Here is a 48,869-nt window from a genome sequence, read left to right as displayed (position 1 = left end):
CACGTGCCCGCACAGCGCGTTGAAGCAGGAAGCCCCCGGAAGGGTCAGACGACCCAGGCCGGAATCCCTGGACTTTAGGCCAGGGAGCACGTCAATTGGCCTGGGCTGTTCCTTCGTCGGTGGCCTGCGAGGCCGCACGAAGGCGATCTCGCCGTCGAGCACCTTCTTCGCACACTGCCTGTCGAGCGCTCCCTCCCAGCGGGACACGGCGAAGACGGCCACGCAGTTACCGAGCAGGTTGGCCGTGACCCGCATCACGCACAACTGAGCAGGTCAGGGCCCCTCCGCGTGATCACAACGCGTTCTCCTTCGACTGCCTCCTCGACGGCGGACGGGATTGCCTGAGAGACGACTTGCGCTGTCGCCGGCGTCCGCAGGTGTCCGAGGGCCGGGCACGGGACCGCAGTGAGGTTCAGGCGGGTGCCCTTGTCGAGGCTCACCTCGCCGTAAGGCCGTACATGGGACCAGAAAAGTGGGGTCGGGCCGCGCCGGTCGGCGAATGACCGGAGCGCTGTACGTGGTGGTCAACCTCATCGACGACAACCGGCAGTTCTCCGAGGACCGCACACATCCGACGGCAGGCACCGCGGCGGCGTACTGACCGTGGCCGCCGCCGAGTCCATCGACGGCGGTGCAACGGGCCGCTACATGGCGCGCGTCCACGCCTACTGCCCCCATGTGGTCGTGCGGAGCACAGCGCTGGCCCTTGAAGACGCGTGTGATTTCCCGGTGGTTCGCGGGCAAACCCGTAGTCGACGAGATCGGGATCCGCTCCTACCCGGGCGCACCGCTCATCGACGACCGCACAGGAGTCGCCCTCGGCACCGTATGTGCGGTGGACACCGAACCACGGCCCTGGGGGAGGGCCGGGCTCGCGACCATCAAGAACATGGCCGGTGAGGTGACGGTGTCGGTGCACGGGCGCAGGATGTGACAGGGCCACAAGCGGGCCCTTCGAACTTGCTGTCCTGTCAAACCGTCACCGTCTCGCCGTCCGGGAACGTGACCGTCACCCGCCCGTCGTCCTCGCGCGTGCACGTGATCGACTCGCACAGGGCCCAGGGGTGGACGACGTCGCGGGTGAGCACCACCAAGGTGACGTGGACACTTTCCCCGCCCGGATGGCGCACGGCTCGCAGGTACGGGGTCGCCGAGTGCGGGCCGTAGGCGTTCGCCTCGACCTCGCGCGCGACGCCCGTCTCCTCGTCCCACCCGTACAACGCGGCCACGGCGCTGGTCAGCCCCGACTCCGTACGGGTCAGCGCCCAGCCGGGCCCCTGCTCCGAGTGCGGGCGCACCACGTCGGCGACCGCGTACCCGCCCTCGCGCACCGTCACGCCCTCAGGTGCCCGCACCCGGTGCACGCGCAGCTCCCACGGCCCGTGCAGCACACTCGTCGACTCGATCGGGAACTCGTCTTCCGTGCCCGGGAGTTGCACGTCGTGACGGGACGACGCGCGGCGCTCCTGGCAGAAGAGGGGGTGGATGCGGCGGCGGCGCGAAGGGGTGCCGTCGGCAGCGAGCAGCGCGATGTGGTTGTCGACTGCGCGGGCCCAGGCGTGCGGTGCAGACTCAGGCGCGGTGGCCGTGGAGTAGGCGAACTTGGCGTAGTGCGGGTCGTCGCTCGCCGGGCCGTCCGGCGGGTTGTGGTCGCTGCCGTGGTTGACCAGGCGGACGACACCGTCGTGCGGGGTGCCGTGCAGTAGCCAGCCGGGCGCGGGCAGCGCCGTGTACTGCGTGGACTGCTCGACGGGCAGCGGGAGTTCCCGGTCCGTCCACACCGGGTGGTCGGCGGGAACCAGCAGACCGAGGAACCCCTTGCTCGCCCAGTACGGCGACGCGGGCCCCGAGTACGGCTGTGTCGCGGGCAGGAACGTGTCGTACCAGCCCAGCGGCAGCAGCCCCCGCTCGTCCGGCACCCCGCGCTCGGCGAAGTGCCGGGCCGCGCCGGAGGCGAGGCGCCGGGTCAGGCCCGGCGCGAGCGGGGTGCAGTCGGCGAGCGCACCCAGCCACACCGGAGCCGTCGCCGCGAGGCGGTACGTCAGCGACCGGCCCTGGTGCACCGGCGCGCCGTCCGCGCCGAAGAACTGCGGGTACGTGCTGAGGAACTGGGCCAGCCGCTCCCGGTAGACGGCGCCGCGCCCGCCGTCCCCGTCCGGCCCCGCCATGCGGGCCCACAGTAGCGGGTACAGGTGCATGGCCCAGCCGATGTAGTAGTCGAAGTTGCGGCCGTCGCCGTCCGTGTACCAGCCGTCGCCGACGTACCAGTCCTCGATCCGGTCGAGGCCGGCATCGATGTCGCCCTGGTTGTACGGCGCGCCGACCGAGGCGAGGAACTGCTCCGACACCACTTGGAACAGGCGCCAGTTGTTGTCCCAGGTCTTCGCGCCGACGAACCCGGAGAACCAGTCGACGACCCGCTCCTGGACCCGGGTGTCGAGCCGGTCCCAGATCCAGGGGCGGGTCTCGTGCAGGCCGAGCGCGATCGAGGCGGCCTCGACCATCTGCTGGGAGCAGTCGGTGAGTTCGGGCCAGGCCTCGGTGCTGTCACGGTCCGTGCCCGCTGTCAGACCCTGCGTGTACCTTTCGATCAGGTGGGAGACGGCTGCGGAATCCGTTCCGTCGCTGCCGCCCGCGCCCGCGATCCGGAAGGAGGCCAGCAGAAATGTCCGAGCGAACCCTTCGAGCCCGTCCGACACGATCCCGGACCAGCTGGCCCGCCCCGGCAGCCGGTACTGCGCGAAACCCGGTGTGGCATAGGGCAGCAGGGCCGACAGTTGCCGGTCGGCCAGGGCCTCCCAGTGCGCCCGGGTCCAGCCGGTCAGGGGGGAGCGGACGCGGTCGGTGGGCGGCAGGGGGAAGTGCGGGGCGGGCATGGTGGTTCGCTGGCTCCTTCGTCGGGCGGCGGGCGATACGGGTGGGTCCGGTGACGGCGGGCTCAGCGCAGCCGGGCGGTGTGCGTATGGCCCCGTGAGCCGCCCACGCGGACGGTGAGCACGGGCTGTCGGCCCGGCGTGACGGACACCGTGTCGTCGGCGCTGACCACCGTGCTCACGGGGAAGGGGAGCCGGACGGTCAGGGTCGTCGTCGTGCGGCCCGGATCCGCCACCGCCACCGATATGCCCTCGTCGCGGCGGCACACCAGGACGGTACCGGGGCCGTCCGCGCTCAGCCCGTCGACCGAGCCCGCCGCCCAGAAGTGTGCCGCGAGCAGGCCGAGACGGGGTGAGGCGACGGCCTGGACGGCGGCGTCGTTGGCGAGTACGCGCGCCGGGAGGGAGCGGGACCAGGCCAGGGTCGCGGCAGCGGTCGCGCCCGGCAGCAGGACGTAGGCGTAGGAGGCGGACGTGGGGGAGGGGCCGTGGTCGAACCAGAGCGTGGCGTAGCGGCGGCTGACCGGGGTGGTGCTGCCGCCGGTGTCCGCACCGGTGTTGAGGGCGCGCCAAGTGCCGGTCCGCTCCTCGCGCAGGGCGCGCAGCGGTCCGCCGGAGGGGAAGACATAGCCGCCCGTGCCCTCCAGGTGGGCCCAGCGTGCGTCGTCCAGTTCGGCCGACCAACCCTGCTCCGTGGGCTGCCGATGCCCGTCGACGATGAGCAGCGGTGCCCCTTCGGCGTGCAGGTTCCGGTTCTCCACCACCGTCTCGATCGTCCTGCCGTCGCTCGCCGTGATCCCGGCGCCGAGCGCGAGGACCGCGTTGTCCAGGAAGAACCACGCCTTCTTGGCCCGCAGCGTCGACCCGTCCGCGATCAGCTCCATCGCGGCGGCACCGAACCGGGCGTCGAGCACGGCGCCGCCCGCGACCGCGTTCTTCGGGCGGAAGGTGCCGGTCCCGCCGCCGGTCCCGAGATCGGCCCGCGCCCGCGTGTCCACCGTCGTGCCCGGCAGCCGGTACGGGTCGACGGTCGGCCAGAAGGAGTCACCGAAGGCGTCCGGGTCGTCGCCGTCGTACAGGTATGTCATGCCGTCGCCGGTGTACCAGCCGTGCAGATTCTCACCGTTGCCCATCTCGTAGGCGGCGATGCGCTTCGACGACAGCGACAGCGCGCACGCCCAGGACGGGCGCCGATGCACCACGCGGTCCATGTCGGCGAGGACGAAGTGCCCGGTGAGGCGGTCCGCGGGCCGCACCGCCGGATCGTCGAGGAGGGCCTTCGCGCGGGCCAGGGCAGGGATCCCGATGAGTTCCTTGTACGGCGTCTTCGTGTTGCGCAGGATCCAGCCCTTGGCCGCCGCGCGCCAGCGCTCCGCGTACGCCTGCGGTGCGCCGTCGGCGAGTTGGAGGATGTGGGAGACCGCGGACGCACCGTCGTTGTGGTCGCGGGCGGACTCGCGGGAGATGGCACGGCCGCGCACCGCGTCCATCATGAGACCGTCGAACAGGAAGGGCTCGAAGCTCCGCTCGACAGCCTCGTACAGCACCTCGACCGAGGGGTCGGTGACGGCCCAGTCGGAGCCGGCGAGCAGCGCGATCAGCTGGCCGGCGCCGCCCAGCAGGACGCTGCCGTACGTGCCCGTGTACGCGACGTTGGAGTGCTGCACGAACGAGCCGTCCCGATAGAACCCATCACCCGAAGTGACGTACTTGAACAGGCTGTTCTTCCCTTTGTCGCGGGCGTCGGACAGGCCGTCGCGGGCCAGGACGAGCGCGGCGGGGTCGCGCGCGAGCAGCCCGCGCAGGGCGAGGATCACGGCCTTGTCGGAGCGGTTGGCGCCGGTCTCGGCGAGAGTGGGGTAGTTGGTGCGGCGATCCGGGTTGGGGACGAACCTGGCCACCGTCTTCACATAGGCGTCGCGGTCCTCGGCGGGAAGATCGGCGCGCAGCAGCACGCAGATGTCCATCAGCGCGCGCGGCGCGCCGATCTCCCAGAACCACCAGTTGCCGGTCTCGGGACGGGAGGCGTTGTAGCCGACGGTGTGCAGGAAGCGCAGCGCGTCGAGGATCCCGTCGCGCACGGCCGCCTGCCCGGTGAGCGAGGTGCCGGGGGTGGCCCACGCGGTCGCGAGCGTGCGCAGTCGCGGATAGCTCTGGCCGAACATGCCGGCATCGGAGGCCGGGGACAGATCGGCCCACAGCGCCTTGCGGCCCGCGGAGGTGTCGATCTGCCGCCACCAGCCGGAGGCCTGTGTGTCCAGGGCGGTGAGCGCGGCGGCGAAGTCCGGGTCCTCGGGGTCGAAGGCGCCGCCGGTCAGCTGCTGCGCGGCGCGGGCGAGCAGGGGCTCGTACGGGTCGTCGGCGGAGCCGGTGGCGGCGTTCGCGCTGCCCGGGCGGGCGACGAGGGTGGCGACCGCGCCCGCTCCGGCGAGCGCGAGGGTCTGGCGTCTGCTCAGGTCCATGGTGGGTCTCGTCCTCCGGGTCAGTCGGTCAGCGTGGCCGGGTCGGTCGTCGGTTTCGGCAGATGGAGCGCGGCCAGTTCGGCCCGTCCCTCGGCGTCGACGGGGAACGCCCAGGTGGTGACGAAGAAGTCGGTGAGGTCGCGCTCCGCGACACGGCTCGCGTACGTGGCCAGCGCCCGGTACCGCTTGGCCGTCTCGGTGTAGTCCGACTGAGGGCTCTCCTCGCGCACCAGCTTGTGCATCCTGGGCCAGAAGTCGGCGCCGAAGGCCAGCTCCAGCTGCCGCAGCGGCACGAGCTTCTCGTACGCGCTGAAGGACTTCTCGTACGTCAGCCCCGCCGTGCCGAACTTGGCCCGGGCGGACTGGAAGTAGTTCAGGCCCGTCTTCGGGTCGATGGTGAGCAGGTTGGAGGGCTGGCCGAGGGCGCGCTGCACGGCCAGCGAGTAGATGTTCACCGTGACCTCGGTCAGCCCCGACGGCTTGTACGCCATCTGTTGGTGCAGATGGCCGAGTTCGTGGTACAGCCCCCAGCCGCGGGTGCGCAGCCCCTCCACCGTGGTGGCCCGGTCGAGATAGGCGCGCGGGAATCCGTTGTAGCCGTGCGTCGCGTACGCGCCGACGCCGGACGGCACCACCGGCACCTCGGTGAAGTGGTAGCCGCCGGCCTTGGGCCGGTGCACCGGCTTCGAGCCGTCCAGGCCGCTGATGTCGGACTCGGCCTCGATGATCTGCTCCAGGAGGCGCAGCAGCGCGGCGTGGTCCTCGTCCCGGTACAGCAGCGCTCCCTCGCGGGTGAGCGTCACGACGGAGCGCGGCCCGTGCAGCTCGACGACCGGGACATCGGTGTACGTGTCCAACTGGCCCTGGTAGTCGGCCTCGGTGGTGCGCCCGAGTGTGAAGACCGGCATCGGTACGCAGCCGCTTTTGAACCGGACCGCGGCGCGCTGCCCGAGGCCCTCCAGGGTGAAGTAGACGGGTCCGCCGTACGGATCGGTCACGGTGTTCGCGCCGGGCTTCAGCTGATAGCTGCGCGGTTCGGTGACGGTGCCGTAGTAGTCCCACTGCCCGATCCAGAGGGTCGGCACCACGTCGTCGTAGGGCAGCACGTCGATGCGGAGGGCGGTGGCCGGCGGGACGTAGTGGCCGGTCGTCTGGAACTCGGAGCCGCGCAGGGCCTGGCCGAGGCGGAGCCGTTCCGCCTCGGCGGAGGGGCGGGCGACGAGCGGCACGGTGAGGTCGCCGGCGGCCCGAGCGGTGCCGGCGCCGAGGCCGCCGACGGCGAGCGCGGCGCCCGTGGCCGCGGCGGTGGCGAGCACGGTGCGACGGCTGGGGCCGGACGGCTCGGCGGGGACATGGAGAGGCTTGTGGGCATGGCGCATCCAGGGACTCCCATGGGGGCGAACTACGTTGGGGCGATCAGCGGGACGAGCGGTGGGGCTCGCGCGCCAGCATGTAAGCGTTTGCTATCCGGCCGCAAGAGGGTCCGCCGAATTTCTGTTCGTTACTGTGCGGATGGTGGCTGGTGCGAGCAGAATCAAGCAAGCCGCAGCCCGGTGTCAGCTCCGGCGCGGCTTGCCGCTCGCCGAGGGCGTGCTCATCGGTGCCGCCACCGACTCCCGCACGACGATGTGCGTGCCGAGGCGCAGCGTGCCGGTCGTCGGGGCGCGCCAGTCGTCCTCGTCGCCGCCGTTGAGCGCGACCCGCACCGCCTGCCGACCCATCTCCTCCAGCGGGATGCGCACGGTCGTCAGCCGGGGCCGCAGCTCCTGGGCCACCGGGATGTCGTCGTACCCGACCAGCGACATGTCCTGCGGGATGCGCACCCCGGCCTCTTCCAGAGCCTGCGCCGCGCCCGCCGCCACGATGTCGTTCGCGGCGAATACGGCGGTGAACTCCGGGCCGCCGCAAAGCAGTTCGGCCATGCGCCGGTACCCGAAGGCGCGGCTGAAGGCGCCGGGCTGTTCCAGCTCCGGATCCCGCGCGATGCCGCGCAGCTCGAGCGCGCGCCGGTGTCCGGCGAGCCGGTCCCGCGCCGTGGAGAGGCCGGGCGGCCCGCCCAGGTAGAGGATCCGCTCATGGCCCTGCCTGATCAGGTGGTCGGTGATCGCGAAGGCGCCACCCTCGTTGTCGTACTCGACCCCGACCGTCGGTACGTCGTCGCCGAGCGAGGGCCGCCCGCACAGCACGAGCTTCGATCCGCCCGCGTCCAGCTCCCGGGCCCGGCGCGCCAGTTCGGCCTTGTAGGCGCGGTCCTCGACGCTGCCGCCGACCAGCACCACGGCGTCCGCCCGCCGTTCGTGCATCAGCTCGATGAAGGCGAGCTCGCGCTGCGGGTCGCCCTGGGTGCAGCACACCAGGCAGAGCCGGTCGCCGTCGGTGGCCTCTCGTTCGACGCCGCGCGCGATGTACGCGTAGAACGGATCGATCAGCTCGCTGACGATGATGCCGACGGTGCGGCCGGAGGCGCCGGCCAGCGCTCGGGCATGGGCGTTGACCACATAACCGAGCTCGCGCATGGCCGCCTCGACGCGCTCGCGCGTGGTGGCGGAGACCGGATAGTTGCGGTTCATCACGCGGGAGACGGTCGCCGTGGACACCCCGGCGCGCTTCGCGACGTCGACGACCGTCGCGCGGCGCTGCCCGCTCCGGTCGCCCTGCCGCTCACTGTGCCCATCCGGCCCGGGTGCCGTGGAACTCTGCTGGGACATCCGGCCCACCCCCTGATGGTCGTGCTGGTCTGCCTGTGTTCGGTCCGCCCCAGAGCCTATGGCGTGCGGCGGTGGTTTGGTCATGCGATCCGCTCCAGGTCCTCCAGGAGCACGGCGTGGGCCAGCGGCACCCCGCGCGCGTACCGGGTCAGTTCGTCGACGGCGAGCGCGCCGAGCCTGCCCACCTCGTTGCCCTGGGCGCCCGCCATGTGCGGGGTGATGAAGACGTTGGGCAGGTCCCACAGCGGGTGTCCCGCGGGCAGTGGTTCCGGGTCCGTGACGTCGAGCACGGCGTCGATCCGGCCGCTGACCAGGTGTTCGGTGAGGGCTTCCGTGTCCACGAGCGGACCGCGCGCGGTGTTCACCAGGAGTGCGCCCGGGCGCATGAGGCCGAGCCGGCGGGCGTCGAGCAGATGGTGGGTCTCCGCGGTGTCCGGCGCGTGCAGGGTCACCACGTCGCTGGTCGCCACCAGGGTGTCCAGGTCGGTGCGGGTGGCGCCGAGCAGCTCCGCCTCGGCGTCGCCGACGTACGGGTCGTACAGGAGCACCTCGGCGTCGAGGGTGCGCAGCAGTTCCGCGACGCGACGGCCGATGCGCGAGGCGCCGACCACACCGACGGTGATACCGCGGGTGCCGAGCCAGTGGTGGCGCTCCAGATCGGCGTCGGTGCGGTGGGTGCGCCGGCTGCGGAAGAGATGGGCGAGCGGGAAGGCCCGCTTGGCGCCCAGGATGATCGCGGCGAGAGTGAACTCGGCGACCGGCACGGCGTTGGCCGCGGCCGCCGAGGAGACCGCGATACCGCGCTCGTAGGTCTCCCGGCTCAAGAACGTCTTCACGGTGCCGGCCGCGTGGATCACCGCGCGCAGCCGGGGCGCCCGGTCGAGCGCGGCCCTGTCGACCGGTGGGCAGCCCCAGCCGGTGAGCAGGACCTCGCACTCGGCGAGGGCCGCCCGCGCCTGCGGGCTGGTGAACTCCCGTACGACACGCGGAGGCCGGATGTCCGCGGTCTCCTCCAGGCGGGCCCGCACGGCGGGCGGGAAGACGTCGTCCACGACCGAGGAGTCCATCGCGAGGACCGTACGGGGCCGCCGCGGGGGCGGTGTGGCGCCGGTGGCCTTGGCCTCGACCGGCGCCTCGTCAGTGGTACGCACCCTGCCTCCGGACAGTAAACGTGTTCTATGGCGATACCGAACGGTAGGGAGCACGTCGCTCGACCGTCAAGGTCACAAAGAGGGTACGGCGGTCAAGTTGCCCTGGTACGGCCGGAAATGATGGTTTGAAGTGGCCGGTTCGCAGCGCTCTCGTGCCCCATCAAATCTCCGGATCTATTGACGATGGGGTTAACCGCTTACTAACTTGCCGCCGCAGAAACTCAGTTCCTGCGCCAACCGGCCGAACAGGACCGCTCCATGACTGTCTCCGCACCACCGACCGCCGTCGACCGCGTTCCCCGCAAGACCCTTTGGCAGCGCCTCAAGCGCGACAAAGTGATGCTGCTGCTGTGCCTGCCCGGCTTCCTGTACTTCGTGGTGTTCCACTACGTACCGCTGTTGGGCTACATGGTGGCTTTCCAGGACTACCAGCCCTACCTGGGCTACATGCACAGTGCCTGGACCGGCTTCACCAACTTCACGACGGCCTTCGCCGACCCCGGCTTCTGGTCGGCGACCGGCAACACGCTGGAGATCGCACTCGTCCAGCTCGTCCTGTTCTTCCCCGTGCCGATCGCGCTGGCACTGCTGCTCAACAGCATCGTCAGCGACAAGCTGCGCCGCTTCGTGCAGAGCGTCGTCTACCTGCCCCATTTCATCGGCTGGGTCATCATCGTCTCGATCTTCCAGCAGATCCTGGGCGGCGCCGGCGTCGTGCCCGACCTGCTCGCATCCCTCGGCCTGCCCCGCTACGACATGACGACCGACCCGAACGCCTTCCCCTGGCTGCTCGCGCTCCAGGTCATGTGGAAGGACGCCGGCTGGGGCACCATCATCATCCTTGCCGCACTGCTCTCCATCGACCGCGGCCTGTACGAGGCGGCGGCCATGGACGGCGCCGCTTGGTGGCGCCGCTTCTGGCACGTCACCCTGCCCGGCCTGTCCCCGGTGCTCGTCCTGCTGCTGATCCTCAACCTCGGCAACATCCTCACCGTCGGCTTCGAACAGATCCTGCTCCAGCGCGACGCCGTCGGCGCCGACGCCGGTGAAGTCCTCGACACATACGTCTACTTCCACGGCATCAAGGACAACCAATGGGGCACGGCGGCGGCCGTGGGCCTGGTGAAGGCGGTGATCGGCACCGTCCTCGTCATCGGCGCCAACAAGTTCGCCCACCGGCTCGGACATGAAGGGGTGTACCGCGGTGCTGACCGTTGAGACGTCCGCTGTGAAGACGCGTCGCGGGAGCGCAACCCGCCCCGCACCCGCGGCGGGAGAACTGAACCCGTCCGGCGCCCGGCCCCCGTGGATGGAGAAGCCCACCCGGCTCGGCCTCGTGCTCAAGGGCCTCGCCCTCGTGATCGTCGTGGGCCTGGTGGCATACCCGCTGATCGGTGTGATCGGCACGAGCTTCGCCTCGCAGACCGACATCATCAAGTCCAACGGGCTCGTCCTGTGGCCCGACCATCCCAGCCTCGACGCCTATCGCACCGCGTTCACCGGCGGGCGCGTCACCCGCGCCCTGTTCGTGAGCGTCGGTGTCACCGTCATCGGCACCGCCTGCAGCCTCCTCGCCACCATCGGCATGGCGTACGGGCTGTCGCGGCGCGGCATCGTCGGCGGCCGGTTCATCCTCATGACCTCCCTGTTCACCATGCTCTTCAACGCGGGCGTCATCCCCAATTTCCTCCTGGTGAAGGAGCTCGGTCTCTACAACACCTTCGCCGCGCTCGTCCTGCCCACCATGGTCAGCGCCTTCAACCTCGTCGTGATGCGGGCCTTCTTCATGAACCTGCCGGAGGAGCTGTACGACGCCGCGAAGATCGACGGCGCGGGCGACTTCCGGACCCTGATCCGGGTCGTACTGCCGCTGTCCAAGGCGGTCATCGCCGTCGTCGGCCTGTTCTACGCCGTCGCGTACTGGAACGCGTACTTCAACGCCCTGCTCTACCTCGGCGACAACGACAAGTGGCCGCTGCCCATGGTCCTGCGCACTTTCATCCTCCAGGGCCAGAACCTCGACACCGCGGCAGCCGGCGAGGCGGTCGCCCCGCAGCAGGCCGTGCAGATGGCCGTCCTCGTCATCGCCGTCGTGCCGATCCTGCTCGTCTACCCCTTCCTCCAGCGGTACTTCACCAAGGGCGTCCTCACCGGCGCCGTCAAGGGCTGACCGCGCTCCGATCAGCCGCTCGCGCTCCCCCCAACTCTCCCCGTGTCCCCTCGTATTGAGGAGTCCCGCCATGTCCGGCACCACATCCGTCAACCGCCGCACCCTGCTCCGATGGGGTGCCGGCGCCGGCCTCGCCGTCGCGGCGGCGCCGCTACTCGCCGCGTGCGGCGACGGCGGCACCGCCGCCAAGGCCGAGGCCAAGAGCGCCAAGCTGCTGCCGACCACCACCGTGCGCAACATCGGCATCAAGGCCGACCTGCCCGGCACCGCGACGGGCGTCCCGAACGCCTTCCTGAAGTACCCGCGCGAACTGGCCCGCGCCACCGAAGGCACCCCCCTCAAGGGTGCCAAGAAGATCACCGCGGTCACCGAGACGTTCGCGCCGCTGCCACCCGGCCGGGGCAAGAACGCCGCCTGGCGGGAGATCGAGAAGCTGCTCGGCACCCAGGTCGACTTCACGGCCGTGCCCGCGGACGACTATCCGGCGAAGTTCTCGACGATGGTTGCCGGTGACCAGTTGCCCGACATCTTCATGTACCCGGAGACGGGAGGTGTCGACAACATGGGCTCGTTCCTCGCCGCCACGTGCGCCGAGCTGGGCCCCCACCTCTCCGGTGACAAGGTCAAGGACTACCCCAACCTCGCGGCCATCCCCGAGTACGCCTGGCGCGACGCCATCAAGGGCGGCAAGCTCTACGGCATCCCGATCGCCCGCTCGGGCAGCGCCGGCGCCGGCTTCTACCGGGCCGACCTGTTCAAGCAGGCGGGCGTCACCAGCCTCGACCAGATCGACAGCATCGAGCGGCTCGTCGAGCTCGCCAAGGACCTCACGGACGCCAAGAACAAGCAGTACTTCTTCTCCGGCAGCAGCACCACCCTGCTCGCCATGTCGGCCGGCGCCCAGCACTTGTGGAAGTTCGACCGCAAGTCCGGCAAGTGGACGTACCAGCTGGAGGACGACAAGTACCGATACGCGGTCGAGACCGCCGCCAAGCTCTACAAGGCGGGCTGCTACTACCCGGGCACCGTGCAGATGTCCGGAGCCCAGAAGGCCCAGTACACGGATCTGTTCAAGAACGGCAAGGCCGCCTACGTCTTCGACGGCATGCCGGCGTACCTGACCACGGCCACCGGCTACGTCGACGCCATGGCGGCCATCGACGAGTCGTTCGACGTACGGCCCATGGTCCCGGTCGGCAAGGACGCGGTGACCTGGACCGACAACGTCTCGCTGCAGAACTGCTACGTCCGCAAGGCAAGCGAGGAGCGTGTCAGGGAACTGCTGCGGCTCGCCGACTTCGCCGCCTCGCCCTTCGGGTCGCTCGAATACACACTCATCAACTACGGCGTCGAGAACGTCGACTACAAGCGGGACGAGAACGGCACGCCCGTCCTCACCAAGCAGGGCACCCAGGACGTGACCGTGCCGTGGGGCAAGCTCGCTTCCGCGACACCCGCGTTCTTCAGCGCCACGCACCCGGAGGCCGCGCGCTACGTGCACGAGGCGTACTCCGTACTGATCCCGAAGCTCATCGAGGACCCGACCCTCAGCTACTCCTCGCCGACCTGGGACTCCAAGGGGCTCGGCAGCCTCTACACCATCCACCTCGACGGTCTGAAGGACCTGGTCACCGGACGCAAGCCGTTGTCCGCGTACGACTCGATCGTCAAGCACTGGCGCAACGCCGGGGGCGACAAGTGTCGCGCCGAGTTCGAGCAGGCCTCGCAGAAGGGGACCAAGTGACCACCAGCAGACGCGCGTTCCTCACCAAGGCGGCGGTCGCCGCCGCGATCACCGTACCGGTCCTGGGCTCGCCCGCCGGCGCCGCGGGGTTCGACCCGCGCCCAGGCTCCGACGGGGTCGGCGACCCGCTGTTCCCGACTCTCGGCAACGGCGGCTACCAGGTCGTCCACTACGACCTGACCTTCGACTTCACACCGGTGACGTACGACTTCACGGCCGTGGTGAAGCTGAACGCGCGGGCCACGCAGGACCTGTCGGCGTTCAACCTGGACACCGACGGCCACACCATCGACTCGATCACGGTGAACGGCCGCGCCGCGTCCCACGCCCTGTCCCCGGGCCAGTCCGGCCAGGAGCTGACGGTCACCCCGGAGACGCCGCTCCACAAGGGCGCCCCGTTCGACGTCACCGTCGCCTACCGCGGCAACGGCAAGGCGCCGCGGGCCGGACTGACCGGCTGGAAGTTCGGCTCGGACGGCGGCTTCGCCTCCGCCGTGCAGTCGTCACGGGCCGACACATTCCTGCCGTGCAACGACACGCCGTCCGACAAGGCCACCTGGACCTTCCACATCTCCGCGCCCGCGGGCTATGTCGCCACCGCCAACGGTGAGTTGACCGGGAAGGACAAGCGAGCCGACGGCTCGACCGTCTGGCACTTCGCGCTGCGCGAGCGCATGCCGACGGAGCTGCTCGGCATCGCCGTCGTCAAGGGCACGTATCTGTACGGCACTTCGCACACCGGGCTGCCGCTGCGCCACATCGTCCCGCAGGGCCAGGAGGACAAGTACGCCCCGATCGTCGCCCGCACTGCCGACCATCTCGCCTGGCTGGAAGCGAAGTTCGGCCGTTACCCGTTCTCCGTGTACGGCATCCACATCTACGACGGGTACACCGACGCCCTCGAGAACACGACTCTCACCCTGATGGGCACCAACTGGTTCAAGCTCAACGCCGACGGCAACCCGACGTACGAGAACACCATGGTGCACGAGCTGACCCACCAGTGGTTCGGCGACAGCGTCACGCCGAACGACTGGCAGCAGGCCTGGCTCAACGAGGGCCCCGCCGTGTACTACGCCGCGCTCCACAGCGAGGAGCGCGGCTGGTCGGTCATGGCCGACAAGATGAAGGCGACGTACGCCAAGCTCGACGCGATCCGCGCGAGTGACGGGCCGCCCGGCCTGCCCAAGGCCCTCGGCGGCACCAACATATACGACGGCGGCGCGCTGGTGCTCTACGCGCTCCGACTCCACGTGGGCCAGGAGAAGTTCGACCGGATCATGGGCCTGTGGCCGCGCCGCTTCAAGGACCGCACGGTCACCAGCGAGGACTTCATCGCCCACGCCGTCACCGTGGCGGGCGACCGCTCGCTGGACCCGTTCCTGCGGGACTGGCTGTTCGGCGCGAAGAACCCGCCGATGCCGGGCCACCCGGACTGGACGACCACGGCTTGACCGGTGGCGGCCGGATCACTGCCGCCCCGCACACATCAGCCCCGCACCTGAGTCGCACCCCCATTCCCCGGCCCGCCCCGAGCGGCGGGCCGTCCGAGCGGAAGGTCATCGTATGAGACCACGTACCCGCACAACTCGCACCGCCGGAGCCGCTTTCCTCGCCGGCGCGGCGCTGCTCCTCAGCCCGCTGCCCGCCGCCGAGGCGGCCTCGGTCCCCAAGGTCCTGTACGCCGCACCGCACGGCTCCGGGTCCCACTGCACCCTCGGGCGTCCTTGCTCGGTGGAGGGCGCCCGGGACGCCGCCCGAGCCGTCACCGGACGCGACGTGCGCGTCGAACTGGCTGGCGGTACGTACGAATTGAGCGCTCCGTTGAAGCTCGGCGCGGAGGACTCCGGAGTCACCTGGGCCGCGGCCCGCGGCGCGCGGCCCGTGCTCTCCGGCGGCCGGGCCCTGACCGGCTGGACCGTGAACGGCGACGGAACCTGGACCGCGAAGGTGCCCGAGGGCATCACCCCGCGCCAGCTGTTCGTCGACGGGCAACGGGCCGTGCGCGCCCGGGGCGGGTCCTGCGCCGCCACCGTGTGCGACGCCACAAAGACCGGCATGACCGGCGCCGAGAAGACCGGTATCGCCGACTGGACCCGGCCCACCGACGCCGAGGCCGTCATCAGCGTCCGCTGGCGCAACTACCACTGCCGGATCGCCGCCGTCACCGGCGACGTCATGACCTTCGCCCAGCCCTGCTGGACCAACTCGGCCTCCGGGACCGACCGCACCGGGCCCGCCTGGGACACGACGACCGTCGACTCGTCCCGCTACTCCAAGGTCGCCTTCTTCGAAAATGCCCGCGAACTCCTCGATCAGCCGGGCGAGTTCGTCTGGGACTCGGCCGCACGCACCGTCACATACCTGCCCCGCAAGGGGGAGGACCCGCGCCGCTCCAAGGCCGTCACCCCGGTCACGGAAGGGCTGCTCGAGCTCGACGGCGCCCACGACGTCCGCGTCACCGGCATCGGCTTCGCCTACGCCGCCTACCAGCAGCCGAACACGGACGAGGGCTACGCGGGCATGCAGGCCGGCCTGACCCTGACCGGCGCCACCGGCCCCGTCGACCACGCGGGCCGCTACTACACCAAGCCCGCCGCCGCCCTCAGCGTCCGCGGCGGCCGCCACGTGGTGGTCGACCACAGCACCTTCACCCACCTCGGCGGCGCGGGCGTGATCTTCGAACGGGGCACCCAGGACTCCACGCTCACCCGCTCCCGCTTCACCGACCTCTCCTCCGGCGCCGCGTACATCGGCGACACGGAACCCATGCCGGCCCCCGAACTCGTAGGGGCCCGCAACACGGTCTCGCACAACACCATCCGCCACACGGGCGTGGAGTACACGGACGCCGTCGGTATCTGGGCGGGCTACGAGGCCGGAACCGCCATCGACCACAACACCCTCGACGGCCTGCCGTACTCCGGCATCTCCGTCGGCTGGGGCTGGAACCAGCCCGAGGCCCGGCAGTCCGTGCTCCGCGACAACCGCATCACGAACAACCGGATCACCGACGTCATGCGGGTCGAGCACGAGCAGCACGACGGCGGCGCCATCTACACCCAGGGCGCCCAGCCCGGCACCGTGATCTCCGGCAACTACATCAACCGCAGCGCGTACGGGAACACCGAACGCGACGGCAACGGCATCTACCTCGACGAACAGTCCAGCCACATCGCCGTCACCAAGAACGTCATCACGCGCATCGGCTACAAGTGGGTCTCCAACTGGGCCGACTACGGCATCGACAACCACGCCACCGGCAACTGGACCGACACCGACGCCCCGGCCCTCGCGGGCACCGGCTCGACCATGGCCGACAACCACACGAAGCTGGACCGGCTCCCGGCCGAGGCCGTCAAGGTCGCCGAGGCCGCCGGCGCGAACGGCCGCGGCAGCGTCGAACAGCTCCGCCCCGACCTGGCCCGCACCGGCACCGTCAGCCAGTCCTCCACGGACGGCACGGCCACGGCGGCCAACGCCACCGACGGCGACACCTGCACCGACACCCGCACGCTCTCCGAGGCGGGCGCCTGGTGGCAGGTGGACCTCGGCGCCGCCCACCACGTCGGACAGGTCGAGGTCTGGAACAACACCTCCATGACGACCACCGACTTCGACGTGCAGCTCGCCACCGCGGCCGACTTCTCCGACGCCACCACCGTGCACGTCACCGGCAAGGCCCTGCGCCCCACCCTCCTCGACACCGACACCGAGGCCCGCTACGTCCGCATCCGGCTCACCGGCACCGGGCGGGTGGCCCTCGCCCACGTCCTGGTGCACCCGTAGCCCGGAGCACCGGAGGGGGACGCCGCGGACCAGTCATCGGGTCCGCGGCGGCCCCGTGCTTCCATGCTCGCGCGCTCCGCACCATTCGAGGACGTGTCGCTCGTCAACATGCGCCTCGACAACGGGGTGCTCGCGGCCTACCAGCAGTGCCACGTCACGCCGGACTACCGGCGCAACTACACCGTCATCGGGGACGCCGGCCGGCTGGAGAACTTCGGGGACGGCCCTGGGGGAGTGGTCAAGGTGTGGAACTCCCGCCGCTCCGCCCACCGGGCCGACGCCGACGCCGAGTACCGCGTCCCGGACGCCGAGGACAACGCCGGGCATGGCGGCGCCGACCCGCTCCTGATCGACGAGTTCGTGCGGTTCGTGCGCGAGGGCGGCGTCACAGACACCTCGCCGGTCGCCGCGCGCATGGCCGTCGCGGCCGGGGTGCGGGCCACCGAGTCGCTGCGCGCGGGCGGCGCTCCCCGCGAGATGTCGAAGAACGCGCCGTGCGCGAGGGACGCGACGACCCGGCCGATGAGCATGACGCCGAAGCTGGGCGCGAAGGCGGACAGGCTGTTGCCGATGACGAACAGCCCCATCAGGAACATCAGCATCTTCTTGCGGGACGCCTTGGTGCCCAGCACGGTCAGGAGCGGCGCACCGATGACGACGCCCAGGGCGTAGCCGGAGACCAGCCAGCCGGCGGCCGGGATGGTGACGCCGAAGTCGCCTGCGACCTGGGGCAGCCATGATCACGAATTCGGTGGTGCCGATCCCGAAGGCCCCGATGGCCAGGGCCAGGAGCGCGAGAGGCATGGGGAGCTACCTTCCAAGTGATTGCTCGAGGGGCTTACGACCGAGAGCAATGGTTGCAAGCGCGGGATACGGGTAGGCGTAACAAGAGGTGTAACGTATTTGCCTTCGTGTGCAACCGTTGACGGGACGGCCCGGCGAAGGAGGCCCCGATGACCGCAAGCGTCCCCGCGCACGGTGAGCTTCGATGAACGCTGCGAACGCCTGCAGGGCAAGGGAGCTGTCCGGCGCATGGGAAGCAGCGGCAAGACCACGGTCATCACTGACGGCGGCTGCCGAGGCGCCGGCCTGGTGATCCCTACCGGCGCCAGAAAGGCCAGTCCGATCTCCCGGACTGAAAGGAGGGGCGCAACGCCTCCCACCGCAAGGTCCGCGCCCGTAGGGCGCACCTGGCCCGGCATTTCGGCACGTCCCGCCGAGACAAGGGCCGACAGGCGCGGCCCGCCAAGGGGCGAGGGGGGACAAGTTAATTTATTGCGCAGCTTACCGGCTGGAATAAATAACCCGTGCATGCAATTATTCTGGTGCCCGCACCCGCCGCGCGGTCGACGCGGGTTGATCACGTCGCTTTGCCGCAAGGCAGCCAGGCCACGCACAAGGAGTCTTGAGTTGACCTCCCTCTTCACCCCCTACGTCCTCAGGTCGCTGACGATCCCCAACCGCATCTGGATGGCGGCCATGTGCCAGTACAGCGCGGCGCCGGAAGGTGAATCGGTCGGAGCCCCGACGGACTGGCACTTCGCTCACCTCGCTGCGCGCGCCTCCGGCGGAACCGGCCTGATCATCACCGAAGCCACAGCCGTCAGCCCTGAGGGCCGCATCTCCCCCTATGACCTGGGCATCTGGAACGACACACAGGCCGCCGCCTTCCGGCGCATCACCGCGTTCCTCAAGACGCAGGGCACCGTTGCCGGTATCCAACTGGCCCACGCCGGACGCAAGGCCTCGACCGAGCGCACCTGGGTGGACCGTGGGCGCCAGATCACTCCCGACGAGCCCTACGGCTGGACGCCGGTCGGCCCCAGCGCCATCCCCTTCGACGAGTCGTCGACGAAACCCGAAGAACTGACCACGGAGCGCATCGGTGAGATCGTCCGGGAGTTCGCCGACGCCGCCAAGCGTGCACTCGCGGCCGGATTCGAAGTCGCCGAGATCCACGGCGCCCACGGCTACCTCATCCACCAGTTCCTCTCCCCCCACAGCAACCACCGCAGCGACGAGTACGGCGGCTCCTTCGAGGGCCGCACCCGCTTCGCCCTGGAAGTCGTCGACGCCGTCCGCGCCGTGTGGCCGGAGGACCTGCCGGTCTTCTTCCGCGTCTCCGCCACCGACTGGCTCACCGAGAACCCCGAGGACGACCGGAGCGGCTGGACCGCGGACGACACGGTCCGATTCGCCAAGGAACTCCACGCCCACGGAGTGGACCTGCTGGACGTCTCCACGGGCGGGAACGCCCCCAACGCCAAGATCGTGACTGGCCCCAACTACCAGGTGCCCTTCGCCGAGCAGGTCCGCAACGAAAGCGACATGCCAGTGGCGGCCGTAGGCATGATCACCGAGCCCGCCCAGGCTCAGGAGATCATCGCCTCGGGCAAGGCGGACGCCATCCTCCTGGCACGTGAACTCCTGCGCAACCCGTACTGGGCTCGCCGCGCCGCCGAGGAACTCGACGGCCAGGTTGCCTCTCCCGTTCAGTACCACCGCGCGTGACAGCACGGACGGGCCCCTGAGCCCGGCCCGTGCGGCGCATACGGAATTCACGCACCGGACCTCACGCAGCGCGTGTCTCTCGCCCCTGGCCGCTTGGACGTGAACTGGGGAGTTCAGGGCTCGCACCCTCTCAAAGGGTGCGAGCCCACTATGGCGGCGCCCCGGCGGAGTCTCCGAGATGGCCTTGACCACGGCAGCGCAGAAGCCGACGTCGGCGAGCACATGCGCCGCCTCGACATCGCTGCGCACGCGCTCTGTGGCCGCAGGCGCGCACGTACGGGGAGTTGGAGGCGACCGCGTGTGCTCATCCCAGATCGGCCGTAGCGTCCGGACAGATTGAAGCTCGCCCAGCCACGGCGGGGCACCAAGTCCGTCGAGGTCCGCCACAGGGGGATGGCTTCCAGGTCCGCCGGTGAGGACCTCGCCCAGCGCGCGGATCGTGGTCGTGGAGGGACGCTTCGCCTTGTCGCTGCGCCGCGGCCTGCCCGCGGCGGCCAGCTGCAGCACGGCCGCGAGCTCCGTTCTCGCCCGTGTTCCATCTGACCAGCCACGTGCCGAGCGCGCTGGCCCCGTACGCTCCCCAGAGCCACCCGAACCGCCGCCTCAACCGGTGGCCGTTTGTCATGTCCGACGCCCCTCGTCGCTCACCCGCACAACCGATCCGCGATCGGAAGCATTCCAAGTGAGCACCACAGCCAGGGATCAAACAACTACAGAGCGGTCGGCCACAACCAACGGTTGTGACCGTAGAGTGTCGGCATGGACCTCGACGCCGTCCGGACCTTCGTCGCCGCCGCCGATGCGGGGCAGTTCCAGGAGGCCGCCGCCGAGCTGGCGGTCACCCAGCAGGCCGTCTCCAAGCGCATCGCCGCGCTGGAGCGCAACCTCGGCGTGCGGCTGTTCACCCGCACGCCGCGCGGCGCCGAGCTCACCATCGACGGGCAGGCGTTCCTGCCCCACGCACGCGAGCTGCTGCGCGCCGCCGAGCGCGCGGTCGCGTCCGTGCGCACCGGCCGCCGTCCACTGCGCGTCGACGTGATCAACTCGCGCGGCGCGGCGACGGGCCTGATGCGCGGCTTCCACCGCGCGCACCCCGAGACCGAGCTCGACGTGGTGATGCTGTTCGACGTCGAGACGGCCGTCGCCGCCATCCGGTCCGGTGCGATCGACGCGTCCTTCCGCGCCGTCGCCATGCCCGGCCGGCCCCTACCCGAGGACATCGAGTCCGTCCGGGTGCTCGACGAGCCGCTCCAGCTCCTCACCGGCCCCGCCCACGCGCTGGCGGGCGCCCGGTCGGTGACTGTCGCTCAGCTCGCCGGTCACCGGATCTGGATGCCCGGCATCGTCCCCGGAACCGAGTGGGCCGCCTACTACGACGACCTCGTCGCCGAGTTCGGCCTCACCATCGAGGCGACCGGCCCCAACTTCGGCTCCGACGCGCTCCTCGACACCGTCGCCGACACCCCGGCCCTGTCCACCTTCATGAGCGAGCAGACCCGCCTCGTCTGGCCCGCCGGCCACGGCCTGCGCCGCATCCCGGTCACCGACCCGACCCCCGTGTACCCGCACTCGCTCCTCTGGCACCGCGACAACCACCACCCAGCGCTAGCCACCCTCCGCGCTCACCTCGCCGCCACAGCGGCCGGCCACGACGCCGCCGGGACCTGGGCGCCGGGCTGGGTGATTCCGCACTGAACGCCGCCGGTCATCGTGGCCGGATCGACGGACGGCGGCTCGGGGCAGGCGTGGCCATCGGCAACTTCAACCACCCCCATCGCACCGCGCAGACCAGGGCCCTGCCTGCCTACCTGCGCCGGCGCAACGACAACACCCGTCACCGCGACGTCCGGGCCGCCGAACCCAGGCAACGCGCTCGCATCCGAAGCGAGAAAGGCATCCGCTGGGGTGGCCGACCGCTCTCAGCAGCGGCCTGACCACCCAGCCCGACGAACCTCACTTTCTCGCCGGAGACAGCTGAGCACAGGCCCGGGGTGCGCCGTCCCAGCGCCATGTGGTCAGACGACGGCGTCCGGGCAGTTCGGCGCGTCCGGTGGCCCACAACAGGGTGGGCCAGGGTTTCGTGGATTCCGGTACGTCTGGAAACAGCCGGGCGAGAACTCGCGCGCACAGGTCGGCTGGTGGGTTCCAGGCGAGCCCGAGCCCTTGCGCCAGGTCGTGCGTGTGTACCAGGGTCTCCACGATTCCCATGGCGGCGAAGCCCTCGGGGTCGGAAGTGCCGAAGACGTGGTGGGCGCGGGTCTGCGGCGGCCTCGTGCGCACCATGGCGACCAGCAGCGCACCACTCGCCTCCAACACCTGCAACAGGCCGGCGGGACCCGCCTCGCGGTTCGCGTGAATGGCGTTCGCCGGGCCGCCTGGCCGTCGGCTCTCCCACACGAAGGGCACCTCCCCGTCCAACGGCGGTGCTTTGGGGCCCAGTTGCACGGCGTACGCGAAGAGGTCGTCGCTGAGGTGCTCGACGGTCTCCCAGCAGTCCCATTCCAGCGAACCGGCCTTACCGTCCCACGCGGCTGGCGGCGCCTCGCGAAGGACCGTCACAGCGAGCTGCACGGCAAGGTCGAGGTCGTCCGCAGTAACAAGGATCGGAGAGAGGCCAGTCTCGGCTGATCGGGACATGGCAGGACCGTACCGCGACCGGAAGGAGTCACGCCCTCCTTTTGTCATGCTGTCTGAACGTATGCGCGTGCGCGAGATCGGTGACGACGAAGGGCAGAGCCTGCTGTGGATTCTGCTGCTGCACCTGCACGGCTCGTCCTGCGGCGGCTTCGTGCTTTGTTTGCTGGCAGGCCTTCTCCTGCCGTGCGTTGACCGCACGCGGCCCGGAGCGCGCAGAGAGGGAGGGCCGCAGCCGTTCGGGGCGCGGCCTTCCTCCTCATCCCAGGTCGAAGGTGTTGGGCAGGCCGAGCCGGTAGCGCACCTCGTCGATACGTTTGAGGGGCTCCAGTTCCTGGGGGCGGTACAGCTCCCAGATCCGGCACCGGTCGGCGTCCGAGCCGTCCTGGTCGAGCAGCGCGTTGACGGCCCGTCGCGCCGACTCGTTGGCGCCTTCCATCGTCGCCAGGTCCACGTCGGTGCGGACGTAGTCGCCGGCGAGGAAGAAGTTCGGCACGGCGGTCTTCGCCGACGGGCGGTTGTAGAGCGTGCCCGTGGGATGGATCAGGAGCGGCTCGCGGTTCTGCGGATCGGGGCCGCCGAGCCCTGTCACGGCCGGGTCCATGAACCAGCCGAGCCGGTCGGTGTCCGTGAGCGTCGTCTTACCGGAGTCGTTCAGGGCGTCCTTCAGTTGCGCCCAGCACTCCTCGACGATCTCCTCACGCGTGCACTCATGGGCCGTCTTGCCGTACAGGATCCCCGGCTTGTCCCACTCCGAGACGATGACGGACAGGCAGTCATGGGCGCGTCCGTCGCCGTAGTCCTGCGAGAAGTTCCGTACGTCCCAGAACTGTGCCTGCCCGATCCCCGTCACCGACCACGGCGAGTCGAGGCAGTTGATGTGCCCGTGGACGACGGGCGTCGGGGTGCGCAGATAGAACTGCACACCGGTCATCCAGTCCGTCTGCAGCGCGTCGCACCGGGCGAGCTGTGGGTCGGCCGCGCGCAGGGCGGCACCCCACGCACGCCGGGCGTGCTCGACGGGCATGGCGCAGACGTAGTGGTCGGCGGTGACGGTGCGTTCGCCGCTGCCGTCACGGGCCGAGACTCTCACGCCGGTGACCCGTCCACCCTCGTACAGCACCTCCTGCACCTGGGTGTCGAGAACGAACCGAACGCCCAGAGAGCGCAGGTGTGCGGACCAGGGGTCGATCCACGCCTCGCTGGTAGGGGCGTTGAGCACCCGGTCGATGTCGGCGTCGCCGTCCATGCCGCGGCCCAGCAGACCCCACAGCAGCAGCGCCTCGATGATGACGCGGCCGACGGTGCGGGTGGAGGCGACCTGGGCGCGGGTGGCGACGAGGTTGCGGGTCTGTCCGATGCCGAGGAGCGTGCGGTACTCCTCGCTCATTCGCTCGGCGCGGATGAAGTCCCACCAGGAAGTCTTCTCCCACTGGTCCTCGCGGCGTGCGTCGCAGCTGGTGAGGTGGACGAGGACACGGTCGGCGAAGTAGGCGGCCTCGTTCGCGGGGAGCCGGCTGCCCAGGTCCAGGACGGAGAGGATCTGGTCGCGGATCCACGACGGGGTGATGTCGCCGGGCGCGGGCGGGGTGGCGACCCGTCGCAGGGGGAAGTGAAGGTCCGGGCGGCCCGCCTCGCGGGCGAAGAGCGCCTCGGTGCCGCTGCGGAGGTTGCCGTGGACGCCGTCTGCGTTGCCGGGGAAGGGGATGCGGCGCATGCTGTCCGGCAGGTTCCGGTAGAAGCCCGGGAAGAAACGGAAGCCGTGTTCGCCGGGCAGGGGTCTGCGGCCGCCCGTGCCGGTTCCGGGGACGTTCATCGAGCGCGCCTTGCCGCCGAGCACGTCGTAGTACTCGTAGACGGTGACGGTGTAGCCGCGTTCGGCGAGTTCATGGGCGGCGCTGAGTCCAGCGACGCCGCCGCCGAGGACGGCGACGTGCTTGCCGGCGGAGGCCGCGGCAGCGGCGGGGCCCGGCCGCAGGGCGAGGGCGCCCGCCGCAACCCCCGCACCCGTGAGGAATCGTCTGCGGGTTGTTCCCTGGTGTTCTGTTGTCATGGATACGGGAGGTTAGGGAGAGCGGCGACTCGGCGACAGGTCGTGGTTCGGTCACCCACTGCATCCTCACAATGTTGGTGGCTGTGGACGGCACCACCTCGGCGGCGTTTCCCCTCCCGGCTGACCCGGGCATGGACGTCCCCCTGCTGCAGGTCGCGCTGCGCCTGCCGGACGTCGGTCACATCGGCGCGTTGGGCTCCCGACGCACCCACCGGGGCCGGTGGAACCGGCCGACGGAGGCAGGGCTGATCGAGACCGAGTTGGAACGGCTCTCCAGCCCGATCGGCCTGGACCGGGGCGCCCGGACCCCGGAGGAGTCCGCCGTCTCCATCGCGGCCGAGATCATCGCCCTGAAGGGCGGCGGCTGCGGACTCCGGCTGACCGACAGACCGACCGGACGGGGCCGATCCCCCCGGTTTCAGCCTTTGACAGCAACCGCTCCCACCGCGCAGTTGGACGTCGCATATGGTGAAAGAGCCGTACAGAAATCCACTTGATGGAAGAATCGGACGCGGGGCCGACGGCTCGCAGGGATGGGGAGTGCCGCTGTGGGGCTTCAAGATGACCATGACGTCACCCGGCAGCGATTCGATGTGGCGGATGCCGCACCGCTGCTGCTGGACGCCCACGCGGCCGTGACCAGCTGGACCCCCGACGTGGAACGCCTGCTCGGGTATCCGGCCTCCGAGGCTGTCGGCCGGCCCGCGGCGGAGCTGCTGATGCCCGACGACGCGGCGCGTGTACCCGAGCTGGCCCAGCGGTGCCGCGCGAACGCAGGATGGATCGGGCTGCTGACGGCCCGGCACCGCGACGGGCACCCCGTCAGGCTGATGGTGCGGATCGTCCTGGCCCCGGAGGTGCACGGCCAGGATCGGTGGCTGGTGCTCCTCCAGGAACTGGACGGTGCTCCGGGATGGGGGATGAGCCGAGGAATCCTCGAACGCATGGTGTCCCAGTCCCCGGTGGGCATAGCGATCCTGGACACCGACCTGCGGTACGTGTGGTCGAATGCAGCCCTGTCCCGGTTCGGCGGAGGCGCTCCGTACGAACGACTGGGCAAGCGGCTCGCCGACGTCCAGCCCGGACTCGACGCCGAGGGGTACGAGGCCCGGATGCGCCGGGTCCTGAAGACCGGCGAACCGGTCCTCGCCTTCGAGACCGTGGGCCGGGTACGGGCGGCCCCGCACCGGGAGACGGCGTACTCGATATCGTTCACCCGACTGGAGGACGACCACGGGCACCCCGTCGGAGTGTTCTACACGGTCGAGGACATCACCGAGCGCTACCGCGCCCAGCAGCGGCTGGCCCTACTCGACCAGGCGGGCCAGCGCATGGGACGCTCGCTGGACGTGACGCGGACCGCTCAGGAACTGGCCGACGTATCCGTCCCCGGGCTCGCTGACTTCGTCACCGTGGACCTGCTGGAGTCTGTGCTGAGCGGCATGGAGCCCCCGCCGGGGCCGCTGAGCGACTACGACCTCGCGTCACTTCGCCGCGCCGGGCACCAGTCCACGAAAGACGGGGTTCCCGAAGCGGTCGTGGACATCGGTGCCGCGGCCTCTTACCTGGTCGGCTCGCCACCGATCCGCTGCCTGACCAGCGGCAGCTCTTGGCGGGAAGAGCGGCTGGACCCGCTGGCCCCGCTGTGGGCGGCAGGCCGTCCGGCCGAACGGAAAGCCACGTTCCTGGGTCTCGGCCTGCACAGCGTGATGATCGTGCCGATCCAGGCGCGGGGCATCATGCTGGGTGTCGCCACGTTCTTCCGGCGTGAGCATCAGGAAGCGTTCTGCGAGGAAGACCTCAACCTGGCGGAAGACCTCGTGGCCCGTGCGGCGGTCTGCATCGACAATGCCCGCCGCTATACCCGGGAACGCGACGCGGCCCTCGTTCTGCAGCGCAACCTTCTCCCGCACCGGCTCCCGGAACAGGACGCGGTGGCGGTGGCCGCCTGCTACCGGCCGGCCGACGAGCTCACCGGCCTCGGCGGCGACTGGTACGACGTCATCCCACTGTCCGGAGCGCGGGTCGCGCTGGTGGTGGGCGAGGTCCCCGGTCACGGCATCGACGCGGCCGCGGCGATGGGACAGCTGCGCGCTGCCGTACGCACCCTCGCCGACCTGGATCTGTCTCCCGAGGAGGTGCTCGCCCACCTCGACGACCTGGTCGCCCAGGCCGCACGGGACGAGAACGTCGAATCCGGCGCTCCGGCCGCCGGCGGCCGCCGGGCCGTTGGCGCCGGCTGCCTGTTCGCGATCTACGATCCGGTCACTGGTCGAAGCGCCATGGCCAGCGCGGGACACCCGGTGCCGGCGCTCATCAGCCCCGACGGCAAAGTCACGTTCGCCGAATTGCCGGTCGGACCACCCCTCGGCGTAGGCGGCCCGCCCTTCGAGGCAGTGGAACTCGACCTGCCGGACGGCACCGTAATCGCCCTCCACACCGACGGCCTCCTCAAGGCGCAGGGCGACGCGGACACTGACCCCGGCGTGGCGAGGGAGCGTCTGCGTCGCCACCTGGAGCGCGCCGACCCCTCACTCGACCACCAGTGTCGCGCCGTGACCCACGAACTGGTCCCCGTCCGCCCGCACGACGACGCGGCCCTGCTGATCACGCACCAGGCGCCTCGGCACCCAGCAGGTCGCCACCTGGGACCTGCCCACCGACCCGGTGGTCGTCGCCGAGGCTCGCAGAATGAGCACCCGGCAGCTCGCCGCCTGGAGTCTGGACGAGCTGACCTTCACCACCGAGCTCGTGGTCAGTGAACTCGTCACCAACGCGATGCGGCATGCCGTCGGTCCCATCCGGCTGCGCCTGATCCTGGAGCGGTCCCTGATCTGCGAGGTGTTCGACGGCGGAGCCACCGCCCCGCACCTGCGCCATCCGAAGACGACCGACGAGGGTGGCCGCGGCCTGTTCCTGATCTCCCAGTTCACCCGGCGCTGGGGCACCCGTTACCTGCCGGAGGGCAAGGTCATCTGGGCCGAGCAGTCCCTCACGGAGCCTGTTGTGTGACCTGGTACCGACCACTGTCCGCGGTCGCTCGGTGCAGTGGGTGGCGTTCTTCGGCTTCTCCTCCAGCGTCCTGACGGCGACCCGCTCGACGTCCCCGTCGGTGATCTTCCGCGGGACCCAGGGCCGCGGCTCGTTGGACAGGCCGTCCAGGCCGCACTCCAGGAAGCGCCGCCGCCAGGTGCGGACCGTGTCCGCGGAGATGCGCAGCCGGCGCGACACCTCCATGATCGGGTGCCCGTCGGCGCACTCCGGCACGATCCGCGACCGCTGGGCCAGAGCCTGGGCCGTCGCATGACGACACACCCAGCCCGCCAGCACGGCCCGCTGGGCATCGGTCACCGACAACGGCGGAATCTTCGGACCCGACCACTCACACCGCACCGACGACGAATCTCCGACTCAGGTCAGCGGCCGGCCGCACGTCCCGTCGGTCAGTCGGTTCTCCGCGGGGCGAGAGTGGAGTCGCAACAACCGTTTCTTGCTGGCCAGCGGCGGATGAGGCCGAGGTTGGTGGCGGTGGCGACGGCGGCGGTGCGTGAGTCGACGTCGAGTTTGGTGTAGATGCGGGCCAGGTGGGATTTGACGGTTCCCTCGGTGAGGTGGAGGCGGTGGCCGACGTCCTGGTTGGACAGGCCCTCGGCGACCAGGGAGAGGACTTCGGTCTCGCGCCGTGTCAGGGCGGTGCCGGGAGTGCGCAGCCGGTTCATGAGTCTCTCGGCGACCGTGGGTGCGAGGGTGGTGCGGCCGGCGGCGGCGGTACGCACGGCGGCGGCCAGGTCCTCGGGAGGGGCGTCCTTGAGGAGGTAGCCGGTGGCGCCGGCTTCGATGGCGGGCAGGGTGTCGGCGTCGGAGTCGTACGTGGTGACGACCAGAACACGGGGGGCGTCTGATCGGGCGGTGATCCGGGCGGTGGCTTCGGCGCCGCCCATGCCTTTGCCGAACTGCAGGTCCATCAGCACGACGTCGATGTCGCCTGCGGCGGCGCGGGCGACAGCGTCCTCGGCGGTGGCGGCTTCGGCCACGACCACGAGGTCGGGTTCGGTTTCCAGCACGGCGCGCAGCCCGGCGCGCACCACGGGATGGTCGTCGGCCAGGAGCAGGCGGATGGGGGTGTCGGTCATGGGCGGGCCTGGGTCTCGGTCTCGGTCTCGGCGGGTGGGGCGAGGGGCAGCTGGGCGGCCAGGGCACAGCCCTGGCCGGGGGCGGATTCGATGGTCAGGGTGCCACTGAGCGCGTGCATGCGGGCGTGCATGGCTGCCAGGCCGAAGCCACCGCTTTCGGGGTCGGTGGCGGGCAACTGGTCGGGGTCGAAGCCGACGCCGTCGTCGACGACTTCCAGGGTGACGTGGTCGCCGAGGTAGCTGAGTGTGGTCTGGACGGTGGTGGCGTTGGCGTGGCGGACGGTGTTGGCGAGGGCGGACTGGGCGATGCGCAGCAGGGCGACATCGTGCTCGGTCGGCAGCGGCGCCGGGTCGCCGGTGAGGTGGAAGCATGCGGTGATCTTGTGGCGGGCGCTGGTGGCGGCACACAGGCGTTCCAGCGCGCCGACCAGGGTGGTGCCGTCCAGGGAGGGCGGAGTGAGGGCGGCCACGAAGCGGCGGGCCTCGGCGAGGTTGTCCACCGCGGCCTGGCGGGCCGCCTCCACGTGGCGGACGGCGGCATCGGGCCGGCCGGGCAGAGCACGCTCGGCGGCGCGCAGCAGCAACTGGATACTTGACAGGCCCTGGGCCAGGGTGTCGTGGATCTCGCGGGCCAGACGCTCGCGTTCAGCCAGCACGCCCGCGGTGTGCTGCGCTTGTGCCAGGTCGGCGCGGGTGACGGTGAGCTCCTCGATCAGACGCCTGCGGCGTTCGCTCTCCTGGTACAGAGCCTCGTACCCCCACACCACCGCCACCGCTACAGCGGCGCCGAGCCCGGGGCCGATCACCATGGCCGGGCTGAAGGAGCGCTGATGGGCGGCGAAGGCGATGATCGCCGCCAGCGCGGTCGCGGCCACGGCGGTCAGTCCGGCGCGGCGCGGCAGCAGGTGGAGCTGGAGGAAGTACAGGGGGAAGGCTACCCACACCCCGTCAGGGGACAGGCCCAGGAGCACCAGCCACACGACACCCACGGCGGCCAGCCACCAGGCGGCGGCCCACCGGGAGAGGCGGATGCGAGGCAGGAGGGGCCCGGCCGCGTACACCAGAGCGCATGCCGTCGCCGCTGCGACGATCAACCCGGCGTGCGGTCGGCTGTCGGTCACGGCCCGGCCGGCGGCCAGGGCGAGCAGGCCGATGACCAGCAGGTGCAGGCACCAGGTCAAGGCCCGGGTGGTCGGGGTGAGGGTGGGGGCAGTGGTGTTCACAGTCCTTCCAGACTAAGGAAGCAGACCCTTGCGTGGCCTCCATCGAAAGTTGGAATCCGCGTGCTGCCTTCCGATCCGCGAAATGTCGTCCCCCGCCAGATGCCCACGCAGGGAGCTGAGGACGACAGTGGGGGCATACCACGTCGGCCGCCGGAAAGGACAGTCAAGGCCGTGTTCGTCGCCTGGAGAGACCTGAAGTTCGCCAAGGGGCGCTTCGCCCTCATGGGAACCGTCATCGTGCTGATCAACCTGCTGGTCGGGCTGTTGTCCGGGCTGACCGCCGGGCTGGGGCAGCAGAACATCTCCGCGATCACCGGCCTGCCCGCCGACAAGATCGCCTTCAATGCGCCCGACGGCGAACAGGACCTGTCGTACGCCAACTCCGCTGTCACCGAGAAGCAGTGGCAGCAATGGGCCAGGTCGCCCGGCGTCACCAGGGCCGAACCGCTCGGCATCACCACCACCAGAGCCACCGCCGGTGGCAACAGCGCCGGGGTCTCCGTTTTCGGTGTTCGGCCAGGCTCCCACCTCGCTCCGGGCAGCAGCGGAATCAGTGACAGCGCGGCGGTGCTGTCTGCCACGGCCGCCGACGACCTCGGCCTCAAGCCCGGCGACAGCTTCACCCTGGCCGGGCAGGACCTGACTGTGGCCGCCGTGCAGGGCGATGCCTACTTCAGCCACACCCCGGTCATCTGGACCAGCCTCGACGTCTGGCACCAGACCGCACCCCCCACCGGCATCGGCGACAGCCGGACCGCGACCGTGATCGCCCTGAACACCGCCCCCGGTGCCGACGTGACGGCCGTCGACCAAGCTGCGGGCACGAAGACGGTCTCCAAGGACGACTCGCTGTCCGCGATCGGCTCCTACACCTCCGAAAACGGCTCCCTGCAGCTGATGCGCGGCTTCCTGTTCGCCATCTCCGCACTCGTCATCGGCGCCTTCTTCACTGTGTGGACCATCCAGCGCAGCGGCGACGTCGCCGTCCTCAAGTCCCTGGGCGCCTCCACCGCCCACCTCCTCAAGGACGCCCTCGGCCAGGCCGTCGTCCTGCTCGCCGGCGGCACCCTGATCGGCACCGGCATCGCCGCCGCCCTGGGCTCCATCGTCTCCGGCTCGGCCGTGCCGTTCCTCCTCACTCCCGCCACCGTCCTTTTCCCGGCTGCGGTGATGATCCTGCTCGGCGTGCTAGGGGCCGCCCTGTCCATCCGCCGCATCACCTCCGTCGACCCGCTGACCGCCCTGGGGAACGCCCGATGAGCCTGCACCTGACCGACATCACCCTCACCTACCCCGACGGTGAAACCCGCCTGACCGCCCTGGACCACGTCACCCTGGACGTCTCCCGAGGCAGCCTGACCGCCGTGGTCGGACCGTCCGGCTCCGGCAAGTCCAGCTTGCTGGCTGTCGCCGCCACCCTCGTCACCCCGGATGCCGGCACCGTCACCATCGACGGCATCACCACCACCGGCATGACCCGCGGCGAACTCACCGCCCTGCGCCGTCACAAGATCGGCATCGTCTTCCAGCAGCCCAACCTGCTGCCCTCCCTCACCGCCGTGGAACAACTCCAGGTCATGGCCCACATCGACGGCCGCTCCCTTACCAAGGACCGTGGCCGGGCCATGGAACTCCTCGGCGCCGTCGGCCTCGCCGATCACGCGCACCGACGCCCCCACCAGCTCTCCGGCGGCCAGCGCCAGCGCGTCAACATCGCCCGTGCCCTGATGAACAACCCCACCGTCCTCCTGGTCGATGAGCCCACCAGCGCCCTCGACCACGAACGCGGCGCCGCTGTCATCGACCTGATCACCCACCTCACCCACCAGCAGGGCACCGCCACCGTCCTGGTCACCCACGACCGCGCCCATCTCACCGCCGTCGACCAAATCGCCGAAGTCCATGACGGACGCCTCCACCTCCCCACGCCGGCCCAGTGAACTTCGCCGTTGCGATGCGGGGTCATGAATGCTCCAACCGGGATGCGTGTGATGCGGACACAGGACTTCAGTAGGTGGGCGGTGCCCTCACCCAGAGGGCTCCGGCCTCGACGATCCGGTGCGGATCACTGCTGTGGATAGCGGATCGAGTCCTGACCCAGATTCGCTCGATTCTGTTGTCAGTACGGTTGATTCGAGCGCGCTGATCCGTCATTGTGCTTGAAACGACTGTATAGCTTGCCGTTCATGCAGAAGGGAGAGGTGTTTAGTTTCATGGACGACATCGACCGGGCCATCCTGCGGGAGCTGCAGGTCGACGGTCGCATCCCCTACGCGGAGCTGGGGCCGAAGGTGGGGTTGTCGCCTTCGGCCGCAAGGCTCCGGCTGCAGCGATTGGTGGACACCAAGGCGGTCCAGGTCGTCGGGGTGACCGACCCGATGACCATGGGCCGGCAGACGATGGCTCTCCTGGGCCTACGCATCGGGGGCGATTCCCGGGCGGTGGCCGATGAACTGGCCCGGTACGAAGAAGTCGTGTACGCAGTCCTGACTTCTGGCAGATATGACCTGTTCGCCGAGGTCGTGTGCAGTCGCCCTTGTGATCTTCTGGACTTCATCAACGACGTCGTACGGGCAGTCGAGGGCGTCGCATCCGTGGAGAGCTTCCCCTACTTCGCGATTCACACGCACCGCTTCTTGTGGGAAGTCGACTGAGCCATCCGAGCGTCCGCGCCCAGCCTGCCCACACCACGCTCCACACCAGCCGAGGAACTCTGCATGCTGCACGACGAGTACCGCACCATCGACTTCTTCACCCAGGACGCGCTTCGCGTACCACAGGTGACACCCGCTCAGGCAGAGCGCATTGCCGTCCAAAGCTTTGGCATGAACGCTCATGCGAAGGCGCTGGGAAGCCAGCAGGACGCCAACTTCCTGCTGTGCGCCGATGACGGGGCGGCCTTGGCGATTCTGAAGATCGCCAACCCCGCCTTCGGCCCTACGGAGATCGAAGCCCAGGACACCGCCGCCGACCTGATCGCCGCGGCTCACCCGGAACTGCGCATCGCCACCGTCCTGCGCCACCCCGACGGCTCCCCGTACTGCACGATGGTGGATACCGAGAGCGGGTCGGCCATCGCGCGGCTACTGCAATACCTGCCCGGCGGCCCGCTCTCGGGACCACGGCACCTGTCCCCGAGCACCGTGGCGGCCATGGGCACGATCGCCGGAAAGGTCAGCACCGCCCTGCGTGACTTCCGGCACCCGGGCCTCGAACGTGTTCTGCAGTGGGACCTGCAGCACGCCGATCGCGTCGTAGCCAAGCTCGCAGAGCACATCGACGAGCCCGACCGGCGCACCGCCATCCGCGCCGCGACCGCCGACGCCTGGGCGCAGGTCCAGAAGCTTGCCGCCGTGCTGCCGTCGCAGGCCGTGCACCTCGACCTCACCGACGACAATCTGATCTGTTCTCCCGACGCCCGTCTGCCCATGCCCGACGGAGTCATCGACTTCGGTGACGTGACCACGAGCTGGGCGGTGGGCGAACTCGCCGTGTCACTTTCTTCGATGCTCCACCACGACGGTGTCGAGCCCCACCACGTGCTGCCCGCCGTCCGGGCCTTCCACGCCGTGCGGCCGCTCTCCCCGGAGGAGGCAGAGGCGTTGTGGCCGCTCGTGGTCCTGCGCGCCGCCGGCCTGGTCGCGAGCGGGCGCCACCAGGCTGCGGTCGACGAGGACAACGCCTACGCCGAGGCCGCGCTCGACCGCGAGTGGCGCATATTCGAGCAGGCCACCCGCCTGCCACTTCCGGTGATGATCCACCTCATCAAGGACGCGATCGGGCTTGCCGACGTGCCCGCTCGAGCCGATTCACCGGTGCACTCCTTGCTGCGAGGCCTCGCCGCCGACGACATCACCCTCCTCGACCTGTCCACCGGCGCCGACTCCATGGACCAGGGAGCCTGGCTCGAAGCCGGGATCGAGGGCCGGCTGTCGGCCTCCGCGCTCGCGGACGGAGCAACTGCGGTTGCTACCCGGTACGGGCATGCACGACTCACGCAGACTCCGGCATTGTCAGCCATTTCTGCTGCCACGGTGCCCACCGGCATCGACCTGTGGCACGGCCGGGCCGCCGTGGTGCAGGCTCCCGCCGCAGGGACGGTCCTCGCCACGGCACCGGGCCGTGTGGAGATCACCTACGGCCCGCAGGTGCTGACGTTGTCCTTCCCCCGCATGGTTCACCCCGTGGTCACCGCCGGCTCGACGGTCCAGGCGGGCGGGGATCTCGCGCAGCTCCCCTCCGGAACCTCGGTCCACATTGCGCTGCGCAACGCCGACAGCCCTTCCGTCCCTCCATTGGTGCGCCCCGAGTACGCCGTCGGCTGGCTCGCGCTCACTGCCGACCCCGGCCCGCTCATCGGTCTCCCGGTCGCCGACCGTGCGGAGCAGATGGACCTGCTCGACCGACGTGACGCCGTGTTCGCGACCGTGCAGGAGCACTACTACGCCAACCCGCCCCGCATCGAGCGTGGTTGGCGCCACCATCTGCTCTCCACCGACGGCCGCTCCTACCTCGACATCGTCAACAACGTCACTCCGTTGGGCCATGCCCACCCTCGCGTCGAGCAGGCGGTCTCCCGGCAGCTGCGACGGCTCAACACCAACTCGCGATTCCACTACGCCTCGGTGGTGGAGTTCACCGAACGCCTCGCTGCCCTCCTGCCCGAGCCTCTGGACACGGTGTTCCTGGTCAACTCCGGTTCCGAGGCGGTGGATCTGGGCCTCCGGCTGGCCATCGGTGCCTCTGGACAGCACGACGTCGTCGCACTGCGCGAGGCATACCACGGCTGGACCTACGCCTCCGACGCGGTCTCCACCTCGCTCCAGGACAACCCGAACGCCCTCGCCACCCGTCCGAGCTGGGTCCACACAGTGGACTCGCCCAATTCCTATCGCGGCCGGCACCGCGGGGCGGACGCCGTGCGCTACGGGCCCGAGGCCGTCGCGGTGATCGACGAACTGGCCGCATCCGGCCGCCCGCCAGGGGCCTTCGTCAGCGAGACCTTCTACGGCAACGCCGGGGGAGTGGCCCTGCCCGACGGCTATCTCGCCGAGGTGTACGCCGCGGTCCGCCGTCACGGTGGCCTGGCCGTCGCCGATGAGGTCCAGGTCGGCTACGGCCGTCTGGGACATTGGTTCTGGGGCTTCGAGCAGCAGCAGGTCGTCCCTGACGTCGTCTGCGTGGCCAAGGCCATGGGAAACGGCCACCCACTCGGCGCCGTCATCACGTCCAAAACCGTTGCCGACCGGTACCGCGACCAGGGCTACTTCTTCTCCTCCACCGGTGGCAGCCCAGTCTCCAGCGTCGTGGGCCTCAGCGTCCTGGACACCCTGCGCGACGAGGACCTCCAAGGCAATGCGGCGCACGTCGGCGGCCGTCTGAAGAGCCGTCTCGAGGCACTGGCCGACCGCTACGGCATCATCGGCGCCGTCCACGGCTCGGGTCTCTACCTCGGCCTCGAACTCGTCCGCGACCGCGTCACCTTGGAACCCGCCACGGAAGAGACCGCCGAACTCTGTGACCGGATGCTCGACCTCGGCGTGGTCGTACAGCCGACCGGTGACCACCTCAACATCCTGAAGATCAAGCCTCCGTTGTGCATCGACGCCACCGCGGTGGACTTCTTCGTCGACATGCTGGACCGTGCCCTGGTTCAACTCGGTTACTCCTGCTGACCCCTGTCGGAGCGCTGCCGGGCCCCATCGCCGCCACGTGTCCGGAAACTTCCTTCCGCCGTCCTCGTCGATCTGCTGGCCGACGAGGACTGGCAGGTCGCGGCGGCGGCCGCCGCCGACCCCTCCCGCCATCGCCAACGCTTCCGCCGGGACCCCGGCCCCGATGAGCCGCCCTGCCCGCTCGATTCCCGTCGTGGGCCTGGCCGGGTGCCTTGTTCTCGCATTTGCTTTGCCCTGGTCTCGGTCGTGACGGGCGCGGCGGTGGTGGTCGTGGGCGCCGCCGCGTACGGCGTGCGCCGCGCGGTGGCTACCCGGCGCTGACCGCACGCACTCCAAAGAGCCAGCCCGAGGCTTGGGCCGGCATGCGACCTCGGTATCGACCTGGCCGAGGTCGGTTGAGTCCGCGTGCGGGCAACTCATCAAATGAAATTGATGTACCATGGTTCCATGGCGCCCTCTGGCCCAGCCGCCCCGCCGTTTGTGCACCTGGCCGCGCACCCGGTGCGCTGGCGGCTCCTGTCCGAACTCGCCGGCAGCGACTACCGGGTACGCGAGCTCGTGACGTTGGTCGGAGAGCCTCAGAACCTGGTCTCCTACCATCTGCGGCTGCTGCGTGACAGCGGGCTGGTCACGGCGACCCGCAGCAGCTTCGACGGCCGCGACAGCTACTACCACCTGGACCTGGATCGCTGCGCTCAGGCCGTGGCAGACACCGGCGCCGCCCTGCACCCGGCGCTGCGCCCCCAACCGGCGCCACGACCCCGACTCGCCACCGAACGGTCGCGCCGGCCCGCAGTGCTGTTCATATGCACCGGCAACAGCGCCCGCTCACCCATCGCCGAAGCCTTGCTGCGTCACCGCGCCGCCGGTCGTTTCGAGACCGCCAGCGCCGGCACCTGTCCCAAGTCCCGGCTGCACCCCAACGCCATACGCGCACTGCACGACGGGTTCGGCATCGACATCGCCGACCAGCGGCCCCGGCACCTGGACACGCTGATCGAGCGCCGCTTCGACCACGTAATCAGCCTGTGCGACAAGGCCCGGGAGGCCTGCCCCGAGTTCCCGGAGCACCCGCGCCGCATCCACTGGAGCGTCCCCGATCCGGCCGGCGGCGCCGACAGCGACCAGGCCGGCTACCCCGCTTTCCAGCGCACGGCAGGTGACATCGACACCCGCATTCGCTACCTACTGCCCATCCTTGCTCAGACAGAGGAGGCCCAGCCGTGACGTCACCCGACAAGCTCGCCGGCGTCCGATATGTCGTCGACGACGTCCAAGCTTGCATCGACTTCTACACCACCCATCTCGGCTTCACCCTGAACACCAGTGCCGCACCCGCCTTCGCGGACGTCACCCGCGGGCCCCTGCGACTGCTGCTGTCAGGACCCGCCAGCTCCGGTTCCCGCGCCACACCCGACGACGCCACCACCCCCGGCCGAAACCGCATCCACCTGATCGTCGACGATCTCGACAGCGAAATCGACCGGCTACGCGCCGCCGGACTGTCCTTCCGCAGCGACGTCGTAGCCGGGCCAGGCGGGCGCCAGGTCCTCATCGCCGACCCCGTCGGCAACCTCATCGAACTTTTCCAGCCCGCCCACACCCCGGCCGCAACCACGCCGGCCAAGCCTTGAGCGTGAGCCCCACCGCCTTCTGTGGTCCGGCGTCCGCCCGAGAGCACGGTCGGCACGGCGACCGTCCCAAGGTCATCAACAGTGCGGTAGCCGGAACGAGTGACGCGGTGTTCGAGGAGAACCTGGCGGACGCGCGGGCGTACTACGAGCAGCACTTCCGCCTCACGACGATCTCGAACCCGGCGTAGCGATCAAGCGGCGAAAGCACCGGAGCCTGGTTCGATCCGTGAACCGACGCTCATTCACGCCGGTCGCCGTCTGATGCGTAGGGCTCCAGTCTCACGATGGGGAACTTGCGCGATGTCTTGGTCTCATAGTGCGCGCTGTCAGGCCAGTACGCCGACCAGATCCCGTAGAGGCGTTCCCAATCCGGCGACGCATGCGTGACAACGGTAGGGGTCGCCTTGAGGATCTGTTCCCCCACCTCGATGGTCACCTCGGGCATGGCGGCGACGTTGCCCACCCACGCTGGATCTCTTTCCGCGCCGCGCGCTGTGCCGCAGACGAGGAAACAGTTACCGTCGGCCGCGTACACGAGGGGGTTCACCCGTTTCTGGCCGGTACGGCGGCCGACCGTGTGCAGGAGCAGCAGCTGCTTGCCCTCGAAGAAGCCCCCCACAGTGCCGCCCTGCGCCCGGAACTGGGCAATGACCTGCTTGTTTACCTCATTTACGTTAGTCATGTCCGCCTCTCTGTGTCCGAGGACCTGACTTGCTATTAGCTAACCAGCGAGTTACGCGGCTGCGCCGAGCCACGCCGGAGCCGTGCGACGCCGTACACCGCGGCCCCGAAGACCACCAGGCGGCCCCCGCCGGGCGAGGGTGAAGGCGGAGGCACAGGCGGACCACGGTGCCCATGCCGTTCTCCGGTCGGCGTCGGCCAGGTCCCGCAGTACCCACACGCCGGCCTGCTGGACACCGCAGCCACGCATCACCTCCGTCTCGGCTTCCCAGTCGCCGGTTCGCCTCGAACGGGAGCGGCCTCCAGGGGCGGACACAGGGACGGCGCGCCGCTTCGGCCTGCTCCCGGCCAGGTGAGCGCGTAGTGTGACAGGGCAGGGCGACATGATGACGGCGCCCGACGGCGCCTGGAGGAAGCACCATGGCGCGCAGCCCGTGGAAGAAGCGGGGGCGGGGCCACGCCCGGGACGGTGTGGCCGCGCGGCCGCCGCAGCGTGCTCTGGACCGGTGTCGGCTGCGACACCTGCTGGACGCGGTCGGGGGGGTCAGCGCCGACATGGACACCCGAACCGTGCTGCACCGCATCGTGGAAGCGGCGACCGACCTGGTTGTCGCGCGCTACGGGGCACTAGGTGTGCTTTCGGAGAGTGGCAAGGTCATCGACCTGATCACCGTGGGCGTCGACGACCCCCGGCTGTGCGCTGCCATGGGCTTGCCGCAGGGGCATGGGCTGCTGCGCACGATGGTGGACGACCGGGAACCGTTGCGGGTGGGGGATGTGAACGCGCACCCTCGTTCGGTCGGCTTTCCGCCTGGGCATCCGGTCATTCGGACCCTGCTGGGCGTTCCGCTCATGGTGCGCGGCACGGTCTACGGCGACCTCTATGTGGCCGACAAGCTGGATGGCATGCCGTTCGATGACGACGACGAGGGCCTGCTGACGGCTCTGGCCAGTGCCGCGGGCGTCAGCCTCGAAAACGCCCGCCTGTATGAACAGCTCAAACGCGCCGCCGAGCACTTCCAGCGCCGCATGCTGCCTGTCCTTCCCGACCTTTCGCCACTCAAGGCCGCGGCCCGCTATGAACCCGCGTCCGAACTGCCCAGGCTGGGCGGGGACTGGTACGACGCCATGGTCTTGCCCGACGGCGCCACCTGCGTCGTGGTGGGTGATGTGACCGGCCACGACGTGGAGGCCGCCCCGCTGATGGGACAGATCCGCAACATGCTGCGGGCGATCGCCCTTGACCGGTGCGGGCCGCCCGGCCTGATCATGTCAAGGCTGGACCGCGCGCTGACGATGTTCGCCGACCCGCCCACGGCCACCGTGGTGCTCGGCCGTATCGAGCGCGGCCGTGGTGAAGGCGGGGGGTACATCTTCGGCTGGAGCAACGCCGGGCATCTGCCGCCACTGCTGGTCGGCGCGGACGGCAGCACGCGCTACCTGGCACCCGCCCGTCACGGAATCCCGGTGGGCATCGACGCGTCCGTCTCCCGGTTCAGCCACGAACACCCCCTCCCGCCCGGCAGCACCCTGCTGCTGTTCACCGACGGGCTGGTCGAGCGCCGCGACCAGGAGATCGACACCGGACTGGGCGACCTGGCCGAACAGGCGGCCCGCCTGGCCACGGCACCGCTGGAGGAGCTGTGCGACACCTTGACCAGCCGAAGCCGGCAGGTGTTCGACGACGACGTGGCCCTGCTGGCCCTGCGCACCCCCTCGGACGGCCCGGAACGGTGAGACACACGCGCCCGGCCCTTTGCGGTCAGGTCGGCAGGAGGTTCCGGTCTCTCCGCTGGCCCGCGAGCACGGCATCGACATCGCCGCCCTCACCGGCAGCGGACCCGGCGGCCGCGTCGTGCGCGGCGATGTGGAGGCAGTCATCAACCGAGGGGAAGCGCATCCCGCTCGGAGCCGCTCTGCCAACGCGCCGTCCGCGGCGGCACCAGCCGCGCCGCAACCGCCCGCACGGCCCGTCGCCGAAGCATCAGCAACCTCGGCCCCTACGGCATCGACCACTTCACCGCCGTCATCAACCCGCCCCAGGCCGCCATCCTCGCCGATCTCGAGGCACTGCTCGAACAACCCCTGCGCATCGTCGTGCAGCAGCGTAACGGAGGCAACACCATGACCGAAGCCGTCTACCACCCGGCCACCCCTGAGATCGGCCGGCGCCGCGCCGAACTCGCCCCGGCCATCAATGAGGCGTTCGACAACTTCAGCCGCGCCGTCTTCGCGGAGGGCTCGCTGCCGGAGAAGACCAAGCAATTGATCGCCGTCGCCGTCGCCCACGTGACCCAGTGCCCGTACTGCATCCAGGGACACACCCGCCTCGCACGGCGCAAGGGCGCCAGCCCGCAGGAGATCATGGAAGCCATCTGGGTCGCGGCCGAGATGCGCGCCGGCGGTGCCTACGCCCACTCGACCCTCGCCCTGCACGCCATGCAAGAGACGGCACCCCACACGCACCCGTGAACACAGCCCAGGTGCCGCACCTCGGACAGCCAACTCGGCGAAGCGGCGCGTTCCTCACCCGGAGGACGGATGCGGCCAGTGCGCGAGGCTGCCAGGCGAGGGAACGGATTGCGTCGCTTCCGCTGTCGAGGGGTAGATCTCGTAGCTCTCCCGCATGCCGCTCAGGTCGAGGATCCGGAGTATCCGGCCGGAGACGGACGCGATACGCAGCGAGCCATCGTGTTCACGGACGCGTTTCGTGATCGCCACGATCACGCCCAGCCCCATCGAATCCATGAAGGTGACGAAGCCCAGGTCCAGGACAAAGTGGTGGTGTCCCTCATCGAGAAGCTTGATCACTCCCTCCCGGATCATGGGGACGGTGTGGGTGTCCACCTCACCATCGACCTCGACAACGGTCCAGCCGTTGACAACGTCGTAGCTCACCATCAAGTTCTCGCGCCGGATGATGTTCGTTCGCATTGCCATCCCTCTTCAGGTCGCCGGACGGCGCAAGATCCCCAGCACGGTGCGGCGAAGACGGTCAGCCCGTACTCGATCACGGCCTGTGCAAGGGCGAGTTCGCGTGAACGACGGTGACCGCCACCGCTACCGTCTCGCGTGCCGTTTACCGGCTCTTGGCCAGCCACTCGGCGAGGACAGCGGCCTGGCTGTGCTCCACATCCTTGGTGGCAGTCAGCAGCATGAGCTTGTCGTGCGCCGCCAGGTCACGCAGATGCTCGGCCGCCTCGCGGTGCCCGGCGTCGCGCAGCTCCTCCAGGTAGCGGCGGCGGAACTCGGTGAAGCGGCTGGGCTCGTGGTTGTACCACTTGCGCAGTTCGCTCGACGGGGCAACATCACGCAGCCACTCGTCCAGATGCGCGTCCTCCTTGCGCATGCCCCGGGGCCACACCCGGTCGACCAGCACGCGCTTGCCGTCCTTCGGCGCAGTCTCCTCGTAGATTCTGCGACAGGTGATCTGCTTGGCCATAACGGTGCCCTTCCAGATCGGTCGGCCGCCCCGGCCTTGAGTGGGTGGACAGCTCCGTGCCCTGCTGCGAAGCGGATGGTCCCGACTCGCCCATTTTATCGGGGACAGCTCATGCGAACCCGCCGGGATCCGGGTCGGCCACCACGACCGCCGCCCGCAGAGTGGCGGCATCCTGTACGGCGTATTGGACTCCCGTGTCCTGGGTGGGAGCAGCACTCCATTTGCGGGCTCGGCCATCAGGGGGACGCTGAAAGGGTGAGATGCGCAGCGGATGCGCACGGCCTCGCCCGGGAGGTGTCATGTACAGCAAAGTCACGGTCGCCGGTCACCCCGTCCACCCGATGCTCGTCGGCTACCCGGTCGTCTGCTACACGGGCACGCTGGTGGGCTTCGCCGTCTACGCGGCCACCGGCCACCAGTTCTGGCTCAACCTGGCCATTGCCTTGAACGTCGTCGGCGTCGGCGGCGCGCTGCTCGCCGCCCTGCCCGGATTCGCCGACTGGGCCTTTGGCATCCCGCGCGGCTCCGCGGCCAAGACCGTCGGCCTGGCCCACGCCGGCCTCAACGTCACCGCCCTCGTCCTGTTCGCCATCAGCCTCGGAACGTACGTCACCCACTGGAACGGCCCCGCCACCGGAGCCACCCTCGGACTCGCCCTCGCCGCGGCCGGACTGGCCTGCACCCTCGGTGCCGGCTTCCTCGGCTGGATGCTCGTGCAGGACTACCACATCGGCATCCACCTCACCCTCAACCAAGAACGCGACGAGCTGACGGTGCAGAACACCAAGGTGATCGGCCTCCACCACCACCGAGCTGCCTGACCGGGAGGAACTGGACGGGGGCGGATGTGTCGGGGGACGGGCGTGGCGCGTCGGGCAGGCCGAGGAGTTCTCGGCCATGTTCGTCGCGGAAGGTGAGCAGCTCCTCCCGGATGGCTTGACCGCGGCGGGGAGACCGGCCAGACCGCTCCAGGCGCGGATGTACGCAGTGGCCGGGGCCCGTAGGCGGCGAGGTAGCGGCGCACCGGTTGCACCGGCACGACCGCGGTAGCAGCGGCAGGTGGCCATCACGCTTTGACCGGGAGGTCTACCGTCGAGGCAACTCCGTCGAACGCTGCTTCAATCAGCCGCTTAGTGACTTCGGCGTATCAGGGTCTGTCCGGTCTGTCGAGAGCGATGCCCGTCCCGGCGAGGAATCCGCCGAGGATGCTGTGCCGGTACTGCAGTGCCTTGAGCCGCCTGAGGATCTTCACGAGTTGCTCATCCTCACGCGCAACTCCTCCGCATCCACGTATAGTTACTGCGTTTATGTGAACGTGCTTGTAAACAGCCAGACTTGGGGGGGTCAGGTGTCCCATCACCTGCGCACAATCAACCGTATCCGGAGGACCCGCCGTACCGCCGCCGTCGCCGCCGTCCTCGCCGCCACACTGACAACCGTGGTGCCGGCGACGGCCCACGCGGCCGAAGCGACCGAGGTACTCATACCCGCGCCCGACACCTACGGCGACGGGCCCGAGACGGTGCTGGCGACCGGCAGCCAGGGCGTACTGCACCGCGAGGGCGGCGGTTATCTCTGGACGACGACGTACAACAGAACCACCAAGCCTGTCCCGGCCCTCGACGGCGTACCGCAGGATGCCATCGTGCCCACCCACGACCAGTACAACCGTGTCATCTACCTCAAGCCGCGCGAGGACGGCCGCACGGACGTCGTGCGCGTCGGCATCGAGGATCCCCGCGACACCAGCACCATCAGCCTGCCGGCCGATTACCTCAACCCGCGCGTGGCGAACGGCTGGGTGCTGGCCACCGTCGACCAGGGTAATGGGACGTACCAGCTGCGTGTGGCGCGCGGCGGGGACCCGGGCAGCGACCCCGTCGTCAAGCTGCCCGCCGGAGCCACCACCGGTGCCGAGCCCGAGCTGCTCGGCGCCTACTACAATCAGCTCGTCATCGGCTACCGCACCGCCGACGGCACTCCGGGCTACGGCATCCTCACCGCGTACAACGGCACGGTCACCCCGCTGCCCGTGACCGGCGAGGCAAGCAGCTTCCGCATCACACAGACCACCGTCAGCTGGTTCTCCCGCAGTGGGGAGCCGGGTGTGCGGGTCATGCCGCTGGGCAGCACGGGCGCCCCGCGTATCGTGCCGCTCACCACGCAGTCCCCCGACAGCAAGGTGACGTCCTTCGTGGTGGGCGACAACGTGCTCTGGTACGAGGGCGACGGCGGCCCGCTGCACGTCACACCGTTCGGCGGGGCGGACAAGGAGCGGAATCTGCTGAGCGGTGTCGAGCAGGTGTTCCTGCGCAGCGAGGGCACAGGTTCCCTGGTTGCGCTCGGCAAGGACGCCGACGGCAAGCGCGCCGTCCACCTGTTCCACATCGACGGCCTTGAGACCGTCGCTGATCTGTCGCTGCGTCAAGTGCCCCAGATCAAGACGGCGGACGGTGCGATCGAGGCGCTGAGCCTGGACCGGGGGAAGCTGCGGTACGTCAACTCTCTGGCCGGCACGCGCACATTGCACGGCAAGGACATCGGCACCGGACTCGAGCCGGCCGACGGCCCGACGCTCGCCGACTTCCCGGGCCTGACGGCCGGCCGCTTCGCCGACGGCAGCGACGAGGGCCTGGCCCGGCTGGTCGCCGACCCCGACACGGGCATGGACGTGCTGGTGACCGGCGACGACCCGGAGCACCCGACGGACAACCTCCCGCTGCCGGGCGCGAACGGCCGGATCCTCGGCACGGCACCGGAGTTCGTGCTGTACGAGACGGACGGAACACAATACGTCGTGGACACCGCCCGCGACCTCGTCGTCCGCGAACAGCCGGCGCAGGCCGCCGCACTGGACCAGAATCGTCTGTTCAAGTCGGCGCCGAAGAAGCCCGGCACTGTGAAGGTGATCAACGCCCGCACCGGCTCTGTGACCGACACCATCCACTTCGGCACCGCCTGTGTCCCGGACGAATTGCAGAGCAGCGGCACGCTGCTGTATTGGAGTTGCGCTGCGCAGAACACGGCGGGTGTACGCGACCTGGCGACCAAGCAGACCTTCCCCGCTCCGGCGTCCGACGTCCTGCTGGGCGACCACTTCCTGGCCCACCGCGAGGCGTCCGGCGAGCTGCGCCTCACGGGCCTGCAGGCGGACGGCTCCACGGCTGACCTGGGCACCGTCACGGGCCTGAAGCAGCCCGGGGACGGCGACGGGCGCGGCACCACCTGGACCCTTGACGCGGACGCGGGCAAGCTCGCCTGGGTCGGCGCGGACGACACCGTCCACGTCACCGCGCCGCAGCACGCCGTCTCCGCGCTGAGTGTCGCCCGCACCGCCGTACCCGCCACGGCGTCCGGTGAGTGGGCCGCCGCGTGGTGGCTCTCCAAGCCCGCGGCGTCCTGGCAGGTGACGATTACCAGGCGCGCGACCGGGGAGGTCGTCCGCACCTGGACCGGCGAGGACACCCGCAGCGCGGTACGGGTCACCTGGGACGGTACGTCCGAGTCGGGCACCCCGGTGGCGACCGGCCGCTACACCTGGCAGCTGACCGCCACCCCGGCGGACGGCACGGGCGCAGACGTGAGGGTCACGGGCGTCGTGAAAATCACCGGCTGAGCACCGCAGCACCTGGCTCCGGTCACTTCCCCGCGCCGCCCCGGGAAGGGCCCGGAGCCTTGTACGTCCGGTGGTCACCCGACTCGCTCTGGCCGCTGGCAGCCCGGCCTCCCGCACCACGCGAGTCCCAGGTCCGTAGCCTTGCGCCATTCTGTGACCACCCAGACCGATACCGCTGCCGCCGCCGGCCTCGAGTTCGCCGGTGTCGTCGCGGCTGAACTCGACCCGCAGCGGAAGCCCGGAGTCCTCCAACTGGCCCGGCTGCTACCAGCTGGTTGACGGCCGCGGCGCACGCCAAGCGCGCGAGCGGTCCGCGCGGTGCCGGTCCGGCGCTGGAGTTCGGGTGGCTTTGCCGCGTCGCACCGTTTTCTGATGAGTCCTTCCTGCGCTGTGAGTCACTGGGCCGGCGACGGGGACCCAGCGTCGGCGGGGTCCCCGTGCGGCGGGCCGCGGAGCGGCGAGCCACCATCGAGGAGCAGGAGCGGGTGGTCGTCGAAGCGGGGAAGGATGCCATTACTGGTCACGCCCCCAGTGGCGTACGCGTGCGAGCGATGGTGCAGGCTGGTTACATGGCCAGTCGTGTAGAGAAGTACCTCGCCCATCTTGATCGACTCTCCGGCGGAATAGAGCCCCGGTTCTTCCCTGTCGAGTCGACCAAACAGGGGTTGCGGGGCGTGACGGAGATCGTGTACGACGACCTTCCGGACGGGCTTCTCACGACGCTCACCTACGGCTTGTCGCTGGCAGAACATCCGGACTGGCAGCGCGGCTCGCCGGAACTCTGCCTCAGCGTGAACTCGACCAACGTGATCTGGGCCCACGCGGTGGGCTTCCTCGCCGAGCGCCTCCGTGGCACCTGCCCCTTCAGCTACGGCAGCACCATCGACTTCGGCGAGCGAATCGTGCCCGAGTCAGCAATGACGGCATTCTGCGTGTTCGCGCCGATCGTGCTCGACAGAGACGACTACCTGGGCATCGACGTCGGCATTCCGGGACACGAGGGTCACGACGTGATCAACATCCAAGGGATGTACCCCATCCACGAGGTGGAGCGGCAGTTCATCAACGAGCATGGGCTTGAAGCCTTCTGGAAGAGCGATTGGGAGCCCACTGACGTGTTGCGTCGCCCTGCAATTTGACCTGGGGAGGGCAGCAACCTTGATCTGCACGACTCATGATTGGGTGGACGGGGTGGTCACCGGGCCTCCCGGACCTGGGTGAAGCGGCCCCCGCGGGGCCAGAACGCGCCCGAGGCGGGCATCTTCTTCATACGGCCGTACGTCGGCCAGGGCGAGGCGGTCACCGTCTCCTTGTACCGGACCGCCATGCGGCCCGTCAGGCAGATCTGGCGCGGGCTGTCATCGGGGTGGGTGAACTGCACAACGGCGTCACCGCGTCCCAGGCTCACCGGCGTGTGGTAGTAGCCGAAGCGGAACGGCGTGGGCTGCTTGCCCCTGAGCGTCCGGTCGATCGACAGTGCGGCGTGTACCCCGGTCGGCATGCCGCCCTGGCAGGTGCCGTGCATGACGCCGTAGCCCTGGCGGACAGCGGCCGCGTCGCCGATCGCGTACACCTCGGGGTGGGACACCGATCGCAGCGCGGCGTCGGTGACGATGCGTCCGCGCTCGTCGACGGCCAGCCCACCGGCGGCCGCCAGCGGCGACACCCGCGTACCGCTCGTCCACAGGACCGCGTTGGCGGCGATGCTCTCCCCGCCCGCCAACTCGACCGCGTCGGGCAGCACCTTCACCACCTCGACCCCGGCGCGCACCCGGACGCCCAGCCGGTCGAGCGCGGCGTCCACGTACGCCTTGGCCTTCGGGTTCATGGCCGCACCGGGCTCGGTCCGGCCCAGCAGTACGACGTTCAACTCCGGGCGCCGCTCGGCGATCTCCGCGGCCGACTCGATGCCGGCCAGGCCGCTGCCGACGACCACCACCGTGCCGCTGCCGAGCCGCCCCAGCCGGTGGGCCAACAACTCGGCATCCTGGGCGCTGCCCAGGGTGTACGTGTGGTCGTCGGCCCCCGGCACCGCCGAGGTGTCGGCCACACTGCCCAACTCGTACACCAGCGTGTCATGTCTCACAGGGGGATAAGAGCATGCACATGACTAGGAGGCTGGCTGCCGTGGCCGGCGGCATCGTGCTGACCGGTCGCCTGCTGGCCGGTAGCGCGGGTGGGGCCGGTGCGGCGGAGGCGACGCCGCAGGCGGCCTCGGCCTGCCCGTCGGGCTGGTTCTGCGTCTGGTCCGGGAAGAACTACACCGGCCGTATGCAGAAGGTCGCTGGGAAGAACGCGGACCTGACGAAGTATCCGGTCTTCCAGAGCTTCAGGTCGTGGTACAACCACGGCAAGTCCTGTGACTTCAAGTGGTACGCGAAGAAGAACCACAAGGGATCCAGCGGAATCGTCCCGAGGGGATACAAGCAGACCGGCAGCACGTACCGGTACATCAAGTCCAACAAGTGGGTCAACTGCCGCTGACCGGCCGCCCGCCGCGAGGCCCGGGGGGTGGCGCCCCACCGGGGGCGTCGCCCTCATCCTGTCGCCGCTGACGGCCTCGGACTGCCTCGGAGCCGCTGGGGTCCGGTCCCGGCCCCGGCAGGGCATCTGGGAACCGGGCGCGGTGGACTTTGGGAAGCGACCCAGGTGCCCGTGCTCCGGATCGAGGCAGCCGCCCTCGGCGCGCATCGCTTGGCGTTCGAGCGTTAACAACTCGAGCGCCGTGCACGGACTTTCGATCAATCCGCTGCCGGACACGGCGGGAGAAAGCAGTACCGCTCCCAGCCGTCCACAATCCACTGGATCGGTGGCGGGGCGCACACGGTGCCCCTGGTTCCGCGCAGGGCATACGCGTGGCGAAGACCGCCGAAGTGACGTTCACCAGCCCAGGAGCAGATCCGCGTTGCTGCGGCACGAGCTGTATTGACGCGCAGGCCGCTTCACCGCCCTCTCGGTACGGCAACCTCCGGCCAGGCGCCGCCGCTCTCGCGCCGGCGATGGGAGGATCACACCGTGCCGTATCGAGGAGGGATCCGAGGTGCCGTCCACCGAACTGAAGCACACGTTCCAGATCGCCGTGCCGCCGCAGGAGGTCTTCGCGCACCTGGCCGAACCGTCGCACTACATCGGCCTGTCGCCACTCCTCGTCGCCATCCGCGACGTGCGCCGCAGCGGCAGCACCGTGCACTACACAGCCGTGGAACGCTTTCGGTTCCTGGGCGTCCTGCGGCACGACAACATCATCGACGTCACCCTCGTCGCTGTCCCGGACCGCCTCCCGCACTCCGCCGAGATCTCCGGCGAGGTCCGCAGCCCCGGCCGGGTCCGTATGAGCTACCGCTTCGCCATCGACCGCCACCCGGCCGGCAGCATCGTCACCGACACCCTGCACCTGCACACACCCCCGGGCCTGCTGCGCTTCGCCGCCTCCCAGGCGAGAGCGGTCCAGCAGGCCCGGGCCGGTGTCCTGACGGCGCGCCTGGCGCAGCCCGCCTGACGGCCGCTCGGCAGGCCGCCGCCGACGCGCCCTGAAACCGGCACGATTGCGCATGCGCTTCGCCACGGCCGCAGTGGCGGCCGCAGCCTGACGACCAACCTCCTTGACATGCTGCCTGCTTGAGCAGCCAGTTCTTCGCCGCCCTCGGAAGTGGTTCTGTGAAAAGTCCCACCCTGAGTCGCGGAGGGGCCGGGACCCCCAGGCCAGGATCGACGAGCAGCTGCCGCCGGTGCCGCTATCGCCGGCGTCGCAGTGGTGACCGATCCGGGAAGGCTTGCATCGATGAATGTGCCCGGAGCGGGAGTGCGTCACTGTCTGGGCAGACGCCGCCGGTGCTGGGGGGAGAGGCGTGTGGGTCCGTTGATCTGTTTCAGGCTGCACGGGCTTCGGGACGTTTGACGAGGTGTTCGCGCTGGGCGCGGGCGCGGGCCTGGTGGTGGGGTGTGTTCCCAGCCCGCATCGCTGCTTCAGCCCGCTCCGTGGTGTGGTGCGCGCCTGGCCGGGTCCGTCTTGCTGCTGCCCGGGCCGTGGAGGCGCTGCTCGCCTCCACGGCCGGGACGGCTCCGGCGGTGTCAGTCTGGCCGATGCTTTCGGTGGCTGCCGGTGAGTGACATGCCGTGACCCGCGCTGTTGTCGCGTTGGGCTGTGGCCGCACCATGAGGTACTGCCGGGGCATGTTCCGTGACTGAAAAGGCCTCACTGGGTCGGGCGGGAGTGGGCTGGGCGGACGCGGGTTTCGTGGGGTTGCCGGCCGTGTTGCTGATGCTGCGCCGGCAGGGCGGTGCTCCGGGTCATAGTGCTCCGCTGAGGTCTCTGTCGAAGTCGGGGCGGTTGGGTGTGGTGATGTTGTCGCTGGTGGTGGTCCATCTGT

The 48,869-nt window shown here is 70.0% G+C and carries 35 protein-coding genes and 12 pseudogenes; 30 read left to right on the top strand and 17 right to left on the bottom strand.

The features are described from left to right. Positions 1–108: 108 nt before the first annotated feature. Positions 109–255: pseudogene (locus ACFY4A_RS36995) on the bottom strand (C4-dicarboxylate transporter DctA); the annotation flags it as partial. 244 nt (positions 256–499) lie between these two features. Here ACFY4A_RS36995 and ACFY4A_RS36990 point away from each other — a divergent pair. Continuing rightward, positions 500–934: pseudogene (locus ACFY4A_RS36990) on the top strand (GAF domain-containing protein); the annotation flags it as partial. A 37-nt stretch (positions 935–971) separates the two neighbouring features. Here ACFY4A_RS36990 and ACFY4A_RS36985 read toward each other — a convergent pair. The 5 genes from ACFY4A_RS36985 to ACFY4A_RS36965 form a co-directional block, all read right to left on the bottom strand. Continuing rightward, complete coding sequence (locus tag ACFY4A_RS36985; protein ID WP_390833696.1) at positions 972–2,876, bottom strand: DUF2264 domain-containing protein; 1,905 nt, start codon at positions 2,874–2,876, stop codon at positions 972–974. A 62-nt stretch (positions 2,877–2,938) separates the two neighbouring features. Next, positions 2,939–5,335 (bottom strand): polysaccharide lyase 8 family protein, encoded by a 2,397-nt coding sequence (locus ACFY4A_RS36980; protein ID WP_390833695.1) that lies wholly within the window; start codon positions 5,333–5,335, stop codon positions 2,939–2,941. 20 nt (positions 5,336–5,355) lie between these two features. Further along, complete coding sequence (locus tag ACFY4A_RS36975; protein WP_390833694.1) at positions 5,356–6,714, bottom strand: M60 family metallopeptidase; 1,359 nt, start codon at positions 6,712–6,714, stop codon at positions 5,356–5,358. A gap of 177 nt (positions 6,715–6,891) precedes the next feature. Beyond that, entirely contained in the window at positions 6,892–8,052 is a 1,161-nt protein-coding gene (locus ACFY4A_RS36970) for a LacI family DNA-binding transcriptional regulator (protein ID WP_390833697.1), read from the bottom strand. A 71-nt stretch (positions 8,053–8,123) separates the two neighbouring features. Continuing rightward, complete coding sequence (locus ACFY4A_RS36965; RefSeq protein ID WP_390833693.1) at positions 8,124–9,194, bottom strand: hydroxyacid dehydrogenase; 1,071 nt, start codon at positions 9,192–9,194, stop codon at positions 8,124–8,126. 258 nt (positions 9,195–9,452) lie between these two features. Here ACFY4A_RS36965 and ACFY4A_RS36960 point away from each other — a divergent pair, with 258 nt between their 5' ends. The 6 genes and pseudogenes from ACFY4A_RS36960 to ACFY4A_RS36935 form a co-directional block, all read left to right on the top strand. Continuing rightward, positions 9,453–10,412, top strand: a complete 960-nt coding sequence (locus ACFY4A_RS36960; protein WP_390833692.1) for an ABC transporter permease — start codon at positions 9,453–9,455, stop codon at positions 10,410–10,412. 91 nt (positions 10,413–10,503) lie between these two features. Then, positions 10,504–11,364 (top strand): carbohydrate ABC transporter permease, encoded by an 861-nt coding sequence (locus ACFY4A_RS36955; protein ID WP_390833691.1) that lies wholly within the window; start codon positions 10,504–10,506, stop codon positions 11,362–11,364. A gap of 70 nt (positions 11,365–11,434) precedes the next feature. Then, a complete protein-coding gene (locus ACFY4A_RS36950) occupies positions 11,435–13,108 on the top strand; it encodes a hypothetical protein (RefSeq protein WP_390833690.1) in 1,674 nt (557 codons plus the stop codon). Beyond that, on the top strand, positions 13,105–14,562 hold the full coding sequence (locus ACFY4A_RS36945) for a M1 family metallopeptidase (protein WP_390833689.1): 1,458 nt from the start codon (positions 13,105–13,107) through the stop codon (positions 14,560–14,562). The genes ACFY4A_RS36950 and ACFY4A_RS36945 overlap by 4 nt, the downstream gene beginning before the upstream one ends. Positions 14,563–14,674: 112 nt before the next feature. After that, positions 14,675–16,897, top strand: a complete 2,223-nt coding sequence (locus ACFY4A_RS36940) for a right-handed parallel beta-helix repeat-containing protein (protein WP_390833688.1) — start codon at positions 14,675–14,677, stop codon at positions 16,895–16,897. Between the two features lie 87 nt (positions 16,898–16,984). Further along, positions 16,985–17,377, top strand: a pseudogene (locus tag ACFY4A_RS36935) (Gfo/Idh/MocA family oxidoreductase); the annotation flags it as partial. Here the strand turns inward: ACFY4A_RS36935 and ACFY4A_RS36930 are convergent. Beyond that, positions 17,374–17,701 (bottom strand): annotated as a pseudogene (locus tag ACFY4A_RS36930) (MFS transporter); the annotation flags it as partial. The pseudogenes ACFY4A_RS36935 and ACFY4A_RS36930 sit on opposite strands and share 4 nt — an antisense overlap. A gap of 606 nt (positions 17,702–18,307) precedes the next feature. Between ACFY4A_RS36930 and ACFY4A_RS36925 the strand changes: the two are divergent. The 3 genes and pseudogenes from ACFY4A_RS36925 to ACFY4A_RS36915 form a co-directional block, all read left to right on the top strand. After that, the gene (locus ACFY4A_RS36925; protein WP_390833687.1) at positions 18,308–19,408 is read left to right on the top strand and encodes an NADH:flavin oxidoreductase/NADH oxidase; all 1,101 of its coding nucleotides are present in this window, start codon (positions 18,308–18,310) and stop codon (positions 19,406–19,408) included. A 759-nt stretch (positions 19,409–20,167) separates the two neighbouring features. After that, complete coding sequence (locus ACFY4A_RS36920) at positions 20,168–21,103, top strand: LysR family transcriptional regulator (protein ID WP_390833686.1); 936 nt, start codon at positions 20,168–20,170, stop codon at positions 21,101–21,103. Positions 21,104–21,159: 56 nt separating this feature from the next. Further along, positions 21,160–21,342 (top strand): annotated as a pseudogene (locus tag ACFY4A_RS36915) (IS630 family transposase); the annotation flags it as partial. A 19-nt stretch (positions 21,343–21,361) separates the two neighbouring features. On the opposite strand, the gene ACFY4A_RS36910 reads toward ACFY4A_RS36915, so the two are convergent. Together ACFY4A_RS36910 and ACFY4A_RS36905 are read right to left on the bottom strand one after the other, a co-directional pair. Further along, positions 21,362–22,045, bottom strand: coding sequence for a maleylpyruvate isomerase N-terminal domain-containing protein (locus ACFY4A_RS36910; protein ID WP_390833685.1), 684 nt, complete (start codon positions 22,043–22,045; stop codon positions 21,362–21,364). Between the two features lie 256 nt (positions 22,046–22,301). Next, entirely contained in the window at positions 22,302–24,095 is a 1,794-nt protein-coding gene (locus ACFY4A_RS36905; protein WP_390833684.1) for an FAD-dependent oxidoreductase, read from the bottom strand. Positions 24,096–24,178: 83 nt separating this feature from the next. Here ACFY4A_RS36905 and ACFY4A_RS36900 point away from each other — a divergent pair, with 83 nt between their 5' ends. Further along, positions 24,179–24,592: an XdhC family protein gene (locus ACFY4A_RS36900; protein ID WP_390833683.1), complete on the top strand. Its 414-nt coding sequence runs from the start codon at positions 24,179–24,181 to the stop codon at positions 24,590–24,592. 51 nt (positions 24,593–24,643) lie between these two features. Continuing rightward, a pseudogene (locus ACFY4A_RS36895) lies at positions 24,644–27,107 on the top strand (SpoIIE family protein phosphatase). A gap of 144 nt (positions 27,108–27,251) precedes the next feature. Here the strand turns inward: ACFY4A_RS36895 and ACFY4A_RS36890 are convergent. The 3 genes and pseudogenes from ACFY4A_RS36890 to ACFY4A_RS36880 form a co-directional block, all read right to left on the bottom strand. Continuing rightward, a pseudogene (locus ACFY4A_RS36890) lies at positions 27,252–27,332 on the bottom strand (hypothetical protein); the annotation flags it as partial. A 206-nt stretch (positions 27,333–27,538) separates the two neighbouring features. Further along, entirely contained in the window at positions 27,539–28,228 is a 690-nt protein-coding gene (locus tag ACFY4A_RS36885; protein ID WP_390833682.1) for a response regulator, read from the bottom strand. Continuing rightward, positions 28,225–29,451, bottom strand: a complete 1,227-nt coding sequence (locus ACFY4A_RS36880; protein WP_390833681.1) for a sensor histidine kinase — start codon at positions 29,449–29,451, stop codon at positions 28,225–28,227. Before ACFY4A_RS36880 ends, ACFY4A_RS36885 begins: the two co-directional genes overlap by 4 nt. 171 nt (positions 29,452–29,622) lie before the next feature. On the opposite strand from ACFY4A_RS36880, the gene ACFY4A_RS36875 reads away from it, so the two are divergent. The 8 genes and pseudogenes from ACFY4A_RS36875 (at position 29,623) to ACFY4A_RS36840 (ending at position 36,948) form a co-directional block, all read left to right on the top strand. Next, entirely contained in the window at positions 29,623–30,711 is a 1,089-nt protein-coding gene (locus ACFY4A_RS36875) for an ABC transporter permease (RefSeq protein WP_390833680.1), read from the top strand. After that, positions 30,708–31,391 (top strand): ABC transporter ATP-binding protein, encoded by a 684-nt coding sequence (locus ACFY4A_RS36870; protein ID WP_390833679.1) that lies wholly within the window; start codon positions 30,708–30,710, stop codon positions 31,389–31,391. Before ACFY4A_RS36875 ends, ACFY4A_RS36870 begins: the two co-directional genes overlap by 4 nt. A gap of 273 nt (positions 31,392–31,664) precedes the next feature. Then, positions 31,665–32,105 carry an Lrp/AsnC family transcriptional regulator gene (locus ACFY4A_RS36865; protein ID WP_390833678.1) on the top strand — a complete coding sequence of 147 codons (441 nt, stop codon included), beginning with the start codon at positions 31,665–31,667 and terminating at the stop codon, positions 32,103–32,105. A gap of 63 nt (positions 32,106–32,168) precedes the next feature. Then, positions 32,169–35,126 (top strand): aminotransferase, encoded by a 2,958-nt coding sequence (locus ACFY4A_RS36860; protein ID WP_390833677.1) that lies wholly within the window; start codon positions 32,169–32,171, stop codon positions 35,124–35,126. A gap of 127 nt (positions 35,127–35,253) precedes the next feature. Further along, positions 35,254–35,447, top strand: a pseudogene (locus ACFY4A_RS36855) (amino acid permease); the annotation flags it as partial. Between the two features lie 126 nt (positions 35,448–35,573). Further along, on the top strand, positions 35,574–36,353 hold the full coding sequence (locus tag ACFY4A_RS36850; protein ID WP_390833676.1) for an ArsR family transcriptional regulator: 780 nt from the start codon (positions 35,574–35,576) through the stop codon (positions 36,351–36,353). Next, positions 36,350–36,760: a VOC family protein gene (locus ACFY4A_RS36845; RefSeq protein WP_390833675.1), complete on the top strand. Its 411-nt coding sequence runs from the start codon at positions 36,350–36,352 to the stop codon at positions 36,758–36,760. Before ACFY4A_RS36850 ends, ACFY4A_RS36845 begins: the two co-directional genes overlap by 4 nt. A gap of 2 nt (positions 36,761–36,762) precedes the next feature. Further along, complete coding sequence (locus ACFY4A_RS36840; protein ID WP_390833674.1) at positions 36,763–36,948, top strand: hypothetical protein; 186 nt, start codon at positions 36,763–36,765, stop codon at positions 36,946–36,948. 50 nt (positions 36,949–36,998) lie between these two features. Here the strand turns inward: ACFY4A_RS36840 and ACFY4A_RS36835 are convergent, their stop codons facing one another. Further along, the gene (locus tag ACFY4A_RS36835) at positions 36,999–37,442 is read right to left on the bottom strand and encodes a nitroreductase/quinone reductase family protein (RefSeq protein ID WP_390833673.1); all 444 of its coding nucleotides are present in this window, start codon (positions 37,440–37,442) and stop codon (positions 36,999–37,001) included. A 419-nt stretch (positions 37,443–37,861) separates the two neighbouring features. On the opposite strand from ACFY4A_RS36835, the gene ACFY4A_RS36830 reads away from it, so the two are divergent. From ACFY4A_RS36830 to ACFY4A_RS36815, 4 genes and pseudogenes are all read left to right on the top strand, one after another. After that, positions 37,862–39,178 (top strand): PP2C family protein-serine/threonine phosphatase, encoded by a 1,317-nt coding sequence (locus tag ACFY4A_RS36830; protein WP_390833672.1) that lies wholly within the window; start codon positions 37,862–37,864, stop codon positions 39,176–39,178. A 19-nt stretch (positions 39,179–39,197) separates the two neighbouring features. Then, positions 39,198–39,302 (top strand): annotated as a pseudogene (locus ACFY4A_RS36825) (E3 binding domain-containing protein); the annotation flags it as partial. A 122-nt stretch (positions 39,303–39,424) separates the two neighbouring features. Beyond that, positions 39,425–39,487: pseudogene (locus ACFY4A_RS36820) on the top strand (hypothetical protein); the annotation flags it as partial. Between the two features lie 78 nt (positions 39,488–39,565). Next, a complete protein-coding gene (locus ACFY4A_RS36815; RefSeq protein WP_390833671.1) occupies positions 39,566–39,913 on the top strand; it encodes a carboxymuconolactone decarboxylase family protein in 348 nt (115 codons plus the stop codon). A gap of 54 nt (positions 39,914–39,967) precedes the next feature. On the opposite strand, the gene ACFY4A_RS36810 is transcribed toward ACFY4A_RS36815, so the two are convergent. Both ACFY4A_RS36810 and ACFY4A_RS36805 read right to left on the bottom strand, forming a co-directional pair. Next, positions 39,968–40,375, bottom strand: a complete 408-nt coding sequence (locus ACFY4A_RS36810; protein ID WP_390833670.1) for an STAS domain-containing protein — start codon at positions 40,373–40,375, stop codon at positions 39,968–39,970. A 145-nt stretch (positions 40,376–40,520) separates the two neighbouring features. Beyond that, positions 40,521–40,883: a DUF488 domain-containing protein gene (locus tag ACFY4A_RS36805; protein WP_390833669.1), complete on the bottom strand. Its 363-nt coding sequence runs from the start codon at positions 40,881–40,883 to the stop codon at positions 40,521–40,523. 299 nt (positions 40,884–41,182) lie between these two features. On the opposite strand from ACFY4A_RS36805, the gene ACFY4A_RS36800 reads away from it, so the two are divergent. Beyond that, on the top strand, positions 41,183–41,704 hold the full coding sequence (locus tag ACFY4A_RS36800) for a DUF2231 domain-containing protein (protein WP_390833668.1): 522 nt from the start codon (positions 41,183–41,185) through the stop codon (positions 41,702–41,704). A gap of 1 nt (position 41,705) precedes the next feature. Here the strand turns inward: ACFY4A_RS36800 and ACFY4A_RS36795 are convergent. Continuing rightward, a pseudogene (locus tag ACFY4A_RS36795) lies at positions 41,706–41,907 on the bottom strand (DNA glycosylase AlkZ-like family protein); the annotation flags it as partial. Between the two features lie 414 nt (positions 41,908–42,321). Between ACFY4A_RS36795 and ACFY4A_RS36790 the strand changes: the two are divergent. The 3 genes from ACFY4A_RS36790 (at position 42,322) to ACFY4A_RS36780 (ending at position 45,638) form a co-directional block, all read left to right on the top strand. Continuing rightward, positions 42,322–44,499, top strand: coding sequence for a FlgD immunoglobulin-like domain containing protein (locus ACFY4A_RS36790; RefSeq protein ID WP_390833667.1), 2,178 nt, complete (start codon positions 42,322–42,324; stop codon positions 44,497–44,499). A gap of 141 nt (positions 44,500–44,640) precedes the next feature. Next, positions 44,641–44,778 (top strand): hypothetical protein, encoded by a 138-nt coding sequence (locus ACFY4A_RS36785; protein WP_390833666.1) that lies wholly within the window; start codon positions 44,641–44,643, stop codon positions 44,776–44,778. 206 nt (positions 44,779–44,984) lie between these two features. Next, the gene (locus ACFY4A_RS36780) at positions 44,985–45,638 is read left to right on the top strand and encodes a suppressor of fused domain protein (RefSeq protein ID WP_390833665.1); all 654 of its coding nucleotides are present in this window, start codon (positions 44,985–44,987) and stop codon (positions 45,636–45,638) included. Between the two features lie 56 nt (positions 45,639–45,694). Here ACFY4A_RS36780 and ACFY4A_RS36775 read toward each other — a convergent pair. Beyond that, positions 45,695–46,579, bottom strand: a pseudogene (locus ACFY4A_RS36775) (NAD(P)/FAD-dependent oxidoreductase); the annotation flags it as partial. A 26-nt stretch (positions 46,580–46,605) separates the two neighbouring features. Between ACFY4A_RS36775 and ACFY4A_RS36770 the strand changes: the two are divergent. Both ACFY4A_RS36770 and ACFY4A_RS36765 read left to right on the top strand, forming a co-directional pair. After that, positions 46,606–46,983, top strand: a complete 378-nt coding sequence (locus ACFY4A_RS36770) for a peptidase inhibitor family I36 protein (protein ID WP_390833664.1) — start codon at positions 46,606–46,608, stop codon at positions 46,981–46,983. A 556-nt stretch (positions 46,984–47,539) separates the two neighbouring features. Further along, on the top strand, positions 47,540–47,998 hold the full coding sequence (locus tag ACFY4A_RS36765; RefSeq protein ID WP_390833663.1) for an SRPBCC family protein: 459 nt from the start codon (positions 47,540–47,542) through the stop codon (positions 47,996–47,998). The last annotated feature ends 871 nt before the right edge of the window (positions 47,999–48,869 follow it).

Source organism: Streptomyces sp. NPDC001292, assembly GCF_042896465.1.
In the GTDB taxonomy this organism is placed as follows: Bacteria; Actinomycetota; Actinomycetes; order Streptomycetales; family Streptomycetaceae; genus Streptomyces.
This window is presented reverse-complemented; position numbering and strand designations above follow the sequence as displayed.

Excerpts from the sequence above, each read along its gene's own strand:
- ACFY4A_RS36955 (WP_390833691.1), top strand. The coding sequence starts at position 10,504 with ATGGAGAAGCCCACCCGGCTCGGCCTCGTGCTCAAGGGCCTCGCCCTC.
- ACFY4A_RS36940 (WP_390833688.1), top strand. The coding sequence starts at position 14,675 with ATGAGACCACGTACCCGCACAACTCGCACCGCCGGAGCCGCTTTCCTC.
- ACFY4A_RS36960 (WP_390833692.1), top strand. The coding sequence starts at position 9,453 with ATGACTGTCTCCGCACCACCGACCGCCGTCGACCGCGTTCCCCGCAAG.
- ACFY4A_RS36815 (WP_390833671.1), top strand. The coding sequence starts at position 39,566 with ATGACCGAAGCCGTCTACCACCCGGCCACCCCTGAGATCGGCCGGCGC.
- ACFY4A_RS36770 (WP_390833664.1), top strand. The coding sequence starts at position 46,606 with ATGACTAGGAGGCTGGCTGCCGTGGCCGGCGGCATCGTGCTGACCGGT.
- ACFY4A_RS36850 (WP_390833676.1), top strand. The coding sequence starts at position 35,574 with ATGGCGCCCTCTGGCCCAGCCGCCCCGCCGTTTGTGCACCTGGCCGCG.
- ACFY4A_RS36980 (WP_390833695.1), bottom strand. The coding sequence starts at position 5,335 with ATGGACCTGAGCAGACGCCAGACCCTCGCGCTCGCCGGAGCGGGCGCG.
- ACFY4A_RS36950 (WP_390833690.1), top strand. The coding sequence starts at position 11,435 with ATGTCCGGCACCACATCCGTCAACCGCCGCACCCTGCTCCGATGGGGT.
- ACFY4A_RS36975 (WP_390833694.1), bottom strand. The coding sequence starts at position 6,714 with ATGCGCCATGCCCACAAGCCTCTCCATGTCCCCGCCGAGCCGTCCGGC.
- ACFY4A_RS36860 (WP_390833677.1), top strand. The coding sequence starts at position 32,169 with ATGCTGCACGACGAGTACCGCACCATCGACTTCTTCACCCAGGACGCG.
- ACFY4A_RS36810 (WP_390833670.1), bottom strand. The coding sequence starts at position 40,375 with ATGCGAACGAACATCATCCGGCGCGAGAACTTGATGGTGAGCTACGAC.
- ACFY4A_RS36800 (WP_390833668.1), top strand. The coding sequence starts at position 41,183 with ATGTACAGCAAAGTCACGGTCGCCGGTCACCCCGTCCACCCGATGCTC.
- ACFY4A_RS36920 (WP_390833686.1), top strand. The coding sequence starts at position 20,168 with ATGGACCTCGACGCCGTCCGGACCTTCGTCGCCGCCGCCGATGCGGGG.
- ACFY4A_RS36905 (WP_390833684.1), bottom strand. The coding sequence starts at position 24,095 with ATGACAACAGAACACCAGGGAACAACCCGCAGACGATTCCTCACGGGT.
- ACFY4A_RS36865 (WP_390833678.1), top strand. The coding sequence starts at position 31,665 with ATGGACGACATCGACCGGGCCATCCTGCGGGAGCTGCAGGTCGACGGT.
- ACFY4A_RS36830 (WP_390833672.1), top strand. The coding sequence starts at position 37,862 with ATGGCGCGCAGCCCGTGGAAGAAGCGGGGGCGGGGCCACGCCCGGGAC.
- ACFY4A_RS36985 (WP_390833696.1), bottom strand. The coding sequence starts at position 2,876 with ATGCCCGCCCCGCACTTCCCCCTGCCGCCCACCGACCGCGTCCGCTCC.
- ACFY4A_RS36805 (WP_390833669.1), bottom strand. The coding sequence starts at position 40,883 with ATGGCCAAGCAGATCACCTGTCGCAGAATCTACGAGGAGACTGCGCCG.
- ACFY4A_RS36910 (WP_390833685.1), bottom strand. The coding sequence starts at position 22,045 with ATGTCCCGATCAGCCGAGACTGGCCTCTCTCCGATCCTTGTTACTGCG.
- ACFY4A_RS36870 (WP_390833679.1), top strand. The coding sequence starts at position 30,708 with ATGAGCCTGCACCTGACCGACATCACCCTCACCTACCCCGACGGTGAA.
- ACFY4A_RS36885 (WP_390833682.1), bottom strand. The coding sequence starts at position 28,228 with ATGACCGACACCCCCATCCGCCTGCTCCTGGCCGACGACCATCCCGTG.
- ACFY4A_RS36835 (WP_390833673.1), bottom strand. The coding sequence starts at position 37,442 with ATGACTAACGTAAATGAGGTAAACAAGCAGGTCATTGCCCAGTTCCGG.